Origin of the sequence: Bacillus cereus group sp. MG1, assembly GCF_040460035.1 — a bacterium.
In the GTDB taxonomy this organism is placed as follows: Bacteria; Bacillota; Bacilli; order Bacillales; family Bacillaceae_G; genus Bacillus_A; species Bacillus_A cereus.
In genome coordinates this window covers 4,089,553-4,147,223 of record NZ_JARVGY010000001.1, presented here as the reverse complement: position 1 = coordinate 4,147,223, position 57,671 = coordinate 4,089,553, and the positions used below count along the sequence as shown (strand labels likewise).

Here is a 57,671-nt window from a genome sequence, read left to right as displayed (position 1 = left end):
CCTTAATTTGTGCAACTATTCATTTTTTATGTAAGAATTTTTTAGCAGTGCCAACCGCCATTCACTCCGATAATTTGTCCAGTTATGTAAGACGCTCCTGGTGATACGAGAAATGAAACTGTTTTCGCTACTTCTTCTGGTAATCCTATTCTACCTAATGGTATATCTTCAGCAATTCCCATTTTATCTTCTTCAGAAAAAACACTTAACATTTCCGTTTCAATTGCTCCTGGTGCTACTGCATTCACACGTAATCCACTTAAAGAAACTTCTTTCGCTAAAGCTTTCACATATGAATTTTGCGCCCCTTTTACCATTGAATAAAGTACTTCACAAGAAGCCCCTATTTGTCCCCATATAGATGAAACAATTACAATATTACCACTTCTTCTCCCGATCATAGGCGGAAGTGCCATAGAAAGTAATTTATATACGTTCTTCACTTGAAGTTCTACCATATAATCCAATTCATCGTTTGTTACATCTGTTACTAGTCCAAAAATACTCTTCCCAGCTGCGTATACAATAACATCAATAGGATGTTCAATTTGTCCCCACAATCGTTCTGCTCCATCACTAGAAGCTAAATTAGCTTGAACAGGGATAACTTCTCCCCATGCCTTCTGCAATTCCAATACCTTTTCTTCACTGTTATTGTAATGAACATAAACTGTATATCCATCTTGAATTAATTGTTTCGAAATAGCAGAGCCAATCCCTCCGCTCCCTCCAGTTACTAACGCATACTTTTTCATAAATTCCCTCTCTTATCTCTACAAGTTCAATTTTCACACAACTAAATAATACCCTCATCTTACAATTTTTCAATGATAAGATGAGGGTATCTTTAAAATTTTATTTTTTCGGTAACACCTGACAAACACTCATTTTTTCTTCTGATAACAATAATCCCGCTACTTCTTGTAAGTCTTGAACGGTTAGTCCTTCTAATACAGTCAATGCATCAAATAGGCTAGATTCATTAAACGCGTATCGTGTAAATTGATTTGCAATATATTCTGGTGAATTTAACGAGCGTAAAAAACCACCAATTTTCTTTTTCTTCACTCGTTCTAATGCCGCCGCATCTAATTGATCATAATCTGTTTTTAATAAAATATCTTTTAAACGATCTGCCAATGCATCAGGTTGTTTCGTATCACCACCAACCATTGCAAAACCGAAGTTATTTTCTTCTGTATAGTCATACGAGAATGAATCATCAATAAGTCCTTCATTATATAAAGCTTCGTAATGAACAGAACTTTTTCCAAATAAATAATCTAAAAGTAACGTAAGCGCAATTTCTTGTTTTAAAAGCGCTTGCCCCTTTTCTTTTAAATTAGTCGCTTTAATACCAACTAAACATTTCGGTGTTTGCACAGGCATTGAAATAATTTTTTTCTTTTCATTTACCTCATTTGGTTCTTCTTCAAATGAACGCACAATTTCTGGCTGGTTTTTATAATCTTTTTTCGCTTGATTTTCACGTACTAAATCCATTGTTTTCTCTGGATCAATTGCACCCACAACAAATAATAACATATTGCTCGGATGATAAAATGTTTCATAACATTCATATAATAAATCTTTCGTAATTTTACTAATAGATTCGATTGTCCCCGCAATATCAATTTTAATTGGGTGTTTTACAAATAAGCTATCAATTAACCCAAAGTACAAACGCCAATCTGGGTTATCTTGATACATTTGAATTTCTTGCCCAATAATCCCCTTCTCTTTTTCAACCGTTTTTTCAGAGAAATAGGGCTCTTGTACGAAGTTTAGCAATGTATTTAAATTTTGTTCTACGTTTGAAGTACCTGAAAAAAGGTAAGCTGTTCGTGTGAAGGATGTAAAAGCATTTGCCGATGCTCCTTGTTTACTAAACAATTGGAAAGCATCATGATCTTCTTTTTCAAATAATTTATGCTCAAGAAAATGTGCAATCCCATCTGGCACACGAATCATTTCTTCTTTCCCTAATGGTACAAATGTATTATCTACAGAACCATATTTCGTCGTAAACGTTGCAAATGTTTTATTAAATCCTTGTTTCGGTAAAACATATACATCTAATCCATTAGGAAGTTTTTCATAATAGAGTGTTTCTTTTAATTGCTCATAAACAATTTTCTCCACTTACTCTCCCTCCGTTCCTTGTAAAAAGTAAATTGTATCTAGTTCAATATTTTTAGCAACTTTTACAATTTCTTCTTTTGTCACACTTTCTATACCTGTAAGCCATTCTTCAACTGGACGTGTACGATCTGAAATAATACCATGATATAGCATTTCTACAAAGCCACGTGGTGTATCAATTGCCTCTAATATTTGATTTTGGATGACACTTTTTGTTTGATGTATTTCTTCTTCAGAAAACTCTCCGTTTTGCATCGCAAGCATTTGTTCTTTAATAATCTCAACTGCTTTTTCATAATTTTTCGCTTCAATTCCTGACATAACAAATAATAAACCTTTATGACTTTCAAAGCGCGATGCTGCATAGTACGCTAAACTATTTTTTTCACGCACATTTACGAATAACTTCGAATGAGAAAAGCCACCAAACAATCCATTGAACAATTGCAATGCAAAATAATCTTCATCTTTATATGTGACAAATGTACGATAACCGATGTGTAATTTACTTTGTTTTAATTCTTGTTTTTCAACAACTTCTTTTTCTTCATTATTTCGTCTATGAAGGAGTACATTTCTTTCTCTCACTGGACGAGCTGAAATAGAAAAATACTTACTTACAAGATCAACGGCGTTTTCTGAAATATCACCAATAATATATAGATCCATTTCATCTTCCGCTAACACCTTTTGATAATATTGATACAGACTTTCATTTGTAATAGACATAACACTCTCTTTTTTTCCATTTGCACTTAAACGATACGGTTCTACTTTGCACATTTCTTCAATTAAACGCTCGTTTGCATAACGCATTTTATCGTCATAAGTGGCTTCAATTCTCTGTAACAGTGCTCTTTTTTCACTTTCTACGATAGAAGATAGGAAACCGTTGCCCTCCGTTGCTGGATGTAACACAATATCTGACAACATAGAAAGCGCTTTTTCAAATAACGGTGGTGCATCATGTAAGTAAACTTCATTTGCAATGTCTACATAAATGGAGATAATATGGTCTTCCCCTTTTTTACTTACATCTACCGCTAAAGAAGATCCGTATAATTCTTCTAAATATTGACGAAGACGAATTACAGAAGGTAATTTTTCTGTCGCACTTTGCAATACGTATGGCAATAAGGTACGCTCTGTCACCGTCTCCTCATTTAAAGGCGCTTTAAAACGAAATACAAAGGTATTCGTTTTATATTTATCAGTCGGAATAATATGTACGCGCAAACCATCTAACTCATGTAGTTGTTGTTCCATTAGTTTCATTTATAGCCCTCCTTTACGTATATAGGAATATTCCTCTTCAATATACAGTTTTTAGAAATAAAAAATCAACTTTTCTCCCTTATTATGCTTACATATGATTCTTTCTAAAAACTTTAATATGTAAGGAACATAGTAAAATTCCGTATTAAATATATTCTATGTAAAAAAGCCCACACTAATGTGCGAGCTTTTTTATACTTATAAAATACTTATCGTTTTCCTTTTTCATAAGGAGTTCCTAATGCTTTCGGAGCTTCAGAACGACCTACAAAACCAACAAGCGCTAATATTGTGAATACATATGGTAATATCGTTAATAAAACACTTGGAATTTGATCTAATACAGGAATTGTTCCGCCCGTTACACTTAGAGATTGCGCAAAACCAAAGAATAGAGCTGCACCTAATGCGCCTAGTGGATTCCACTTCCCAAAAATCATAGCAGCTAAAGCTAAGAAACCTTGTCCTGTAATAGTTGCCCCTGAGAAGTTATTAGAAATTGACATTGCAAAAATCGCTCCACCGATTCCAGCAAACACTCCTGAAATACAGACTCCAATATAACGCATTTTATATACATTAATCCCCATCGTATCCGCTGCCATTGGGTGTTCACCAACAGCACGTAGACGAAGACCGAACGGTGTTTTATAAATAACATACCAAACAACGAATGCTAAAATAATGGCAATATACGACGTTATTGGTACGTTCGAGAAAAATATTTTCCCTAAAACCGGAATATCCGAAAGGCCTGGAATATCAATCTTTTCAATACGATACTGAATAAAGTCAGTCTGCCCTTTATCAAAAATCTTCTTAATTGCAAATACTGTTAAACCAAGAGATAAGAAGTTAATGGCTACACCACTTACAACTTGATCTGCTCGGAATGTAATAGAAGCTACCGCATGAAGTAATGCAAATAACCCACTACCAATTGCCGCAAATAATAACGCAATCCATGGAGTCATCGTTCCCCAAGTATCACCCATTAATAAGTTTGTAACAACTCCAATAAATGCACCAAATAGCATTAGTCCTTCTAATCCGATATTTACAACACCCGATCGTTCACTAAATACACCACCTAGTGCTGTGAAAATGATAGGTGCCGATGTATATAACGTACCCGTCACAAGAATGGCTAATATATCTAAAAAGCTCATTTATTTCCCCTCCTTGCTCATGCGTGTAAGCGCCCATCTTAACACATAACTACATGCAACAAAGAAGATGATACATGCAATAATTACATTAATAAGCTCTGACGGTACATCTGCCTCAAAGTTCATTTGAGGGGAAGCACTTTTCAAACCACCAAATAATAAAGCTGAAAGGATTATACCAAACGGATTATTCCCTCCAAGTAATGCTACGGCAATCCCATCAAATCCTACTCCTGTAAACGAAGACATCGCTGTCATACTCTGGAATGTCCCTAATCCTTCCATCGCTCCACCAATCCCCGCAAATGCACCAGCAATTGTCATAGAGAATACTACATTACGAGAAACTTTCATACCTGCATATTGAGAAGCATGCTGATTAAATCCTACAGACTTTAATTCGTAACCTAAAGTTGTTCGATCTAATAAGAACCACATTAAAATAGCGATTAAAATTGCTACAATAATTCCCCAGTGTAGACGTGAACCGTCAGTAATAGAAGCAAGCCAGTCTGAAGATAGTGACGCACTCTCTTTAATATCATACGTTTTGTCATTACCCGCATGTAAGAAACGCTTAATGATGTCATACGTTACATACAACGCAATATAGTTCATCATAATAGTTACAATAACTTCATTCACTTGAAACTTCCCTTTTAAATATCCCGGAATGAAGCCCCAAATTCCGCCCACCAATGCGGCAAATAAAATCGATAATGGAATATGAAGGAACGCTGGTAGTGAGACTGCATAACCGAACCAAACCGCTGCAAGCCAACCAACTAACAATTGACCCTCTACCCCGATATTAAATAAACCTGTACGAAATGCAAACGCGACCGATAAGCCAGCAAGAATAAGCGGTATCATTGTACGGAGCGTTTCACCAATCGCACTTGCGCTGCCGAACATTCCTGTCCAAAGTGCACTATAACCAACAATTGGATCATAGCCACTAACTAGCATTACAATCGCTCCTACAAGTAAGCCGAAAATAACGGATAGTACTGGGACTAAAATATTTATCGTTCGTTCTGTTAAAAGTTTTTTAGCCATTTGTACCCACCTGCTCCTTCTTTGTTCCTCCAGCCATTAACAATCCAAGCTGTTGTTCATTCGTTTCTTTCGCATCAACTATTGCTACAATTTCCCCTTCATAAATAACAGCAATTCGATCGCTAACATTTAAGATTTCATCTAACTCTAATGATAAAAGTAATACACCTTTTCCTTTATCCCTTTGCTCTATTAATCTCTTATGAATAAATTCAATTGCTCCTACATCTAAACCACGTGTTGGCTGTGCCGCAATTAATAAATCTGGATTTCGGTCTACTTCACGTGCAATAATTGCTTTTTGTTGATTCCCCCCAGATAGAGCGCGTGCTAACGTTTGCTCACTAGGTGTACGTACATCAAACTGTTCAATAAGAGCCTTTGCTTTTTCTGTAATTTTGCTAAAATTTAAAATCCCTTTCTTTGAAAACGGATTTTTATAGTACGTTTGAAGAACTATATTATCTCTAACAGAAAAATCAAGAACGAGTCCGTGTTTATGACGATCTTCTGGAATATGACCAATTCCTTCTTCTGTTATTCTTCTAACAGGCCAATTTGTTATTTCTTTTCCTTTAATTGCAATAGAACCTGACTCAACTTTTCGTAAACCAGTAATCGCTTCTATTAATTCACTTTGTCCGTTTCCATCAATCCCTGCAATCCCAACAATTTCCCCCGCACGAACAGTTAAGTCAAGGCCTTTTACAGCAGGTAGTTGACGTGCATCGTGAACAACAAGGTTTGCAATTGAAAGTACATCTTCTTTTGGCTTCGCGTCTATTTTTTCTGTTTTAAAATTCACTTGACGTCCGACCATTAATTCTGCAAGTTTATTTTCATCCGTATTTGCAACGTCAACCGTTCCAATCCCTTTTCCTTTACGAATAATCGTACAACGATCGCAAACTTCCATAATTTCTTTCAACTTATGTGTAATAAGAACAATAGATTTTCCTTCTTGTACAAGCTTTTTCATAATTTGAATTAGCTCATGAATTTCTTGTGGTGTTAACACAGCTGTCGGTTCATCAAATATTAAAATTTCTGCACCGCGGTAAAGAGTTTTCAAAATCTCCACACGCTGTTGCATACCAACTGAAATATCCTGTATTTTCGCATATGGATCTACAGCCAAACCGTATTGTTCAGACAGTTTTTGAATTTCTTTAGCAGCATCCTCAACAGCAATTTTCCCTTTTTTCTTCGGTTCATTTCCGAGAATAATATTCTCTGTAACTGTAAAATTATGAACAAGCATAAAGTGTTGATGGACCATTCCAATACCAAGGTCATTTGCTATATTCGGATTTGTAATTTTTACAGGTTTACCTTTAATTTTAATTTCACCCTGCTCTGGTTGGTACAAACCAAATAGTACATTCATCAATGTGGATTTCCCTGCACCATTTTCTCCAAGTAAAGCATGTATCTCACCCTGCTTTACTTGCAGCGTAATATCATCATTCGCTACAATGCCTGGGAATACTTTCGTAATGTTATTCATCTCAATTACGTATTCCATTGTGTTCCTCCTTTTAACAGGGAACATTCCCTATTACACTATTAACTTATTAAGCAATTCGGAAGTTTTATACATACAAAGGTTAGTTCTATGAACTAACCTTTGCTATTTCTCTATTTATTTTTTTAGAGAAGCTTCGTATTCTTTATACTCTTTATCTGTAGCTGGCACTTTAATTTCACCGGCTGTAATTTTCTTTTCAAGCTCTTCTACTTTTGTTAAAATTTCAGGGTTAACTTTTTTCACGTTATCAGTTGTTTTTGAAATACCAATACCGTCATCTTTTAAGCCAAACTCTTCAATTTTCCCACCTTTTAAATTCCCATCTTTTGCTTCTTTAGCTACTTTTTCTACTGCTACATCAACACGTTTAATCATTGAAGTTAATGTTACATTTTCAGGCATACCTTCTTGATGTTGGTCACGGTCAACACCGATTACCCAAACATTTTCACCTTTTTTCTTACGGTTTTTCGCTTCTGTGAACACACCGTTACCTGTACCACCAGCAGCATGATAAATTACGTCTACGCCTTGACCATACATTGCTGAAGCAAGAACTGTACCTTTTTCAGGCTTATCGAATGCTTCTGCATATTCAGATACGATTTCAATGTTTGGATTTACTGCCTTTGCACCAGCTTTAAATCCATTTTCAAATTTACTAATTAAATCACTTTTCATTCCACCAACAAATCCTACTTTATTCGATTTTGTTGACATAGCTGCTACCGCACCTACAAGGAATGATCCTTCATGATCTTTAAACGTAATGCTCGTTACGTTCGGTGCATCTACAACAGTATCTACGATTGCAAATTGTTGTTTTGACGATTCTTTTGCTACTTCTTTAATTGCACCCTCTAATTTATAACCAATTCCGAATGTTAAATCATATTTATCTTTCGAGAATTTTTTTAAATTCGGAATATAATCAGCCTCTTTTTCAGACTGAAGGTAACGATAATTTGTCTTTTCTTTTAAACCATTATCTTTACCAAACTTTTGTAACCCTTCCCAAGAAGATTGGTTGAATGACTTATCATCAACGCCCCCAACATCCGTTACAAGACCAACCTTGAAGTCTTTATTGTCTTTCGTGTCTTTCTTGTCACTGCTCGCCTTATCCGAGTTACCACATGCACCTAAAACTGTACTTGCTGCTAATGTTAATGATAATAAAAGGCCTGCTTTTTTCTTCATACTAGAAACCCCTCCAAAAATGATATATATTTATTTATTCTTACGCTGCTGTTCCTTACTTCTTGCTGTCACCTCCCTAAAAAGGAATTTACCTACATACGCTTTCTTAATACGTGGAAGCTAAATTTATCAGCTCTAAAGTAATTGATAGAATATAAGATTGGCTCATCATTTTGATCATAGTGCATTTGTTTTAATACAAGCAGTGCTGTTTCAGGCTCACATTCTAAAATCGGTGAGATTTTAGGGTGATAGCCAATTGGCTCAATGTGGGCAACCGCATATGTTATGCGCTTATGTGTGTTATTATGTATCACCGTTAATAATGATTCCTCATTGTAACCCGATAAATCTGGCAATATTTCTTTTGCAAGTTTATCGATACAATACACAACAGGTTCCCCATCTGCTGTACGCACGCGTTCAATCATCACTGCATTAAAACCATCTTCACTATTAAACTTCTCTTTTTCCTCTTCTGTTAAAGTTGTAGTAGATGATGATAAAAAGATTGTTCCTGGTGTTTTCCCCACACTAGAAATCATATCTGTAATACTAGAAAGTTGTTCTATTCCAGAAGAAAATAATGGCTTTGCATTTACAAATGTCCCTACACCATGTCTACGAATGACAACATTTTCTTCTTCTAAAATACGCAACGCTTCCCTTAAAGTCGCTCTACTTACGCCAAGTTCTTTCGCTAAATCAAACTCTGATGGTAACTTTTGTCGTTCTTTATAAGCCCCATCTTTAATTTTTTCTTTGATGTGATCAATCACCCGTAGATATAGGTGACGACTATCGGATTTTACTGACATAAGACTCCCCCGCATTTCAATTATTCGACCTCTGATGTAAGACTTCTTTTCTCTTTTTTCAACTTACAACATAGTACAAATGACTAAACACCAAAATAAGCGTAATTGTCGAATAAATAATAATAATTTTTTTTAATGAAATTTTCACTCTTTATTGCATAAAAAAAACTTTGCACCATAAACATTCCTCATTTCGAGAAAAAGTTCGGCACAAAGATCCTTTACATCCTTTGTTACACACTTTTCCCCTCATAGTCTAGCAATTCATGGTTGCCAGGTAGAAACTTATGGACCTTATCTCCAAGATTATATGAGGCAGTGATTCTTTTCGAAGTAATCTTACCACTTGCTCTCATACGTGTCAACAAAATCCAACATTTTTCTGCATTAAATATCGAACATTTACATAAAACATAATCAAAGTATTCGTATTCTAAAGAGCACCCCTAAATGTAAGCCCTTTCTTTATTGCTGAGTATAGTATATAACAAAAACACTATATAAAAAAGCCTAATTGTAAAAACAATTAGGCTTTTTTTAAGAACTTTTTTCTTGTACATCATTAATGAGCACTTCTCTCGGTTTACTACCTTCATACGGACCTACTACACCATTCATTTCCATTGCATCAATTAGGCGAGCAGCTCGCGTATAACCTACTCTAAACCTACGTTGTAACATAGAAACAGATGCTGTTTGCATTTCCACTACAAGTTGAACCGCTTCATCATATAATTCATCTTCTACTTCCTGCTTCGTATCAGGAACATCTTGCGGAATCATATCTTCTTGATATTGTGCTTTTTGCTGTCCAATAACATATTCTACAACTCTCTCAACTTCATCATCTGATAAAAATGCACCTTGTACACGTACAGGTTTCGATGCACCAATTGGTATAAACAGCATGTCTCCACGACCTAATAGCTTCTCTGCACCACCACCGTCAAGAATTGTACGAGAATCTGTTTGAGAAGATACAGCGAATGCAATACGTGATGGAATATTTGCTTTAATAACACCCGTAATAACGTCAACTGACGGACGTTGCGTTGCAATAATTAAATGAATACCAGCAGCACGAGCCATTTGTGCTAGACGCATAATCGCATCTTCTACATCAGACGAAGCAACCATCATTAAATCTGCTAACTCGTCCACAATTACTACAATATAAGGTAATTCGGGTTGTTTCGCTTCTGATTGACTATTATGCTCTTTTATATAATCGTTGTATCCTTCAATGTTACGTGTACCACTATGAGCAAACAATTCATAACGACGTTCCATTTCACTCACAACTTTTTTCAATGCTTGCGATGCTTTCTTCGGATCAGTTACAACTGGCGTTAACAAATGAGGCACACCATTATATACATTTAACTCTACCATTTTCGGGTCAATCATCATTAATTTTACTTCATGTGGTTTTGCACGCATTAAAATACTAACAATAATACCGTTAATACATACACTTTTCCCGCTACCTGTCGCACCAGCTACGAGTAAATGGGGCATTTTATTTAAACGGGCTAGTACAGCTTCACCTGTAATATCTCGACCAAGACCAATTAACAACTTCTCTTCCGGATGATTATTAGCCTTAGAATCAAGAACTTCCCTCAGCGTTACCATCGAAACTTCTGAGTTCGGAACTTCGATCCCTACAGCTGATTTCCCGGGAATTGGCGCTTCAATACGAATGTCCTTGGCAGCTAAAGCAAGGGCTAAATCATCACTTAAACTGACAATTTTGCTTACCTTTACCCCCATATCAGGATACACTTCATATTTTGTAACTGCAGGACCTCTATGTACTTTTGTTACTTTCGCTTTCACTCCGAAACTTTGGAATGTACGTTCTAATTTACGAGCATTCTCATAAATTTCCGCATTTTCATTTGTAACTTGCTTATTCTTTGGAAATTTTAATATATCAAGTGAAGGAAGCTTGTAATCTTTATTTTCTACATTGGAAAATTGCATAGGAGGTGCTTGCGCTTCACTCTCTAACGATTCAACAATTTTTTCTCCACGCTTTTTCTTTGGCTCTTCAATTGGCGGAGTCTCTTCAATAAACGGTGAAGTAATCAAATCTTCTTGCTCTACTTCAATTCGTTTATCCTCTTCTTCATTTACAGGATAATTCTCAGTGAAATTCGAAATAATCGGAGGATCAATTGAGATTTCTTCCATCGGCTCAATAATTTCTTCTTGTTCTGCAGCACGTTTGCTTCTTGTGCTTCTTGTTGTTTTTTTCTTTTCTGTTTGTTCAGCCGTTCTTTTAGCTCTCCAATCTTTATAATCCCCTTGCATCACTTGAAATTGACTTCTAAGAATTCTACCAACTGGCGCTAACACTTCTCCAATATGCTTATTTGTTATACAAAGTATACCGAGAATAACTAGAATAATACCAATGATATAAGCTCCTACTTCGTCAAATAAGAAGTAACATGTTGCGAACATAAGCGCACCAAACATACCACCACCTAAATGAACGCTATCTGGCCCCTTTTTCATTTCAAGAAAGAAGTTATCTTTCGTACTCACAATAACAGAAGTATTTTGCACTGCTCCATCTTTTGTAAGAAGGTTAAATAATGTAATATGACTAAACATTAATATCGCCAATACAATTAAATAAAATCCAATTAATCGTTTATTTAAAAGGTTCGGCCATCCGCGTTTTATAACAAAGGAAACCGATAAAGCTATTACACCTAACACACCAATTATGTACCACTCACCAAAGAAGAAGCGAAAAAATAACACAAACGATTTTCCTACAACGCCTAGCTGTAAAATCGTAATGATTGAAAGTGCAAAAAGAGTTAAACCGACAATTTCATAATACAAAGTTGGCTTTATCGTACGCCTTGCCTTTGCCTTCGTCCCTCTTTGCTTTTGTTTTGCCATTTCTTCACCTCGCGTTCTACATATAAATAAAGCTCCCCTCAAAATGCTCTATTTATATGTCTGTTTTCTCTATTTTCCAGGTCTTTATATCTTCTATTTTTACACTTCTTGTAAAATGCTAAATAAACAGAAGAAAGCAGCCTACTCATGGCTGCTCAACCGTCTTGTTTTTTATATTATACCATAGCTTCTAAACAAAATCCTTCTTTTTGCTAAAAGGTTATTTTCTGACCGGGCTCAAACTCTAAATAGTGAAGTGGGTCCGTACTTAGCACACGTACAATAGAATAACATCCATGTTCCTCTTCAGAAACCATTAATTCCACACCATTTATATTTACAACTTTTTGACTTTCACATTGTGAATAATCGGCCGGATACACAAGTTGCTCTGGCATAATTGTATATAAAATCATTGTAGCATTGTCCCTTCTGTACTATCTTCCGCACGAACATCTATTAATTCGTTTAATTTTCGAATTGCATTTCCAATACCGCCGACATCATCTATAAGACCGTACTTTACTGCATCCCCACCAATTACATTCGTCCCAATATCTCGCGTTAAATTTCCTTTCGCAAACATAAGCTCTTTAAAACGATCTTCTGTTACTTTCGAGTGCTTCGTCACAAAACGAATGACTCTTTCTTGCATCTTATCCAAATACTCAAATGTTTGTGGCACACCTATGACAAGACCTGTTAAACGAATTGGATGAATTGTCATCGTCGCAGTTTCCGCAATAAACGAATAGTCAGTAGAAACAGCAATCGGTACACCGATGGAATGTCCCCCACCTAAAACTAGAGATACTGTTGGTTTTGAAAGTGAAGCTACCATTTCAGAAATTGCTAGCCCAGCTTCAACGTCACCTCCAACCGTATTTAATATTAAAAGCAAACCTTCAATTTTCGGATTTTGTTCAATCGCAACAATTTGCGGAATGATATGCTCGTATTTTGTTGTTTTATTTTGCGGTGGTAATTGAACATGACCTTCCACTTGTCCGATAATCGTTAAACAATGAATACGTGATTCATTCATCTGTGGTACATTTGTCTGTCCAAGCTGTTGAATTTTTTCGACTATCGAAGCCTCTTTTCCAGCTTCTTTTGGCTCAGCTTCTTTTTCTTCATTTGTATATCGATCACGTTCTGTCATTTCGCATCCCCTTTCACTCGTATATAACTATTATTTCTTAAGTTATAAATTTCATTCGATAGGGTTAAAAAGAAAAAAGATCACCCATAAGGGTGATCTTTTTTCAGGCTGTGGAGAAAGTCTTCTCCACAGCCTGTTTTTGTGTCTGAACCTCTTTTTATGTGTCAACACTGATAAAAAAGAGGAAAAGGAGAGAGTTTTTATGATGGGTGCTTTAAAAAATCATCGTGATGAACGTGTATCTGTTTCTGTAGAAGAGTTGGTTCCACAAGATCATTTCCTTCGTGCGATTGAAGCGACAATTAGTTTTGATTTTATTGAAGAGAAATTACGCCCTTATTACTGTGAAAACAATGGACGTCCGTCAATCCATCCTATCGTTTTATTTAAAATGATGTTTATTGGATATTTTTACGGTATTCGTTCGGAGCGTCAATTGGAAAAAGAGATTAAAACGAATATCGCCTACCGTTGGTTTTTAGGATTTTCTCTATCAGATACTATTCCAGATCATTCTACAATCAGTTGGAATCGCCGTACCCGCTTTATTCATACAAATATTTTCGAAGAAATTTTTGATGAGATCGTGAGGCAAGCGACAGAGCACCGGATGGTGGGAGGACGTGCGCTAATGACAGATTCTACGCACATTAAGGCCAATGCCAATAAAAATAAATTTGTACATAAATATAAAAAAGAAAAAGCAAAGTTTTATATAGATGAGCTAGAAGCTGCGGTAATCGAAGATCGTAAGGTACATGGAAAAAAGAATTAAAACCTAGAGAGGAAAGTGATACCCCTACCAAAAAAACTCGTATAAGTACAACGGATCCAGATAGTGGATTTTTAATGAGAGATGGAAAACCGAACGGTTTTCATTTCTTAGACCATCGTACGACTGATGCGAAGTACAATATTATTACAGATACCTATGTAACGGCTGGAAATATGGCAGATTCCGAGCCATATTTAGCACGCCTCCAAGCTCAAATTGATAAATTCGGGTTCAAAGTAGAAGCTGTAGCTCTTGATGCAGGCTATTTTACGAGCTATATCTGTAAGAAATTATCGGAGAGAAATATATTTATGGTGATGGGGTATCGCCGATTTGGAAAAAGAAATAAAGAAGTACCAAAAAGCCAATTTAAATATGTAGAAGAAATGAATGCATTCGCTTGTCCGATGGGGTGTATTTTAGAGTATGCGACAACGGATCGTGAAGGATATCGTCAATATAAATCGAAGCCAGAAGACTGCGCTGTTTGTCCGCTACGTGAGGTATGTTTTTCAAAGAAACAAAAACAAAAAGTTATCACTCATCATATATGGGAGAAATATAAGGATATCGCTAGAAAAAACAAACTAACAGTTACAGGGAAAAAGTTGTACAAAGTACGCTGTTCAACTATAGAGCGAAGCTTTGCAGACGCCAAAGAACTACATGGCTATCGATATGCTCGATTTCGAGGGCTGAAGTCTGTCCAAATGCAGGCTTATCTCACCGCAGCTTGTCAAAACATGAAAAAAATAGCCCTCCATCTGACCAAAAAAGGTCTGGTGGAGGGCTATTTTTTTGAAACTCTATTATTTTATGTTGTTTTTATTCGCTAAAATCAAAATGATTACAGAGTGTTGGGAACCCCTAAAGGGTTTCCCAACACTCTGAAAAAAGATCACCCATAAGGGTGATCTTTTTTATACTTCCATAATAATCGGTAAAATCATAGGTTTTCTCTTTGTCTCTTCGTACAAGAACTGCCCTAATAATTCACGAATATTTTGTTTTAACATTGACCATTCAATTGAATATTCTTTAATTGACTGCTCAACAATCATACGTACAATCTCTGTAGAACGTTCAATTAACGCTTCTGATTCACGAACATATACGAAACCACGTGAAATGATTTCTGGACCAGAGATAATTTTCTTTTCATCTTTACCAAGCGTTACAACAACTACTAGTATTCCATCTTGAGATAACATCTTTCTATCTCGAAGAACGATATTACCAACGTCACCTACACCTAATCCATCAATTAAAACATTACCAGCTTGTACTTTACCGACTAAGTTCGCTTCATCGTCACCAAAAGCAATTACATCGCCTTTTTCTACGATAAAGATATTTTCTCTTGTAATACCTACATCTTCAGCTAAATATGCATGCGCTTTTTGCATACGGAACTCACCATGTACGGGTACAAAGTACTTTGGTTTCATTAAATTTAACATTAATTTTAATTCTTCTTGGCTACCGTGACCTGACACGTGAACTTTTCTTTCGCCGTAATAAACAACTTCAGCTCCAGCTCTAAATAACAAATCAATAATTTTTGATACAGATATTTCATTACCCGGAATTGGCGAAGCAGCAATGATAACAGTATCACCTTTACGAATTGAAATTTGTTTATGTGCTTGTTTTGCCATTCTAGATAGAGCAGCCATCGGTTCACCTTGACTACCTGTCGTTAAAATAGCTACCTTTTTCTCTGGGAAGTTGTCTACTTCTTGTAATGAAATAACCATACCTTCTGGAACATCTAAATAACCAAGACGTCTTGCAATGTCTACTACTTTCACCATACTACGTCCTACTACCGCTACTTTTCGCCCTGTTTCAGCAGCTGCATCAAATACTTGTTGAATACGATGTACATTTGATGCAAATGAAGCAACGATAATACGACCTTCTGCGCCATAGAACACTTTAGAGATTTCTACACCAACTTCTTTTTCTGAACCTGTATAACCTGGGCGCTCTGCGTTTGTACTATCAGATAATAAGCAAAGTACGCCTTCATTTCCGATTTGCGCCATTTTCCCAAGGTCTGCTCCACTATTTCCAATTGGAGTTTGATCGAATTTAAAGTCTCCCGTATATACGACTGCACCTTTTGATGTATGGAAACAAACGCCAACAGAATCCGGAATACTATGTGTCGTTCCGAAGAATGACACCGTTGTAGTGTTAAATTCTACTGTTGAATTTGAATCGATTGTTTTTAGGTCTACACGGCCTAACATGCCCGCTTCACCAAGTTTTTCTTGTATAAGTCCTACTGTTAATTTCGTTGCATAGACTGGAATAGATAATTTACGAAGTACATACACAATTCCACCAATATGATCTTCATGACCGTGAGTAATAAATAAACCTTTTACTCGCTCTTGATTTTCCACTAAATATGTAATATCAGGAATAACGATATCAATTCCAAACATTTCATCTCCCGGGAACATTAACCCTGCATCTACGATAAAGATTTCAGAATCAATTTCAACACAGTACATGTTTTTCCCGATTTCACCTACTCCACCAAGAGCAAATACTTTAACAGACTCATTCTCTTTTCTCTTCATGTTGTTGCCTGGTTTAAAAATCTTGCAAACACTGATTTCACTAAAATTGCAGAGACACCAGGGGAAACTCTACAACCACCATATTTTCACCGTCCAAGACGAATGTCCTTACCGTTATGCGATATCATGTCCTTGTTTATTTTTTAAACCAGGTTTCACCTCTCTTTCATTATATAAATCAAATATCTTATTCGATATGATATGAAAATTTAATTAAATTATAATTTTTCCCAATTTTGCTAAGCATACCCGTACTAAGCTACTTAGCCATATTATACCTGATACAAGAAATAGAACACAAGTTAAATCGTGCGAAAGAAAGAGTAAAAGAACGGAATGACAACAAAAGTATCGAAGGTATTTCCTTTATATTTACTTCGATTTTATACTCCATATTATTTTGAAGAACTAGCCATACATACGCTAAATTCATTTCATAATAGAGAGTTTCAAGATTTATTTTTCTAGAATCCAACAAAAACACTTACAAAATGGAGTTTTTTTATGAATTACGTCAAATTTGAGGGGATTTCTCTAAAAACAAACACCGTAGTTTATTACGTTTATTCCATAATATCTATCATTTTTTGACTCGGTTAAAGGAGTACGATTATTTTCTTATACACATAATGAAGAAGCGATTAATATTCTTATAAGAACACATATAGGTGAGAAAACGAGAAAAAGATTTGCATATAATAAAAAATGACCTAGTTCTACACTAGGTCATTTTTTATTAACGAGGGATAGATTGCATTACAGATTGTAACGTTACTCTTTCTTCTTCTGTTAATGGAAGAAGTGGTAAACGTACAGAACCTACATCTAATCCAACCATTTGTAACGCTGTTTTTACTGGAGTTGGACTTGGCGCCATAAATAATGAATCAGTTACTCTTACAAGTAATTGATGTAATTTTTGTGCCTTCTTAAATTCTCCTGATTGAAATGCTGTAATCATTTCTTGCATTTCGTTTCCGATAACATGAGAGGCTACCGAAACGATACCTTTCGCTCCAACTGCCATAGCTGGTAACGTTAAACCGTCATCACCGCTGTATACCGCAAAGTCGTCCGCTGTTTTTTCAATGATTTCTGTCATTGTTAACACATCGCCGCCGGCATCTTTAATAGCAACAATGTTTTCTATTTCTGATAAACGAACAACTGTATCAACGGAGATTTGTACAATAGATCGTCCTGGAACGTTATATAGCATAACCGGAAGCGGCGTGCTTTCAGCAATTGCTTTAAAATGCTGATACATTCCTTCTTGACTCGGTTTGTTATAATACGGTGCTACTAGCATTACTGCATCCACTCCAACTTCTGTTGCCTTTTTAGTTAAGTCAATAGAAGCATGCGTATTATTGCTACCTGTTCCAGCGATTACGGGCACTCTTTTATCGACAACAGATACGACATGGCGATATAACGCTACTTTCTCTTCTGAAGTTAATGTAGGAGATTCTCCTGTCGTTCCTCCTACCACGATTGCTGTTGTACCGTTATCAATTAAATAATTTACCAATTTCGTTGTCTTTGCAAAATCGATATTCCCGTTTATATCAAACGGTGTTACCATCGCGGTTGCAATTGTCCCAAAATCTATCATGGTCTCACTCCTTATTGTTCCAGTTGCTTTTCTTTTGAAAGCTCAAACGCACTATGTAATGCATTTACAGCCTCCACTAAATCAATTTCTTTTACAAGAACCCAAATTGTTGTATGACTATCTGCCGATTGCAGGATTTGAATGCCTTTTTCCGCTAAAGCTGTAACGATTTTTGCAGTAACCCCTGGGATGCCTGCCATTCCAGCTCCAACGATAGATACTTTCGCACAATGTTCTGTCACAATTGGCTCATATCCAAGTTGTTTTAGCACTTCGACAGCACGAGCTGATACATTATCATTTACTGTGTAAGCTACACCAGTAGGAGAAATGTTAATTAAATCAACACTAATGCCTTCGTTTGCCATTTCTTTAAATACATGCTGCTGTATGTCGTATGCCGTTTCTTTTGCAAGTACTTTAATTTGCGTTACGTTCGATACGTGGGCAATACCTGTAACAGGACGTTCTTCTACATCCTGCCCTTTTGTAGCACCATCGTATGCTGCAATAAGAGTACCTTCACTTTCAGAATACGTAGAACGTACACGAAGTGGCACTTTTGCATGCATCGCAATTTCAACTGCACGTGGATGAACGACTTTCGCACCTTGATAAGCCATGTTACAAATTTCGTTATACGTTACAGTTTGAAGATGACGTGCATCTTTTACAATACGAGGATCCGCAGTCATAACACCTTCTACATCAGTGAATATATCGATATATTCAGCATGAAGTGCAACACCTAATGCTGAAGCTGAAGTATCACTACCTCCGCGTCCAAGTGTTGTCGTATCACCTTTTTTCGTTTGCCCTTGAAATCCTGTAACGACGATTACATCTACATTTTCTAACTCTTCATGTATACGATCGCAATTCATTTCAATAATCTTTGCATTCGTAAAGTCATCATTCGTTACAAAACCAGCTTGTGCACCATTTAATGCTGCTGCTTTTATACCGTTCTCATTCAACATATTAGAGAAAACAATTGCAGAGATTAACTCTCCGCATGATAATAATAAATCTTGCTCACGTTTAGAAATAGTAGATTCCTCTTGATTTACAAGACTTAATAACGTATCCGTTGCATATGGTTCACCTTTACGGCCCATAGCAGATACGACAGTAACTACTTTATAACCAGCAGCTAATGATTTTTTTATATGATGAAGCGCATGCTTACGTCCATTGTCATCACGTACTGATGTGCCACCAAATTTTTGAACAATTATTTTCATATTTTGCACCTTCTCTTAGCCGTTTACACTAATTGTAATTTTACTAAGCGCTCTGCAATTTGAACAGAATTCCATGCAGCGCCTTTTAATAAGTTATCAGATACGACCCAAAGATGGAATCCTTTATCGTTATTTAAATCTTTACGGATTCTTCCAACGAATACTTCGTTTTTACCTACTGCAGTAGCTGGCATTGGATATAACTGCTCTTCTGGATTATCTTGCAGAACAATACCTTCCGCATTTGCAAGTAAGCTCTTTAATTCTGCTACTGTTACGCCTTCTTTTTCTACTTCGATGTAAACAGACTCAGAGTGTCCTGATACAACTGGTAAACGTACACATGTTGCCGCTACTTCTAATTCAGGCATATGCATAATTTTTTTCGTTTCGTTAATCATTTTCATTTCTTCAAACGTAAATCCATTATCTTGGAATTTATCAATCTGTGGAATCGCATTAAAAGCAATTGGGAAATGCTTCTTATCACCTGATACAGGAAGAACATTTGCCTTAACTTCTTCGCCATTTAAGATTGCTTGTGATTGTTCATGCAGTTCTTCAATAGCTGCCGCACCAGCACCTGATACAGCTTGATATGTGGAAACGATTACTCGTTTTAAACCATATTGCTGACGAACTGGCTCAAGAGCTACTACCATTTGAATTGTAGAACAGTTTGGATTTGCAATAATACCATTATGTTCTTTTAAGTCGTTTTCATTTACTTCAGGTACAACAAGTGGCACGTTTTCTGTCATACGGAATGCACTTGTATTATCAACAACAATCGCACCGCGTTTTGCTGCTTCTGGCGCTAATTGTTTCGATACAGATCCACCAGCACTAAATAGTGCGATATCTACTCCTTCAAAGCTTTCAGGAGTTGCCTCTTGAACTGTAAATTCTTCGCCTTTAAATACAAGTTTCTTACCTGCAGATCGTTTAGATGAAAGTAACGTTAATTTCCCGATTGGAAATTCTCGTTTCTCTAAAGTATTTAACATTTGTTCACCAACTGCGCCGGTTGCTCCAACTACAGCGACATGAAAAGTTTTTTGCTTTTCCATCACTATGCCCCTTTCTAGATACCAATCCTTCTATAACTTAGAATCAGAAGGAGTATACAATACCCCTTCTAATCTTAATAACGTTAATTTTATCATATTCTACAGTAAGAATGATGGTTTCATCAAAAATTGTCCGTTTTTTTTCGTTTTTTAATTCATATATCTGAATTTTTCTACGACCACCGGTTGCAATTGCTTCCCTTGCAGCGCTTCTAACACTGTATCTTCCAGCAGCTCCATGCGAGCTACCATTGAGTTCGGTTTTTTCTCTGGTGCATCTTGGCCGAATGGGACGAAGTAGATGTTTTTTGTTGCCATTAGGCGCATGAGATTTACTCCATTAAGCCCTAGAGCATCATTCGTCGAAACAGCCAATACGACAGGCTTGCCATTTCTTAACGTCGCTTTCGCTGCCATTAATACTGGAGAGTCTGTCATTGCATTTGCAAATTTACTCATAGAATTCCCTGTTAGTGGTGCAATTACCATACAATCTAGTGGAATTTTAGGTCCTAGTGGTTCTGCACCAACGATTGAATTAATTGCTTTAAAACCTGTTATTTCTTCAATCTTCTTAATCCACTCTGCTCCTTCTCCAAATCTAGTATTTGTTGATTGAACAGTGTAAGAAACAACAGGACGTACTTCTGCTCCCTCAGCAATTAATTTTTCTAAATGAGGCATTACTTCTTCGTACGTACAATGTGAACCTGTAAATCCGAAACCAATTCGTTTCCCCTTCAAACTCATTTCTTTTCCTCCTCCTTTGCAATTGCATCTGCTGCTAATAACTGAGAAAGAACATTTGCTAAAATTTGCCCAGCCGTTTTTGGGGCAACAATACCTGGTAATCCAGGTGCTAGCAATGCTTTGACTCCTCTTTTTTCCGCATATCTAAAGTCAGTACCGCCTGGTTTAGAAGCTAAATCAATCACTAACGTATGAGCTGGCATTTTTGCAATAACATTCGCTGTTACAACGAGATGCGGAATCGTATTAATTACAATATCGATATTTCCTACTTCTTTCTCTATGTCTTGCATATGAAAAGGAGAAAACATCATTTCTGTAATACGTGCAATATGTTCAGATCGTCTTGCTCCAACTTTGACATGGGCTCCTAATGATTGAAATGCTCTCGCAACACTCATTCCTGTTCTCCCAAATCCTAGAACCATTACATTGGACCCATGAATTGTATAGTCGGTATGTTGAATTACCATCATTAATGTACCTTCTACCGTTGGAATAGAATTGTATATTGCTACATCATCACGATCAAATAATTTAACAAGTTTTCGATTCGTAGTAGATACGAGATTTTCCAAGTAAGGTGTACCAATACCTGAATATATAGTAAAGTGTTCTGGTGTATTTTCAATTTGTTCTTTCGTTATTGAAACTTTTTCATTTGAAAAAATAGTATCTACTTCTCCTTTGGCATTTGTACCGGCAACCGGCAAAATAATTGCGTCTACAGAAGTGAAATCTAAATTTTGTATACTTTCTTTTGCTGCCCCTGTGAAACCATGATCTAACTGATCAAAACCTATCAAAGAAAGTTTCGCATCCAATTCAACTAGCTTACGAATTACTTCTAGCTGCCTTGCATCTCCTCCTATGACAGCAATATGCATCTCAGTCAACATTCCCTAATTCACCTTCTTTTTCTGTCATTTATAAGAAAAGTGCCTACTTTTTCTTTTTCCTCCACATCATATGTAATGTACGAGTTTATGGTGATTGAAAATCCAAATGCACATATGATTTATCAGGTTTCTATGTAGATACAAAAAAAGATGACCAAAATGGCCATCCTTCACTCCGAATTTGAACGATCTATACTATCACAAAGAAGCATATCGTGTCCGACTTTCTTTATTTGACTCCATGCCACTCTTACTTCTTGTGGTTCCTTTTTAAAACCTCCCCACTTCCCTACAGGTATTATAAGTGTTTGTATTTGTCCGTCTTTCTCATTAATCTCTAAATCCATATAACCTAAGGCTCCCATTTTTTCCGCTTTTTCTATATCTACAACCTCTTTACCGCTTAATTCACTTAATCGCATACTCACTCCACTCCCCTACTAAATTTTTCATTTGCATTGTCTATAATTAGTACCTATTCTATATGTATAAAAAAAATAACCTTCTCTCATTTAAAAAGAGAGAAGGTTATTTTCAGATACATCGTAAAAGTTGATTATAGTTTTATTCCTTTTGGAAGTTTTCCATCTGGACTAATTAATGCTGCAGAGAATTCATCTGTAAACATGTTACGAATTAACCCATCTACATTTTCTTTTGTTACAGTGTTTACACTTTCGATAATCTCATCAAGTGAACGATGCTTACGAAGTAGCAATTCATTTTTACCATTACGGCTCATACGACTATTCGTACTTTCTAAACTTAACATTAAGTTTCCTTTTAATTGCTCTTTACTATTAATAAGCTCTTTTTCTGTAATACCTGTATTTTTCAATGTTTCTAATGTTTCTTGCATTGTTTCATACAGTGTATCTAATTGTTGACTACCTGTTCCACCATACAGTGTTAACATACCTGTATCTTCATAAGAAGAATGGTAAGAAAATACTGAGTAAGCTAACCCACGTTGCTCACGTACTTCTTGGAATAAACGGCTACTCATACTACCGCCTAAAACGTTATTTAATACAATTAAGTTATAAATATCTTCGTGTCCCATTTGTAAGCCTTTATATCCTAAACATAAATGAGCTTGTTCTGTTTCCTTTTTACGTGCTACTTTGTTAAAATGGAAAATTGGACTATGTACTTGTTCACGATTTGTTGTTCCTTCATAACTACCGAAATATTGCTCTACCGTTTGTAAGAAGGCTTCATCAATATTTCCTGCAACTGAAACAACTACATTTTCAGGTGTATAATGATCCTTAATATATTGGCGTAGCGTATCACCTGTAAACGTATCAAGTGTTTCTTCTGTTCCTAAAATAGGATATCCAAGCGGATGCGTTTCATATGTTGCTTTCGTTAACATATCATGCACAATATCGTCTGGAGCATCTTCGTACATTTTAATTTCTTCACATACGACATTCTTCTCTTTTTTCAATTCTTCTTCATCAAATGTTGAATTAAAGAACATGTCAGCTAATACATCTAAAGCATATTTAGCATGTTCATCTAGCACTTTTGCATAGTAACAAGTGTACTCTTTTGAAGTAAAAGCATTCACTTGCCCACCAATACTATCAAATGATTCTGCAATTTCGCGTGCACTACGTGTTTCTGTCCCTTTAAAGAACATATGCTCTAAAAAGTGAGAAATCCCGTTATTTTTTTCATTTTCATTTCTTGATCCCGCATGGATCCAAATACCAATCGCAACCGATCTTACAGTTGGTATATTCTCCATAACTATTCTTACACCATTTTTACAAGTATATTTTTTAATCAAAAACTTTCCTCCTACTGCCAGTTTCTCTAAATAAGTGCTATTATTTAATGATAACAAGTTTAAGGATGAATGTCATGCAAATGTATTTAATCCACACGTTTTTCATCCAGTAATTCTGTTATATTCCCTACTTTATATCCTTGTTCCTTCAATTTTTTAATCATTGTATCTAATGCTTCTGCCGTTGACGAAGTAGGATGCATTAATACGATAGCACCTGGGTGTATTTTTCTCATTACTCTCTGCAATAGTACATCTGGCTCAGGTCGCTTCCAATCGATTGTATCGACAGTCCACATAATCGTTCCCATTTGGAAATCATCAGCGATTTTCACGACTTCATCCCGAAAACTTCCACTCGGCGGGGCAAACCATCTCACCTTTTGATTCGTAGCAGCTTCAATCATTCGATTTGTTTTTTGTAACTGCTCTCGTATTTCATCAGACGATAGCGTTTTCATATTAGGGTGCGTATAAGAATGATTTCCGACTTCTTGATTTGCATCGACAATCATTTTTGCAAATCGTAAATTTTCTTTCACCCAACGTCCTTCTAAAAAGAAAGTCGCCTTCACATCATGCTTTTTCAATATTTCTAATATACGAGGCAAATACTCGTTTCCCCATGCCACATTTATTGTTAATCCCACCATCTTTTTATTCGGATGCCCCCTATAAATTGGAGCAGGTGATAAATCTTCTAAGTGGACACTCGGTGATACTTCCTTAAATTCAAGGTGTTTTTGATCAAATTCCTTTAGCTTCTTCATATTGTTATAGGATGCTTCCATATCAACTTGTCTTCCATTATATCCTGGTGTTGCTTTCCATATCTTATCAATCATCGCATTTTGAGGTGCAATCTCATATTGTTTTGCATGCTTTTGAATTTCTTCATATAAGTTATCCTGTGCAAAAACAGAATAAGAGCCTAAACTGACATATAAAGAAAATATACATATGTATGCCAATATACGAACTTTCATATAAACCCTCCCAAATTAACTATATAAAAAAACATTTTTCTTCTTATCTTTGTTAATTTGAGCGTTATAATGAAAACTATACCTATACTGACATAAAAATATATATAAATCATATTTTTACATAACAAAAAAAGCCAGTTAAACTGGCTTTCGCTTATTGCTGCTCTTGTTTGTTTTCTTCTTTAGCAGCTTCTTTTTCTTGCTCTTCTTTTAGCAATACTTTTCTAGATAGATTAACACGACCTTGCTTGTCAATCTCGATAACTTTAACCGTAATTACGTCACCGATTTTTACAACGTCTTCTACTTTACCTACACGCTCAAGTGCAAGTTCAGAAATGTGAACTAATCCATCTTTACCGCTGAATAATTCAACGAAAGCACCGAATTTCTCAACACGTTTCACTTTTCCTTCGTAGATTTCACCTACTTGTACTTCGCGAACGATATCTTCGATAATTTTCTTAGCTTTGTCGTTCATTTCTTGGTTTATTGAAGAAATGAATACTGTGCCATCTTGCTCGATGTCAATTTTAACGCCAGTTTCTTCAATAATTTTATTGATTTGTTTACCGCTCGGTCCGATAACGTCACGGATTTTATCTGGATTAATTGTCATTGTAATAATCTTTGGAGCGTACGCTGATAATTCAGTGCGTGGCTCTGGAATAACAGATAACATATGATTTAGAATGTGCACACGACCAACTTTCGCTTGTTGTAATGCCTCTTCTAAAATTTCACGAGATAGACCATCGATTTTAATGTCCATTTGTAGTGCAGTTACACCTTGTGCTGTACCTGCTACTTTAAAGTCCATATCACCTAAATGATCTTCCATACCTTGAATATCAGATAAAATTGTGTAATGCTCACCAGTTTTAACTAGACCCATTGCAATACCTGCAACTGGAGCTTTAAGTGGAACACCAGCATCCATCATTGCTAAAGTACTACCACAAATACTTGCTTGTGAAGTAGAACCATTTGATTCTAAAACTTCAGATACAAGACGTACTGTGTATGGGAAATCTTTTTCAGATGGAATTACAGGCTCAAGTGCGCGTTCTCCTAGTGCACCGTGACCGATTTCACGACGACCTGGTCCACGCATTGGTCTAGTTTCACCAACACTAAATGATGGGAAATTGTAATGGTGCATAAAGCGTTTTGATTCTTCTACACCAAGACCATCTAAAATTTGCACATCGCCTAATGCACCTAATGTACAAATACTTAATGCTTGTGTTTGTCCACGAGTGAACAAACCAGAACCGTGTGTACGAGATAAAATGCCAACCTCTGATGCTAATGGACGGATTTCGTCACCTTTACGGCCATCTGGGCGGATTTTTTCAACTGTAATAAGACGACGTACTTCTTCTTTTACAATTTTATATAAAATCTCATTTACTTGTCCTAATGTATCAGCGTCAGCTTCCTGCGCTTCGTAATGCTCAATAACACGCTTTTTCACTTCGTTAATTGCATCTTCACGTGCATGTTTCTCATGTACTTGAATTGCTGAATGCATATCTTCTTCAGCCATTTCACGTACAGCTTGGTTAAGATCAGCGTCAACTTCATAAAGTTTCACTTCTGATTTCTCTTTACCTACAGCTTGTACAATCTCTTCTTGGAATGCAATTAGACGTTTAATTTCGTCATGACCAAACATAATTGCTTCTAACATTGTTTCCTCAGGCACTTGATCTGCTCCTGCTTCAACCATGTTAATTGCATCTTTCGTACCAGCTACAACAAGGTGAATATCACTTTGTTCTTGCTGTTCTACTGTTGGGTTGATAACGAATTCGCCGTTAATACGACCAACTGTTGCACCCGCGATTGGACCTTCAAATGGAATATCTGAAATCGATAACGCTAATGAAGAACCAAGCATAGCTGCCATTTCAGAAGAACAATCTTGATCAACACTCATTACGATGCTGACAACTTGTACTTCGTTACGGAAACCATCTGCGAAAAGTGGACGGATTGGACGGTCGATTAAACGACTTGCCAAAATTGCTTTTTCACTTGGACGACCTTCACGTTTAATGAAACCGCCAGGAATTTTTCCGACTGCATATAAACGCTCTTCATAGTTTACTGTAAGTGGGAAGAAATCTACATTTTTTGCTTCTTTTGATGCAGTTGCTGTAGATAGAACCGCTGTATCGCCATATCTTACTAATACTGCTCCGTTCGCTTGTTTTGCAAGCTGACCAGTTTCAACTGTTAGCTGGCGACCAGCTAAATCTATCGAGAAGACTTGCTTTTCTTGACTCATTTAAGTACCCCTCTCAATTTAAAGTATTCAATTCTTCTATGTAAATGGATAGTATATCACAATATTCTACCTCTAGTATTGCCTAAAATTAAGTAAGCTATAAAGCGTAGAAGATATATTTTTACCTAACAAAAAAGCGGGAATATTCCCGCTTCTTTGACTATCGACGTAAGCCAAGCTTTGTGATTAATTCACGGTAACGTGTGATATCGCTATTACGAAGGTAAGTTAGTAAGTTACGACGTTTACCAACCATCTTTAATAGACCACGACGTGAATGATGATCTTTCTTGTGAGTACGTAAGTGCTCGTTTAGAGTGTTAATTTGCTCCGTTAGGACAGCAATTTGAACCTCTGGAGAACCAGTATCAGTCTCATGAGTTCTAAATTGTGCAATGATTTCATTTTTACGCTCTTGTGTTAAAGCCATCCTATTTCACCTCCTATTAATTAAACCCCCAATTACCTAGCAAGCGTCGGTGAGTCGCAATGCCAAGCAATGGTTGTCATAAAGTACATAACATAGAATACTACTTTTCATTTGAAAAAGCAAGTATATTCTTTTCGCTCACAAAATATTCTTGGGCTGTTTTCTTATCTTTTGCGATTTGTTCAACTAACTCATCGATACCGTTGAATTTCTTTTCTGCTCTTATACGCATATGCCACTCTACTGTAACATTTTGATCGTATATATCTTTGTTAAATTCAAATAAATGCACTTCAATTGATAATTGACGCTCATCTTCTTTAAAAGTCGGTTTATATCCAATATTACATACACCATCGTACCATTCACCGTGAACTTTTAATCTCACTGCATAAACACCTACAGGTGGCAATAAATACTCATCACTTAAACCTACATTAGCTGTTGGAAAACCAATTTGACGTCCACGTTTGTCGCCGTGTATAACTGTTCCCGCTACAGTATAGGCTCTACCTAAAATAGATGGAATTTGCTCCATTTCGCCATTTCGAATTAACTTTCGTAATGCTGTAGAACTTACTTTCTCTTCTTGAAATTCAACTTTTTCAATCACAGTCTGTGTAAACTCCCCTCTTGCATGAAATGGTAAAGTCTCCATCTTTCCTTTTCCTAAACGTCCATATGAATAATCAAACCCTGCTACTACATGCTTTACATTTAAACCAATAATATAATCATCTACAAATTGTTGCGGTAATAACCCTGCAAATGATTCATCAAATTTAATTACATATAATATATCGATTCCTAAGCTTTCGACTATTTTTTCTTTATCGCGCATCGGTGTAATATACTCCACATGCGCATCCTTTTTTCCTAAAACAACAGATGGATGAGGATGAAATGTCATAACTGCACTTTTATATCCTCGGTCGTCCGCTATTTTTTTCGCAGTTCGAATTACACATTGATGTCCTAAATGAATGCCATCAAAAAATCCTAATGCCATTACAGTAGGTGGTAATTCTAATTTATTTTGTTCATGTGGATGAGTTAAATGAATAAGTTTCACGCTTGAATTCACCTTTTTCTGTAATAATCCTTCCAATAATTCATTATAGCTTTAGTTCTTGATTATTCACAAGTACTTTCATCGGCTTTAACATACCAGGATGTTTCGGATGATGTTCATAAATTGCTAAGCAACGATCATTTTTATCAAACACTGTAATAAATGGTGCTGTTATTTCTAATTCATTTTTTAAGAACATACCATTCTTTATTTTCTCTGCTTGCTTTTCATCTACAACCATTTTTGGAAACTTACTTAATGCTTCATCAATTGAAATGAAGATAGACTCTACTGTTCCATTTTGCACGTTTTCTTCAATTTCTTCAAATGATATGCAATCTTCTAATAAAAATTCACCAGATGCCGTTCTTATAAGGTGCGACATATGTGATGGGAAACCAAGTTTTTCCCCGATCATTACAGCTAACGTTCTTACATATGTTCCTTTACTACACGTTACACGGAAACGGAATGAAATATTTTCTCCTTCAAAAACTTCACGATCATCAAGTAATATGAATTCATGAATTGTAATTGTACGAACTGGACGTTCCACCTCTTGCCCTGCTCTTGCATATTCGTATAATTTTTTCCCGTTTACTTTTACAGCCGAGAACATTGGTGGCATTTGTTCAATCGTGCCTGTTAATTCCGCAAGGACTTTCTCTACTTCCTTACGAGTAATAGTACGATCTACATTTTTCGTTTCAACAACCTCACCAGAAGCATCTTCAGTTGTCGTTGAAAACCCTAATGTTACTTCACCTTCATATGTTTTCGTTTCACTTGTTAAAAATTGTGCAATTTTCGTTGCTCTTCCAACGCAAATTGGTAATACTCCTGTTACATCAGGGTCTAATGTTCCCGTATGACCAATTCTCTTTTCTCGCAATATCTTTCTTAATTTAAATACACAATCATGTGATGTCATGCCTTTTGGCTTATGTAATAATACTACACCTTCCATATATGTTCACCTCATCATAATTCTCTCGTAGTAAATATCCAAAACTTATTTTGCATTGAAAAAATGGATAGACAAATGTCTATCCATTATTCTTCACGTTTACCGTCTTTATTAATTTCATGTAAAAGTGTATCAATTCGATGACCATATCCGATAGACTCATCAAACTCAAAGGTAATTTCTGGTGTTTTACGAAGACGAATACGTTGGCCAATTTCTGAACGAATAAAGCCTTTTGCCTTCGCTAAACCTTTTAAAGTATTTTCTTTCTGTTCTTCATCACCTAAAACAGAAATATATACTTTAGCAATTTGTAAATCACCACTCACTTGTACATCAGTTACTGTAACAAATCCAATACGTGGGTCTTTAATTTTACGACTGATAATGTCGCCTAATTCTTTTTTCATTTGCTCGCCCACACGGTTCGCACGTAATTTCATAACTCTTCACCTCATTCAATACCATTCCAAATGTGTTATTGTACGTTCAATTTCAGGAAATGAATCGATGTACTCAAGTACACGATTCATTTCTTTCTCACAGATAACACGATTTGAGGATACGGAAACAATTGCAATTTCTGTACGTTGCCATACATCTTGGTGCCCAACTTCAGAAACAGCTACATTATAGCGCTGTTTTACACGAGTTAACACACGTTGTAAAATTGCACGTTTCTCTTTTAAAGAATGCACATCGTAAATCATACACTCGAATGAGAGTGAAGCGATAATCATCGCTTCACTTCTTCCATAATGTACGCTTCAATGATGTCCCCTTCTTTAAGATCATTATATCTCTCAATTGTAATACCACACTCATAGTTTTGTGCAACTTCTTTTACGTCGTCTTTGAAACGTTTTAACGTATCAAGTTGTCCTTCGAAAATTACTACGCCGTCACGGATAATACGTACGCCACTATCACGCGTAATTTTACCGTCTGTTACGTAACAACCTGCGATTGTTCCAACTTTTGTTACTTTAAACGTTTGACGAACTTCTGCTTGACCGATTACTTTTTCTTCGAATTCTGGATCAAGCATACCTTGCATAGCTGCTTCAATCTCTTCGATTACTTTATAAATAATACGGTGTAAACGAATATCAACGTTCTCTAATTCAGCTGTACGCTTCGCGTTTACATCTGGACGTACGTTAAATCCAATTACAATTGCATTAGATGCAGAAGCTAAAATGATATCAGATTCTGTAATCGCACCTACACCAGTGTGAATGATTTTAACTTTTACGCCTTCAACATCAATTTTACGAAGTGATGCTGCCATCGCTTCAACAGAACCTTGTACGTCTGCTTTTACGATTAAGTTAATTTCTTTTACATCGCCCTCTTGGATTTGTTGGAATAAATCTTCAAGGCTTAATTTAGATTTCTCACCACGTTGTGCAACTAACGCTTCTTGTGCACGTGATTCACCAATTTGACGAGCTTTCTTCTCATCAGCAAATGCCATGAAACGATCTCCAGCCTGTGGTACTTCGTTTAAACCAGTAATTTCAACAGGAGTTGATGGACCAGCAACTTTTACACGACGACCAATATCACTTACCATTGCACGAACACGTCCGAATGAAGTTCCAACAACGATTGGATCTCCAACTCGAAGCGTACCATTTTGAACAAGTAATGTCGCGATAGTTCCTTTACCTTTATCAAGCTGTGCTTCGATTACTGTACCAGTTGCATAGCGGTTTGGATTTGCTTTATATTCTTCTACTTCACTTACAAGAAGGATCATTTCTAGTAAGTTGTCAATGCCTTCGCCTTGAATTGCAGAAATTGGTACGAAAATAGTATCTCCGCCCCAAGCTTCTGGAACTAATTCATATTCAGTTAGTTCTTGCATTACGCGATCAGGGTTTGCAGCTGGTTTATCCATTTTATTCACAGCAACAATAATTGGTACTCCTGCTGCCTTCGCATGGTTAATTGCTTCAACCGTTTGTGGCATAACACCGTCATCCGCTGCAACAACAAGGATTGTAATATCCGTTACTTGTGCTCCACGAGCACGCATCGTTGTAAATGCTGCGTGACCAGGTGTATCTAAGAATGTAATCTTCTTATCGTTTACTTCAACTTGATATGCACCGATATGCTGAGTAATTCCACCCGCTTCGCCTGCAGTTACTTTTGAGTTACGAATAGAATCCAGTAATGTTGTTTTACCATGGTCAACGTGTCCCATGATTGTAACTACAGCTGGACGTTCTTTTAAGTTCTCTTCATCATCTTGCTCATCAATGAATGTTTCAAACTCAGTCTCGCTTACAATTACTTCTTCTTCTACTTCAATACCGTAGTCGTTAGCAATTAACTCAATTGTATCTTTATCCAAGTCTTGGTTAATTGTTGCCATAATTCCAAGCATGAAGAGCTTCTTAATAATTTCAGATGGCTCTTTGCTTAATTTTTTAGCAAGATCTCCTACTGTAAGGCTTCCAGAGAAAGTAATTTTATCTGGTGTTTCTACAATTTGAGTTTGTTGTCTACCAGCAAAGTTCTCTTGACGTTTGTCTTCGTTTCCTTTGCCTTTTTTCTTTTTCTTATTGCTGTTCTTTTTACTGCGAACAACTTTTTCTTCTACTTCAAACTCATCTGCAACAGAAGGTTTTTCAGTTTGATATTCATTATCTAATTTATTTACTACTTCATCGTCTAACATTGTCATATGATTCGAAACCTCGATATTCATTTCTTTTAGTTTTGTCATAAGATCTTTACTTGAGATATTATGTTTTTTTGCATATTCATGCACTCGAATTTTACTCATACCTTCACCCCCGGTAATTTGTATCGAGCATGCTACGCAGCTTTTTCGCAAAGCCTACATCTAACACAGCTACAACGACTCGCTCATCTCTCCCAATCGCATGCCCTAATTGTTGTCGATTTTCGACCTTTCTCATTGGTACGTTGTAGTACGTAGTTTTATCTGTGATGCGTTTTGTAGTATTTACTGACGCATCTTCAGATAGCAATACAAGTTTTGCTTTGCCACTTCGTACTTCTTTTAAAACGAGTTCTTCACCCGAAATAATTTTCCGAGCCCGGTTTGCTAGTCCTAAAAACGATTTCCAATCGGACACTTATTTCGACTCCTTCTCAACAAGCTCAAGAAGCTCTTCATATAAAGAACCGTCGATTTTCGCTTTTAGATGATGTTCCAAAACATTTTTCTTTTGAGCTTGAAGAATGCTCTCCTTGTCCTTCGACAAGTAAGCACCTCGTCCTGATTTTTTCCCAGTTAAATCAATGGACACTTCTCCCTCTTTGGAACGAACAATGCGAACGAGCTCTCGTTTTGATTTCATTTCTTGCGTTGCAACACATTTTCGTAACGGAACTTTTCGATTGCTCATACTCATCACCTCTATTCGATTTCGTCTTCCACTGAATCGAATCCAAATGCGATTACGCTATCTTCTTCTGTTACAATACCAAGTTGTTTCGCATCAGACTCACTCTTAATATCAATTTTCCAGCCTGTTAATTTAGCTGCAAGACGTGCATTTTGTCCACGCTTACCGATAGCTAATGATAACTGGTGGTCTGGAACAACTACTGTTGTCGCTTTTTCTTCTTCATCTACAAGTACTTTAACAACTTGTGATGGGCTTAATGCATTTGCAACATATTCAACTGGATCATTTGACCAGCGGACGATGTCAATTTTTTCACCTTTTAATTCGTCTACAATGCGTTGTACACGTTGCCCTTTTGGTCCTACACAAGAACCAACTGGATCAACATCAGTGTTCTCTGCATATACAGAGATCTTAGAGCGATCGCCAGCTTCACGTGCTACAGAACGAATTTCTACAGTTCCATCATAGATTTCAGGAACTTCCATTTCGAATAAACGTTTTAAAAGACCAGGATGTGTACGTGATACGTAAATTTGTGGTCCTTTTGTCGTTTTTTCTACTTTCGTAATGAATACGCGAATACGATCATGTGGTTTGTATTGCTCATTAGGCATTTGCTCACTTACAGGTAATAAAGCTTCTACTTTTCCTAAGCTTACATAGATGAAACGAGCATCTTGACGTTGTACAATACCTACCATAATATCTTCTTCACGGTCACTAAACTCAGAGTAAATAACACCGCGCTCTGCTTCACGCACTCGTTGTGTGACAACTTGTTTTGCAGTTTGTGCTGCAATACGACCAAAGTCTTTTGGTGTTACTTCAATTTCTAGTACGTCACCATCTTGGTAGTTTGGATTAATTTGTCTTGCTTCCTCTACAGAAATTTCAAGACGTGGATCAAACACATTGTCTACTACGTCTTTACGTGCTAAAACTTGAATTGTTCCCACTTCTGGGTTAAAGCTCACACGAACGTTTTGTGCTTGATTAAAATTGCGCTTATAAGCAGAGATTAAAGCTGCTTCAATCGCATCAATAATAATGTCTTTGCTAATGCCTTTTTCAGATTCTAATACGAGCAAAGCATCTAATAACTCAGTGCTCATGAAGATCCCCCTTCTAACTAAAACGTAACAGCAAGTCGCGCATTTGCGACTTTATCCATCGAAATTTGGATTTCTTTTTTACGTGTTTTAATTGTTAATAATAATGTTATTGTTGTACCATCGTAAGAAAGCAGTTTTCCTTCAAACATCTTTTCACCATCAATCGGCTCATATGTTTTAATTGCCACTTGTTTTCCTACCGCTTGCTGGAAGTCTTTTTCTTTCTTTAATGGGCGTTCCGCTCCAGGAGATGATACATCCAAAAAGTAAAGATGAGGAATTGGATCCTCTTTATCTAAAGCTTCGCTTAAACGTTCACTTACCGCACCGCATTCTTCAATGTCGACTCCCTTTTCAGAATCGATGAATACGCGTAAGAACCAGTCTTGTCCTTCTTTCACATACTCTACATCTACAAGTTCAAGATTTAACTCTTCAACGATCGGCTGCGCAAATGCTTCTACAACTTCTGTGACTTTCTTATCCATAAACAGCCTCCTTCCTGCCGTCATGTACCATTTAAAAGAAGAAGACCCCGCCACTTTAAAAACGGTCTATCTTATTCTTTCTCGTTAGCTAACAAAAGCCCCTGCTGTTCAGCAGGGATTATCTGTCTTAGTATTACCAAATTTAAGAAGTAAAACTTGTAACAAAATATGTATATACGACAGAAATCTTTTACCTATCTACGTAGAGAAAACATAGATAGTAACACGAAAGAGTGGGTTTCCCCACTCTTTTCTTTACACAATATACATGACATGGTTATCTCGGTTAATAGTATATCATAGGAAATGTTGATTTGCAAAGACTTTTCCTACCTACTAGAACAGTGATAACTGGTTTTGATCCGGTAAATCTCCTAAACAACCTTGACTATCTAAATACTCAATAATTGTTTTCGAAACCTTACTACGCTGCTGCAAGTCCTCTTTTGATAAGAAGTCTCCATTTTTACGTGCTTCCACAATACTTAAAGCTGCGTTTGTACCAAGACCAGGTACCGCATTAAATGGAGGAATTAATGTGTCTCCATCAATAATAAATTCTGTTGCATGTGAGCGGTATAAATCCACCTTTTGGAATGAGTATCCACGCTCACACATTTCAAGTGTCATTTCTAGTACTGTTAATAAACTCTTCTCTTTCGGCGCAGCATCGAGTCCCTTTTGAGCAATTTCATCAATTCTTGCACGTATAGATGCTGAACCTTTCGCCATTGCCTCTACATCAAAATCATCTGCACGAACTGTAAAATATGCGGCATAGAATAACAGTGCAAAATGTACTTTAAAGTATGCGATACGTACAGCCATAAGTACGTAAGCAGCCGCATGGGCTTTAGGGAACATGTATTTAATCTTCTTACATGAATCAATATACCAATCTGGTACATTATTATTTTTCATGTCTTCTTCCCATTCTTCCGGTACACCTTTACCTTTACGAACCGACTCCATGATTTTGAAGGCTAATGATGGATCTAGACCTTGATAGATTAAATATACCATGATGTCATCACGACAACCGATAACTTCGCTCAGCGTACATGTACCGTTATAAATTAACTCGTTTGCATTACCAAGCCATACGTCAGTACCATGTGATAGTCCAGAAATTTGGACTAACTCTGAGAATGTCGTCGGTTTTGTCTCTTCTAACATCTGTCTTACGAATTTTGTACCAAACTCTGGTATACCAAGTGTACCTGTTTTACAGTTAATTTGCTCTTCCGTTACCCCTAACGATTCTGGACCAGAGAAAATTTTCATTACTTCTGGATCATCCGTTGGGATTGTTTTCGGATCAATACCACTTAAATCTTGTAACATACGAATAACGGTCGGATCATCGTGTCCTAGTATATCAAGTTTTAATAAATTATCATGAATCGAGTGGAAATCAAAATGCGTTGTTCTCCATTCAGCACCAATTGAATCAGCTGGGTACTGTATTGGTGAGAAATCAAAGATATCCATGTAATCTGGCACAACGATAATACCGCCTGGATGCTGTCCTGTTGTACGTTTTACACCGGTACACCCTGCTACTAAGCGATCAATCTCTGCATTTCGAATCGTTAAGTTATGATCATTTGCATAACCTTTTACATATCCGTAAGCAGTTTTTTCCGCAACTGTACCAATCGTTCCTGCACGATATACATAGTCTTCACCGAACAGTACTTTCGTATAGTTATGGGCACGTGGTTGGTATTCCCCGGAGAAGTTCAAATCGATATCGGGCACCTTATCTCCTTTAAATCCAAGGAACGTTTCGAAAGGAATGTCATGTCCATCTTTTACATATGGAATATTACAAGCAGGACATTCTTTATCTGGTAAGTCAAAACCAGAACCTACAGAACCATCATTAAAGAATTCTGATTGCTTACACTTCGGACATACATAGTGTGGTGGTAATGGGTTTACTTCTGTAATTTCCATCATCGTTGCAACAAATGATGACCCTACCGATCCACGCGAACCTACTAGATATCCGTCTACTAACGATTTTTTCACAAGCTTATGTGAAATTAAATAAATTACGGCGAATCCATGCCCAATAATACTTTTTAATTCTTTTTCTAAACGTGCTTCTACAATTTCCGGTAACTCTTCACCATAAATGCTACGCGCCATTTTATAACTCATATCACGCGTTTCATCATCAGCACCTTCAATTTTCGGTGTGTATAGATCGTCTTTTACTGGATGCACATCACCAATTAATGACGCAATCTTTTGTGTATTTGTTACAACAACTTCTTTCGCTTTGTCTTCACCTAAGAATGAAAAACATTCTAACATCTCATCAGTTGTACGGAAATGTACTGGCGGTAATGAATGTCGATTTAACGGATTGGCTCCGCCCTGCGAACTGACTAAAATTTTACGATACATCGCATCCTCAGGGTCTAAATAATGCACGTTTCCTGTAGCAACAACTGGTTTATCTAACGTCTCACCTAGTTTTACTAAGTTAGAAATAATTGTTTTTAATTGACCTTCGTCTCGAACAAGCTCACGTTCTACTAAATGACGCAACACCTCTGGAGGCATTACTTCAATGTAATCATAGAACTGGGCAATTTCTTCTACCTCTTCAGGTGCCTTTTGCATCATTGCCTCAAACACTTCACCTTTATCACAAGCCGTTCCTACTAAAATCCCTTCACGATATTTTTTTAATAGTGATCTCGGCACACGTGGTACACGGTAAAAGTAATTAAGGTGAGAATATGAAACAAGTTTATATAAATTTTTCAATCCAACATCTGATGTGGCAAGTAACGTCATATGACTTGGACGGCCACGCTTATACGCATCCCCTTGTCCCATGCTATCATTTAATTGATCGTGATATTCAAATCCCTTTTCAATTACGTCTTTCAACATTTTCACAAGTAAATATCCCGTCGCTTCTGTATCATAAATCGCACGGTGATGTTGTGTTAATTCAATATCAAGTTTTTTACACATCGTATTTAATCGATGATTTTTCATTTCTGGGAATAAAAATCGTGCAAGTTCTAACGTATCAATAACTGGATTATTCGTTTTTTCTAGTCCAGCCTTTTTAAAACCTACGTTAATAAAGCCCATATCAAAGCTCGCGTTATGGGCAACAAGTGTATGGTCGCCCATCCATTCCTCAAACTTTTTAAACACTTCGTCCACTTCAGGTGCATCAGTTAACATATCATCCGTAATACCTGTCAATTCAATAATCGTCGCTGATAATGGTTGATGTGGATTTGCGAAAGATTCAAAGCGATCAATAATTTCGCCACCCTTTACTTTTACGGCAGCCAACTCAATGACTGTATCGTATACAGCTGATAAACCTGTCGTCTCAACGTCGAAAACAACATACGTTTCCTCTGCAAGTAAACGATGCGCTTCGTTATACGCTATCGGTACACCATCATTAACTAGATTTGCTTCTACACCATATATAACTTTAACACCAGCCTTCTTCCCTGCAGAATACGCCTCTGGGAAGGACTGAGCCACGGCATGATCTGTAACCGCAATAGCCTCATGTCCCCATTTACCAGCTTGAGCAACAAGCTTAGAAACTGGAGTGACAGCGTCCATTTGACTCATCGGAGTATGGAGATGCAGCTCTACTCGTTTTTCGCCTTCTGGTGCTTTATCTTTACGAGACGGTCCTGTTATTTCATTAATATCATTTGCAATCATTACTAAATCTCGAACGAATGTATCGTTTTGAACAGAACCACGCGCTTTCACCCACATTCCTTTTTTCAAGGATTGCAGCATTGGAATATCTTCTTTGTCACGCGAGAACATTTTGATCATAATAGAATCCGTATAATCCGTTATTTTTAAAGTTAATAACGTACGCCCACTACGAAGCTCTTTTGTTTCTACATGGAAGACATATCCTTGAACCGTTTTTCTTCTTTCTTCATCTTGAATTTCTCGCATCGGTGTAATCTCTTCATCTGGCTTAATAAGATACCCGAGTGTAATCGGTCCTTCATACACAACGCTGCTTTCTTCAGCTTGCTTCTTCGCCATTTCTTCCATAGCTTGTATAACACGCTCACGGTCTTCTTGCTGCGTTTGTTCACGAAACTTTTGCATTTCTTCTGTATTTTGCTGTATATGTGTGTCTAACTGAAAACGCGGGAATCCAAAAACTTCGTATTGATCCCCTACTGGTTTCGCAACGTTTTTCTTTAAAGCCGTAGACTCCAGCTCGTTATTTACATTTATTAACAACTTCACTCCATTCACCTGTGGAAGCTGCTTCTTTAAGTATGCGAACATAGGTGAAAATGTAATTCGTTCCGTACAAAGCGGCCAATACGCCCTCACTTCTTCTTCTGTAAATTGTTTATTCTCTGTTTCTAATGCAAATGTTGTTCTTGCAATATGAGAAAATGATTGCTTAAGCTTTGTTTCTAGCAATTCATATAATTCTGTAGGCAAAATACGTGGCACTTGTAAATCAAAATGCCAACTTTTATTCGCTTTATCAATAACGAGCCTTTCAATACCACCGCCTTGTAAATATTGATTTATAAGGTCGTCTGGTATTTGCAACTGCTGGAGCAAAATTTGAAATCGCTCTTGTTGTTCATTTGTTAAAGACATAAGCACTCTCCTTCCATTTGCTATTATAAATTGAAACGTACCACAAAGAAAGATTTCTCACCTCTTCTTTTACAAAATACGTTTACAAAGAAAGAGAAGGTACCCCATTACGAGGTACCTCTTCTTATTTTAAAATATTTGCAATATATGTTTGAAGTTCTTCTACTTTTACTTCTTCAGACTCACCTGTAGCACGTACTTTCACTTCTACAATACCTTCGTCTGCTTTTTTACCAACTGTAACACGAACTGGAAGACCGAATAAATCTGCATCTGCAAATTTAACACCTGCACGTTCTGCACGATCGTCTAATAACACTTCATAGCCTTGTTCTTGTAATGAGTTGTAGATATTTTCACCCATTTCACGTTGTGCATCAGATTTCATATTTACTGGAATTACATGCACATGGAACGGTGCTACCGCTTTTGGCCAAACTAAGCCGTTCTCATCGTTAAATTGCTCTGCAATTGCTGCTACTGTACGAGATACACCGATACCGTAACAACCCATAATAAGTGGTTGTGTTTTTCCATTTTCATCTAGGAATGTTGCGTTCATTGCTTCACTATAACGAGTTCCTAATTTGAATACATGACCAACTTCAATTCCGCGTGCGAAAAGAATTGTTCCGTTTCCATCTGGAGATTGGTCTCCTTCTTGAATAAAGCGTAAATCTGTATATTGACTTACTTTAAAGTCACGTTCTGGATTTACATTTACATAATGGAACCCTTCTTCATTCGCTCCTGAACATCCGTTAACAATTGATGCTACAGCGTGATCAGCAATAATTTCGATATCACCTGTTACATTAATCGGTCCTAATGAACCAACTTCACAATTTAATAATGCTTTTACTTCTTCATGAGAAGCAAGCTCAACAACTGAAGCGCCATATACATTTTTCACTTTCACATCGTTTACTTCGTGATCACCACGAACAAGTACAACTACTAATTTCTCATCTACTTTAAACACCATAGACTTAATGCACTTGTCAGCTGCAATGTTTAAGAATGCAGATACTTCTTCAATTGCTTTTTGGTCTGGTGTTGCTACTTTTTCAAGTGCTTTTTCTGCTTCGTCACTCTTCGTATACGTAGCTACAACAGGAGCCATTTCGATGTTTGCTGCATAATCAGATGTGTCAGAGTATGCAATTGTATCTTCACCAACATCAGATAATACCATAAATTCATGTGTATCTTTTCCGCCCATTGCTCCAGAATCAGCAATAACTGCACGGAAATTCAAGCCACAGCGAGTAAAAATGTTAGAGTATGCTTTATATAAGCGATCGTATACTTCATCTAAGCTCTCTTGTGTAGCATGGAAAGAGTAGGCATCTTTCATTAGAAACTCTCTTCCACGTAATAAGCCGAAACGAGGTCTTTGCTCATCACGGAATTTTGTTTGAATTTGGTATAATGTTAACGGTAATTTTTTATATGATTTCACTTCATCACGCACAAGATCCGTAATTACTTCCTCATGTGTCGCTCCTAATGCGAATTCACGAGCGTTACGATCTTTCATACGCATTAATTCAGATCCGTAAGAATACCAACGACCTGATTCTTGCCATAATTCTGCAGCTTGCATAGCTGGCATTAATAATTCTACAGCTCCTGCGCGCTCCATTTCTTCTCGAACGATACGTTCTACTTTGTGTAATACTTTTAATCCAAATGGTAGAAAGCTATAAATACCAGAAGCATTTTGACGCATAAAACCTGCACGAAGTAATAGCTGATGACTCTTAATTTCAGCATCAGCTGGAACTTCACGTAATGTAGGACTGAATACCATACTTTGTTTCATTTATTTGCACCTCTTCATTTTACTCTTACACGCAGTAAAACCCCTCACCTCGAGTTAGGTGAGGGATTTTATTCTACGAGCTCTATTTCATTATAAGTTTCACTTTATTTTACAAGAAAAACTTACGAATGTCATTCCAAGTTACAACTAACATAAGTAACATTAATAATGCAAAACCAATAAAGTGAACCATTCCTTCTTTTTGGCGATCAATTGGTTTCCCTCGTAACGCTTCAATTAAGAAGAAGAATAAACGGCCACCATCTAAAGCAGGAACTGGTAATAAATTAAATAAACCAAGATTAATGCTTAGAACTGCAGCTAAACTTAGTACACGCGTAAACCCATAATCTACAACTTGATCTGTTAGATTATAAATTCCTACTGGACCTGACAACTCATTAATAGAAAATTGACCAGTTACTAATTTCACAAGAGACTCAAAAATTAGTTTCGTCCATTGGTACGTTTGTTCAAAACCTGATTTAATAGAACCCATCACTGTTTTCTCTACAGGAGAGTAGACACCAATTCTACCAACTTCTTCTTTACCTTCTTTATCGAGTGTTGGCGTTACTTTCACATTAAACTGTTCATTATCACGCTTTACTTGTAACGTAATTTCTTTATTTGGGTTTTCACGTACAATAGTAACAACATCTTTCCATGTACTTGTGTTTTTCCCATCAATAGCTTGAATTGTATCATTCTCTTTCAATCCAGCTTGCTGTGCTGCACTGTTATCCATCACTTTTCCGACCATTGGTTTGTCAACAGGAACCCCTTGTACAAATCCAAGAATCACAAAAATAACAAATGCTAAAATGAAGTTCATTGCAGGACCCGCAAAGATTGTTAAAGCGCGTTGCCCTAGTTTTTTCGAGCCAAATTGTCTATTATACGGGGCAATTTGAATTTCTTCCCCCGCAGTAATAATACGAGCCTTTTCATTCACTCGGAATGTTTGAAGCTCTTCCTCGTACTCTTCATAGCCCGAAATTGTTAAATTATGCTCCAAATCAGCTTGTTCGACTTCAATAACACGAACATTTGGATACTTTTCATATCCATCAAAAACTAATTTCACAACTTCGTCTTTTTCATTTAATACAAGGCCAACCTTTTTCCCAGGCTTTAACTCAACTGTGTCCGCATCCTCGCCAGCCATTCTTACATAGCCACCAAGGGGCAGTAATCGAATCGTATACACCGTTTCATTCTTTTCAAATGAGAATATTTTCGGACCAAAACCAATCGCAAACTCGCGGCATAAAATACCTGCTCTTTTTGCGAAATATAGATGCCCTAGCTCATGGAAAAATACGAGTGCACCGAAAATTAATATAAAGGCAATCGCTGTATTCAATTCCATAACCACCTTTGCTAAATTTGTTCCATCACAAACCGTCTTGTGGCCGCATCAATTTCCAAAATTTCCTCTAAGCTCGGTCGTGCAATGACATTGTGATGGTTCATTGCTTTTTCAATGAGGTCTTCCACTGTTAAGAAATCAATTCTCTTTTGTAAAAAGGCTTCAACAGCTACTTCATTCGCTGCGTTCATTACAGCTGGCATACTTCCACCTGCTTTTCCAGCTTCATACGCAAAACGTAAACAACGGAATCGTTCTTGGTCCATTTTCTCAAAATGCAACGTCCCTATTTCCCATAAGTTTAACTGTTTTGTGTCTGAAAGAGGCAATCTATCCGGATATGTAAGTGCGTATTGAATTGGTACTCGCATATCAGGTGAACCAAGCTGCGCCATTACACTACGATCTTCAAATTCAACCATAGAATGGATAATACTTTCTTTATGTAAAACAACATCGATTTGCTCATAAGGAATACCAAAAAGCCAATGTGCTTCAATTACTTCTAGTCCCTTATTCATCATTGTAGCAGAATCAATTGTAATTTTCGAACCCATTGACCAGTTTGGATGTCGAAGCGCATCTTCTACGGTCACATGATGCAATTCATCCCTCGTTTTATCGCGGAAACTTCCACCAGAAGCCGTTATAATAAGACGAGAAATTCTTTTTTCATTTTCACCATTCAAGCATTGAAAAATAGCCGAATGTTCACTATCAACTGGAAGTAACGAAACATTATGTTTTCGTGCTGCTTCCATTACAAGATGTCCTGCAGTTACTAACGTTTCTTTATTTGCAATTCCAATTGTTTTTTTCGCCTCAATTGCACGAAGTGTTGGTAACAACCCTACGCTACCTACAACAGCATTTACTACAATCTCCGCATCTGGATGTAGTGCTACTTCTAAAAGTCCTTCACTACCATATACAATTTTTGTATTACCTGAAACAGATTGTAATTTTAAAACATCTTCTTCTCTTTGCACAGAGACGATTTGCGGAGAAAATTCTTGAATTACCTTTACTGCGTAGTCAATATTTTTCCCTACAGAAAAAGCAACGAGACGGAATTGGTCTGGGTGCGAGCGTAATACATCTAAAGTTTGTGTACCAATTGATCCGCTTGCACCTAATAAACTAATGTTTTTCATGACTCCAACCCCTCGTTCATTTATTAATTATATTGTAATAAGAAGTAGAGAATTGGTAAAACGAATAACCAACTATCTGTTCGGTCTAATATACCACCATGCCCAGGTAAAATTGTACCTGAATCCTTTACGCCATAATGACGTTTAAAAGCAGATTGTACTAAATCACCAATTTGTCCAAAAATAGAAATAATAATTGTCAGCACAATTAAAATTACTACATTCGATTCGACTGGGAAGAACACGTTGTAAACAAGTGCCACAATAATTCCACAAACGATGCCCCCTAATGAACCTTCAATCGTTTTATTTGGACTGATTTCTGGCCACAATTTTCTCTTGCCCAATGCTTTTCCTACGAAATATGCGCCTGAATCAGTAGCCCATATAACAAATAATGCGCAAAATACATATTTAATTCCTAATATTCTCGTTTCATTTAAATATAAGAATCCCATTGCCACATATGTCGTTGCCATCAGTAAAAATGAAGCATTATCAAAAGTAAATGTATTCTTAGAAAGGACTGTATATGATAAAAGTAATAAAACAATCACAAATGTGATTTCCAATTTACCTAATCCAATCCATGTAAACAGTTCTGATGCACTACTTGGAATTAAAAGAATCCACAATAATACTGCAGCTAAAACTGTCGGTACTGAAATAAGCGTAAGCTTATTCATACGAATTAATTCATATAAACCTATAGAAGCAAGTGCATACACTAAAACCGTAAAAGGCACGCCACCGTATATTACGATGGGAATGAATAGCGCGGCAGCAACCACTCCAGTAATAATTCTCTGTTTCACTACCAAACCCTCTCTTTCTACACGCCTCCGAATCTGCGCCCTCTATGTTGAAAGTCAGTAATCGCATTTAGCAAATGTTCTTCTTTGAAGTCTGGCCAATACACGTCTGTAAACCAAAACTCCGAATATGCAATTTGCCATAACATGAAATTACTAATACGTAGCTCTCCGCTTGTTCGGATTAACAACTCTGGATCAGGTAAAGAACTCGTCATTAAGTAGGAGGAAAGCATTTCTTCACTTACCTCTTCAGAACGAATTTTTCCTTCCTCATTATCTTTCATCATATGTTGCACAGCAGAAACGATTTCATCTCGACTTCCATAGTTTAACGCGAAATTAAGAATTAATCCCGTATTCTCTTTCGTATCTTCCATGGCTTTCTCCATCGCTCTGCGTGTATGCGTAGGAAGACGATCTTTTTGCCCTATTACTCGGACTTGTACGTTTTCTTCAATCAATTCTGGTAAAAATGTACCTAGAAATTCTTCTGGAAGCTTCATTAAATAATCAACTTCCTTTTTCGGTCTTTTCCAGTTCTCAGTTGAAAAAGCATAAAGAGTTAACACTTTCACATTAAGTTTACTTGCAAATTTTGTAATTTTCTTTACAACTTGCATACCTTCATGATGTCCCGCAATACGAGGCATTGCTCTCCTCTTTGCCCATCTTCCATTCCCATCCATAATGATGGCAATATGTTCTGGGATATATCCTTTTTTCACTTCTTCAACGAGATGATCAAACGATGTGTCCTTTTTACCTTTAAAAAAAGGAAAGTTTTTAAACATCATTCATACCCTCCAGCAAGCAGACGTATGCCTAAAAGTGTAAAAAGACCCCCTTAAGAAGAGGGTCATAATTGCGAAGTTATCGCTATTACACTTCCATGATTTCTTTTTCTTTGTTTTTTGCGATTTCGTCAACTTTTGCAATATATTTATCTGTTTCTTTTTGGATATCTTCAGTATATCCTCTTAAATCATCTTCTGTAATCTCGCCAGCTTTTTCAAGCTTCTTAAGATCATCATTTCCGTCACGACGTACGTTACGAACAGCAACTTTAGCTTCTTCAGCATATTTTTTCACAACTTTTACAAGATCACGACGACGTTCTTCTGTTAATGCAGGGAATGCAATACGAATTACAGTTCCATCATTAGAAGGATTTAAGCCTAAATCTGCTTTTAAAATTGCTTTTTCAATATCACCGATAGAAGTTTTATCATAAGGTTGAATTACTAGTAAACGCGCTTCTGGAACTGTAATGTTCGCTAATTGCACAACTGGTGTTGGTGCACCATAGTAATCAACTTGTACCTTATCTAATACAGACGCGTTTGCACGGCCAGCACGAACTGTTGCTAATTCACGAGAATAAGCAGCAACTGCTTTTTCCATTTTTTCATTTGAAGACTTCAATACTTGTTGTCCCATATTTATTTCCCCCTTACCACTGTTCCGATATTTTCGCCTAAAACGGCACGTTTAATATTACCTTTTTCCATAACTGAGAATACAATTAATGGAATATCATTATCCATACATAGAGAAGAAGCTGTAGAATCCATTACACCTAAACCTTCTTTTAATACGTCTAAGTAAGTAAGCGTTTCATATTTCGTAGCTGTTGGATCAATAGATGGATCCGCATTATATACACCATCTACATTGTTTTTCGCCATTAAAATTACATCTGCTTCAATTTCTGCCGCACGTAATGCTGCTGTTGTATCTGTAGAGAAGTATGGGTTACCTGTACCTGCTGCAAAGATAACAACACGTTTTTTCTCTAAGTGACGAACTGCTTTACGACGAATGTAAGGTTCTGCAACTTGACGCATCTCAATTGAAGTTTGTACACGAGTTTGAATTCCGATATTCTCCAAGCTATCTTGAAGAGCTAATGAATTCATAACTGTCGCTAACATGCCCATGTAATCTGCCCCTGCACGATCCATGCCCATTTCACTTCCAATTTTCCCACGCCAAATGTTACCGCCACCAACAACAACAGCAACCTCTACATCAAGTTCTGCAATTTCTTTTACTTGTTCCGCAACTGACTTAATAACAGTTGGGTTAATTCCAAATCCTTGCTCTCCAGCTAAAGCTTCTCCACTTAGCTTTAAAACGACACGATTATATTTCGGTTTACTCATAATGAACCTCCAATTGCTTACATCTTTATTTTAAAAAAGGGAACACAATGTGTTCCCTAATCTGTATTAGTTGCTACCTTTTACTTGGTTCATTACTTCTTCAGCAAAGTTGTCTTCGCGTTTTTCGATACCTTCACCAACAGCGTAGCGAACGAATCCTTTTAATGTTCCGCCTTTAGACTCAACGAACTGACGAACTTTCATATCAGGGTTTTTAACGAATGCTTGGTCAAGTAAGCAAATCTCTTCGAAGAATTTGCCTAAACGGCCTTCAACCATTTTTGCAACGATTTTCTCAGGCTTGCCTTCGTTTAATGCTTGTTGTGTTAATACTTGACGCTCATGCTCAACTTCTTCAGCTGTTACAGCATCGCGGTCGATGTATTTAGGGTTAACTGCAGCGATGTGCATTGCAACATCTTTAGCAGCAGCTTCATCAGTAGAACCTTCAAGAACTGTTAATACACCAATGCGTCCACCCATGTGTAGGTAAGCGCCGAATGCATCTGCATCAGTTTTTGATACGATTTCGAAACGACGAAGTGTAAGTTTTTCACCAATTTTAGCGATTGCTTCGTTGATGTGCTCTTCAACTTTTTTACCGTTTTCCATTGTTTGAGCCATAGCTTCTTCAACGTTAGCTGGTTTGTTAGTTAATAAGTGAGCAGCTAATTCTTTAATTAGTGTTTGGAAACCTTCGTTTTTCGCAACGAAATCAGTTTCAGAGTTTAATTCTAAGATTAAAGCGTCGTTACCGTTTGTTTCGATGAAAGTTAAACCTTCAGCAGCAATGCGGTCAGCTTTTTTAGCAGCTTTCGCAATACCTTTTTCACGTAAGAAGTCAATTGCCTTCTCCATGTCGCCGTTAGTTTCTGTTAAAGCTTTTTTGCAGTCCATCATACCTGCGCCAGTTTTTTCACGTAATTCTTTTACCATTTGAGCAGTGATTGCCATACTTTTCATCCTCCTAAAATATGTATTTATACCTTTTATAAAGGTGTTTATACCTTAAAAAAGGTGATAAAAGGCCGAACCCCTTATCACCTTTCCAACTTTGTTACGCAGTAACAGTTTCTTCACCTTGTTTTGCTTCAAGGATCGCGTCTGCCATTTTAGATGTAAGAAGTTTTACAGCACGAATTGCATCATCGTTTGCTGGGATAACGTGATCGATTTCGTCTGGATCACAGTTTGTATCAACGATACCGATGATTGGAATGTGTAATTTGCGTGCTTCAGCAACTGCAATACGCTCTTTACGAGGGTCTACTACGAATAATGCACTTGGAAGACCTTTCATATCTTTAATACCGCCTAAGAATTTCTCAAGACGCTCTAACTCTTTTTTAAGTTGAACAACTTCTTTCTTAGGAAGTACTTCGAAAGTACCATCTTCTTGCATTCTTTCGATGTCTTTAAGACGCTTGATACGCTTTTGGATTGTTTGGAAGTTTGTTAAAGTTCCGCCTAACCAACGTTGGTTAACGAAGTACATACCAGCACGAGTTGCTTCTTCTTTAATAGCTTCTTGTGCTTGTTTTTTAGTACCTACGAATAAGATGTCTCCGCCTTCAGCAGCGATGTCGCGCATCGTTCTGTAAGCTTCCTCAACTTTTTTCACAGTTTTTTGTAAGTCGATGATGTAGATACCGTTACGCTCTGTGAAAATGTAACGCTTCATTTTTGGGTTCCAACGACGAGTTTGATGTCCGAAATGAACACCAGCTTCAAGCAATTGCTTCATAGAAATTACTGACATAATATAGTTCCTCCTAAATGGTTTTTGATATCCTCCGTTTACTTCATCTCTAAGCGAAACTACAAACGTAGCACCAACACTTAAATCAGTAAACGTGTGTACTTTGTACTGACACCACTGCTTACTATATCATACTGAAATATTACAATCAAGTCGAAAATGCGAACAATGTAAAACTTTCTTTGTTCATACTCGAATTCCAGTATTACCAACCTTCATTTCTTTTAAGCAAAAAAATAAATACAATTAATAGTTTTCTCAGAAAACACGCTTATGACACTTTTCACAAGCACCATCTATCCATTGCACATAAAAAACTCTCCTCAATCGAGGAGAGTTTTTTACCAGGCTGTGGAGAAAGTCTTCTCCACAGCCTGTTTTTGTGTCTGAACCTCTTTTTATGTGTCAACACTGATAAAAAAGAGGAAAAGGAGAGAGTTTTTATGATGGGTGCTTTAAAAAATCATCGTGATGAACGTGTATCTGTTTCTGTAGAAGAGTTGGTTCCACAAGATCATTTCCTTCGTGCGATTGAAGCGACAATTAGTTTTGATTTTATTGAAGAGAAATTACGCCCTTATTACTGTGAAAACAATGGACGTCCGTCAATCCATCCTATCGTTTTATTTAAAATGATGTTTATTGGATATTTTTACGGTATTCGTTCGGAGCGTCAATTGGAAAAAGAGATTAAAACGAATATCGCCTACCGTTGGTTTTTAGGATTTTCTCTATCAGATACTATTCCAGATCATTCTACAATCAGTTGGAATCGCCGTACCCGCTTTATTCATACAAATATTTTCGAAGAAATTTTTGATGAGATCGTGAGGCAAGCGACAGAGCACCGGATGGTGGGAGGACGTGCGCTAATGACAGATTCTACGCACATTAAGGCCAATGCCAATAAAAATAAATTTGTACATAAATATAAAAAAGAAAAAGCAAAGTTTTATATAGATGAGCTAGAAGCTGCGGTAATCGAAGATCGTAAGGTACATGGAAAAAAGAATTAAAACCTAGAGAGGAAAGTGATACCCCTACCAAAAAAACTCGTATAAGTACAACGGATCCAGATAGTGGATTTTTAATGAGAGATGGAAAACCGAACGGTTTTCATTTCTTAGACCATCGTACGACTGATGCGAAGTACAATATTATTACAGATACCTATGTAACGGCTGGAAATATGGCAGATTCCGAGCCATATTTAGCACGCCTCCAAGCTCAAATTGATAAATTCGGGTTCAAAGTAGAAGCTGTAGCTCTTGATGCAGGCTATTTTACGAGCTATATCTGTAAGAAATTATCGGAGAGAAATATATTTATGGTGATGGGGTATCGCCGATTTGGAAAAAGAAATAAAGAAGTACCAAAAAGCCAATTTAAATATGTAGAAGAAATGAATGCATTCGCTTGTCCGATGGGGTGTATTTTAGAGTATGCGACAACGGATCGTGAAGGATATCGTCAATATAAATCGAAGCCAGAAGACTGCGCTGTTTGTCCGCTACGTGAGGTATGTTTTTCAAAGAAACAAAAACAAAAAGTTATCACTCATCATATATGGGAGAAATATAAGGATATCGCTAGAAAAAACAAACTAACAGTTACAGGGAAAAAGTTGTACAAAGTACGCTGTTCAACTATAGAGCGAAGCTTTGCAGACGCCAAAGAACTACATGGCTATCGATATGCTCGATTTCGAGGGCTGAAGTCTGTCCAAATGCAGGCTTATCTCACCGCAGCTTGTCAAAACATGAAAAAAATAGCCCTCCATCTGACCAAAAAAGGTCTGGTGGAGGGCTATTTTTTTGAAACTCTATTATTTTATGTTGTTTTTATTCGCTAAAATCAAAATGATTACAGAGTGTTGGGAACCCCTAAAGGGTTTCCCAACACTCTGATAAAAAACTCTCCTCAATCGAGGAGAGTTTTTTACAAATTAGTTTGTTTTTAATTTAGCAAGTTCCTGTAGAAACTTGTCGTTTAGCACTTTAATGTATGTTCCTTTCATACCTAAAGAACGAGACTCAATAACACCAGCACTTTCTAATTTACGTAGTGCATTTACGATTACAGAACGAGTAATTCCTACGCGATCAGCAATTTTACTTGCAACAAGTAAACCTTCTGTTCCATTTAATTCTTCGAAGATGTGCTCAATCGCTTCTAACTCACTGTAAGATAATGAGCTGATCGCCATTTGAACAACAGCTTTACTACGTGCTTCCTCTTCGATTTCTTCTGCTTTTTCACGTAAAATTTCCATACCTACAACAGTTGAGCTGTACTCAGCAAGGATTAAATCATCATCTAAGAACTCTTGACCAAGACGAGCTAATACTAATGTACCTAGACGCTCACCGCCACCAACGATTGGTACGATTGTAGTTAAACCTTGACCAAATAATTCTCTGTTTTCTACTGGGAATGCTGTGTAAGCACTGTTCACATCTAAGTTTGAAGATGTTTCTGTAATGTTGAATAAGCTTTGTGTATATTCTTCTGGGAATTGACGTTCTGCAAGCATTTGCTTCATGCGTTCGTTTTCGATTTGTTGGTGAATTGCATAACCTAGTAATTTACCACGACGGCTAACTACGAATACGTTTGCTTCGATTACTTCACACATTGTGTCAGACATTTCTCTAAAGTTTACAGGCTTCCCTGCTGCGCTCTGTAATAACGCATTTAATTTTCTCGTTTTTGCTAATAATTCCATTTCAAAAGTTCCTCCTACATGTTACTCACATATTTTTTCATCACTTGGAAACTAGGGCGAGTCACCTGATGACACTATTACAAAATAAACTGGCTCACATCTTTATTTTTAGCAATTGTTGCTAATTTCTCCTCAACGTATTGAGGTGTTATCGTTATTTTCTCTAACGTAATTTCAGATGCTTCAAACGATAAATCTTCAAGGAGCTTCTCCATAATCGTATGAAGTCTTCTTGCTCCAATATTATCTGTATCCTGATTAACTTGATAAGCAATCTCAGCAATCTTACGAATAGCTTCGTCTGAAAATTCAATTTCTATACCTTCAGTCGCTAATAATGCCATATATTGTTTAATTAACGCATTGTCAGGCTCGATTAGTATTTTAACAAAATCGTCTGTCGATAATTTTGTTAATTCTACTCGAATCGGAAATCTCCCTTGCAATTCCGGAATTAAATCCGACGGTTTAGACATATGGAACGCTCCAGCTGCAACGAATAAAATATAATCCGTTTTTACTGATCCGTATTTTGTCGCAACATTCGACCCTTCTACAATCGGCAAAATGTCACGTTGCACACCTTCACGTGATACATCTACGCTATTCGACTGCTTACCAGCAATTTTGTCAATTTCATCGATAAAAATAATCCCGAGCTGTTCAGCACGATAAACAGCCTCTTGTGTAACTTCATCCATATCAATTAAGCGCTGTGCCTCTTCATTTGTCAAGAGTTTTCTTGCTTCTTTTACAGAAAGTTTACGTTTTTTCGTTTTTTTCGGCATAAAACTTCCTAGCGCATCTTGGAAATTCATTCCCATTTGCTCCATGCCAGTTCCTTGTAACATATCAAACATGGAAGACTGTTGTTCAGTCACTTCAATCGATACAATTTCGTCTTCAAGAAGCCCTGCAGCAAGCTTTCTCTCCACATCTTGACGCTTCTTTTCGATTTCAACATCTTCTTGTGTATCAGACGTTTGATTCGAATTTTGAGTGCCTCCAAAAAGCATCTCTAATGGATTTTTGAATCCAGATTGTTTCTCTGGACTCGGCACTAAAATTTCAACAAGACGTTGATTCGCTTGCTCTTCGGCTTTATCTTGAACTTTCACTACCATTTCTTCTTTTACGATACGAACCGATGTTTCCACTAGGTCACGTACCATCGACTCTACATCTCTACCCACATATCCAACTTCTGTGAATTTTGTAGCCTCAACCTTAATAAAAGGTGCTCCAACGAGTTTCGCCATTCGTCGTGCTACCTCTGTTTTCCCAACACCTGTCGGTCCAATCATTAAGATATTTTTAGGTGCAATTTCGTCACGTAAATTTTCAGCTAATTTACTGCGACGATATCGATTTCTCAACGCTACAGCAACCGCTTTCTTTGCGTCTTTTTGACCGATGATGTATTGATCTAATTTTTCCACAATTTGGCGCGGAGTAAAATGTAAATGCATATAAAATGCCTCCCTTACGATTCTACAATTCTTCAACAATTATGTTGTGATTCGTATAAACACAAATATCGCCAGCAATCTCTAAACTCGCTTTCGCAATTTGCTTCGCTGTTAAGTGTTCACTTGCATATTGCTTTAAAGCACGACCTGCAGAAAGTGCATAATTCCCACCAGATCCAATTGCTAAAATACCATCATCCGGTTCAATTACTTCTCCTGTACCTGAAACAAGGAGCATAGTTGTTTTATCCATGACAATGAGCATTGCTTCTAGCTGACGTAACATTTTATCGCCACGCCATTGTTTGGCCATTTCAACAGCAGCACGCTGCAAGTTGCCATTATACTCTTCTAATTTCCCTTCAAACATTTCAAAAAGAGTAAATGCGTCAGCAACTGATCCTGCGAAACCAGCCAAAACTTTACCTTGGAAAAGTTTACGAACTTTACGAGCTGTATGTTTCATTACAACAGCATTTCCCATTGTCACTTGGCCATCTCCAGCCATTGCACATTCTCCATTATGATGAACTGCAAATATCGTTGTAGCGTGGAAATTTCCCATAGAAAAAACTCCTTTATTTGTTTTTATAGCTTTTAAAGCAATTTATGCCCGCGGGTGATGCTTCATGTAAACAGAACGCAATCTTTCTTTAGAGACATGCGTATAAATTTGTGTCGTCGACAAATTTTCATGGCCTAATAACTCCTGTACAGTACGTAAATCCGCCCCTTCATCTAGCATATGTGTAGCAAATGTATGCCTTAACATATGGGGACTTATCCGCATTGTCAGCGAAGCCTTTTTAATGAGTTCATTTAAAACATAACGAACTCCACGACTTGTTAGCGGTTTACCTTTCGCATTTAAAAATACCATATGAGAGTCTTCGTCAGTCTTATTAACTAACTGTTTTCTCCCATTCTCTATATAAGTAATTAAAGAATCTTGCGCATAGCTTCCGAACGGAATATACCTTTGTTTTTTTCCTTTTCCCATTACTAAAATTGTTCCCACCGCAAAGTCAATATCGGTAAGTTGTAAATTGACACATTCACTCACACGGATCCCAGTCGCATACATCAACTCTAACAAAGCTTGATTCCTTTGACCTAATGGTGTTTCTGTGTCAGAAACTTCAAATAATTCCTCTAACTCTTCAGCATATAAAAACTTTGGGATTGACAATTCTTTTTTGGGGAGTGACGCAAGTGCAAACGGATTATCCTTTCGATAACCTTCACGCATCAAAAAACGATATAAACTTCGTAAGCTTGATACTTTTCTTGCGACAGATTTACGGGCTAACTTCTCATCGTGCAACGTCGTTAAGTACAAACGAACATCCGCGTATATAACGTCTAAAAAAGAGGATATGCCTTCTCGTTCCATAAATTGCACAAAATGTTCTAAATCATTTTGATAACTTGCAATTGTATATTTTGAATAATTTCTTTCAATTTGTAAATATCCAACGAATAATTGTAACAATTTCTTCACATTCACACAACTCACCTCAATAAAGGCTACTAAATCGTATCACAACTTAGTAGCCTTTGCAAGAAATTTAACTAAATATTTACAAAATTTCGAATCGTTTCTAAAGCTCGTGCTGCGTACGCTTCATTTCGTTCTGCTTTCTTTTTAATCTTCTTCTCTAACGGTGCAAATAGACCGAAGTTCGCATTCATCGGTTGGAAGTTTTTAGCGTTCGTTGCCGTAATGTAATTTGCCATGCTACCCATCGCAGTTACTGGCGGTAATACAACTGGCTCTTCACCTTGCACAAGACGCGCAGCATTAATTCCTGCTAATAATCCTGATGCTGCCGATTCAACATATCCCTCTACTCCAGTCATTTGACCAGCGAAGAATAAATCATCCCGTTGTTTATATTGATATGTTGGACGAAGCAAATTAGGTGAATTAATAAACGTATTACGATGCATTACACCATAACGTACAATCTCTGCATTTTCTAATCCTGGAATTAACTGTAACACTTCTTTTTGCGGTCCCCACTTTAAATGTGTTTGGAAACCTACGATATTGTATAAAGTTCCCGCTGCATCATCTTGACGTAACTGAACAACAGCATATGGCGTTTTCCCTGTTTTTGGATCTTCCAATCCAACAGGTTTCATAGGTCCAAATACTAACGTCTGTCTCCCTCTACTTGCCATAACCTCTACTGGCATACAACCTTCAAAGAAAATTTCTTTTTCAAACTCTTTTAAAGGCACTGTCTCAGCAGCAATTAGAGCCTCATAAAAACGATCAAACTCTTCTTCTGTCATTGGGCAATTTAAATATGCAGCTTCACCTTTGTCATAACGCGATTTTAAATATACTTTATTCATGTCAATGCTGTCTTTTTCTACGATTGGGGCTGCAGCATCATAGAAGTAGAAATAATCTTCTCCTGTTAATTCTTTCAATTTTGCAGAAAGATCAGGAGATGTTAATGGACCTGTAGCAATAATTGTCGGTCCCTCTGGAATATCTGTAATTTCTTCATTCATTACAGTTACATTTGGATGGTTCTTTACGTATTCTGTTACTTTAGCTGCGAACTCATGACGGTCTACAGCTAAAGCGCCTCCAGCTGGTACAGAGCACTCATCCGCCGCACGAATAATTACAGAATCCATTAAGCGCATTTCCTCTTTAATAACTCCAACTGCATTTGTTAAAGTGTTTGCACGAAGTGAGTTACTACATACTAATTCAGCGAATTTATCTGTGTGATGAGCTGGCGTTTGCCTTACCGGTCTCATTTCATATAATCTAACTTGGACACCACGTTTTGCAATTTGATAAGCTGCTTCACTTCCTGCAAGACCTGCGCCAATGACGTTTACTACTTGTGTTGTCATTTATATCACCTTTCCTTTTCTTCCCGAAAAAAATGTGAGCAGTTACGCTCACATTTGTTGTTCTTCTTCATAATCGCACGAAATACATTGTACTTGCACGCCTTTTTTCAACTTTTTCTCTACAAGCATGCCTTCGCACTTCGGACACTTACGACCAATTGGCTTATCCCAAGATACAAAGTCGCATTCCGGATACGTACCGCACCCATAGAAAAGACGTTTCTTTTTATTACTACGGCGTTCAATAATTTGACCCTTATCACACTTTGGACAAGTAACACCGATTTCTTTCACAATCGGCTTTGTATTACGACAATCTGGGAAATTCGAGCAAGCCATAAATTTCCCGTATTTACCCATTTTAAAGACCATTGGGTGATTACATAATTCACAATCTTCCCCAGCTGGTTCATCTTTAATTTCCACTTCACGCATTTCTTTTTCCGCTTTTTCTAAACGCGGTTCAAAACCTACGTAGAAATCATCAACAATTTTTACCCAATTCGCATTTCCTTCTTCTACTTCATCAAGGCTTTGCTCCATATTGGCAGTAAATTCAATGTTAATAATTTCTGGGAAAAACTCTAAAATAAGTTCAATTACTATTTCACCAAGTTCAGTCGGAACGAAGCGTTTATTATCCAAGCCTACATACCCACGCTTTTGAATCGTTTCAAGTGTAGGTACATATGTCGACGGTCTTCCAATTCCAAGTTCTTCAAGTGTTCTTACTAGGCGAGCCTCTGTATAGCGCGGAGGAGGTTGTGTAAAATGTTGCTTTGGTTCTAAATCCTTTGAAAATACAGTTTCCCCTACTTCTAAAGGCGGCAACATCTTATCCTTTTCTTCAGCACCATCATCTTTTGACTCTACATACACTTTCATAAATCCCGGGAACTTTACAACCGATCCACTTGCACGGAACTGAACATTGTTATTAATGAGTCTCGCTGTCACAGTATCCATTATAGCAGACGCCATTTGACTTGCAACAAATCGCTCCCAAATCAATTTATATAATCGAAGTTGATCACGACCTAAGAAACTTTTTAGTTCCTCTGGCTTTCTCATTACCGAAGTAGGACGAATTGCCTCATGCGCATCTTGTGCATTTGACTTTTTCGTTTCTTTCTTCTTTTCTGTTCCTATGTATTCCGTACCATACGCTTCAGTGATGTAAGTACGAGCCTCTGTTTGAGCTGTTTCTGAGATACGTGTTGAATCAGTTCTCATATACGTAATAAGACCTACAGTTCCTTGTTTTCCAAGATCTATCCCTTCATACAATTGCTGTGCAAGCATCATTGTTTTCTTTGCTCGCATGTTTAACTTACGGGCTGCTTCTTGTTGCAAGGAAGATGTTGTAAACGGTAATGCAGGGTTACGTTTTCGCTCTTTGCGCGTTACATTTTCAACTGAAAACGCATTGTCTTTCATCTGTTCAATTATTTCATTCACTTGCGTTTCATTTGTTAATTGAACTTTTTCACCATCTACACCGTAAAAGCTTGCTTCAAATGTGTCTTTTCCTTTTACAAATTCTGTTTTAATTGTCCAGAATTCTTCAGGTTCAAAGTTTTGAATTTCCCTTTCACGCTCGATGATTAAACGAACTGCTACAGATTGTACACGTCCTGCACTTAATCCTTTTTTTACTTTCTTCCATAATAAAGGACTAATATTGTAACCAACAAGACGATCAAGTATACGTCTTGCTTGTTGTGCATCCACTAAATCCATATTAATTGCACGAGGATGTTTAAATGATTCTTTGATCGCATCTTTCGTAATCTCATTAAACACAACCCGACAATCTGATTCAACGTCCACATTTAACGTATTCGCTAAATGCCAAGCAATCGCTTCCCCTTCACGGTCTGGATCGGCCGCGAGATAGACTTTCTTTGCTTTTTTGGCCGCTGATTTTAAATCTTTTAAGACGGGACCTTTACCACGAATGGTAATATACTTCGGGGTGAAGTTGTTCTTTACTTCTATCCCCATTTGACTTTTTGGCAAATCGCGAACATGTCCCATAGACGCGACAACTTTGTATTTTTTCCCTAAATATTTCTCAATGGTCTTCGCCTTAGAAGGCGACTCCACGATTACGAGGTAATC

The 57,671-nt window shown here is 37.0% G+C and carries 49 protein-coding genes and 1 riboswitch (1 of these 50 running past the window's edge); of the genes, 2 read left to right on the top strand and 47 right to left on the bottom strand.

The features are described 5' to 3' along the window. Window positions 1-41: 41 nt before the first annotated feature. From ymfI to tepA, 11 genes are all read right to left on the bottom strand, one after another. Window positions 42-755, bottom strand: a complete 714-nt coding sequence (ymfI, locus tag QCI79_RS21880) for an elongation factor P 5-aminopentanone reductase (protein ID WP_000759607.1) — start codon at window positions 753-755, stop codon at window positions 42-44. A 100-nt stretch (window positions 756-855) separates the two neighbouring features. Further along, a complete protein-coding gene (gene yfmH / locus QCI79_RS21875) occupies window positions 856-2,142 on the bottom strand; it encodes an EF-P 5-aminopentanol modification-associated protein YfmH (protein ID WP_000411982.1) in 1,287 nt (428 codons plus the stop codon). Beyond that, complete coding sequence (gene yfmF / locus QCI79_RS21870; protein WP_021727562.1) at window positions 2,143-3,417, bottom strand: EF-P 5-aminopentanol modification-associated protein YfmF; 1,275 nt, start codon at window positions 3,415-3,417, stop codon at window positions 2,143-2,145. A gap of 209 nt (window positions 3,418-3,626) precedes the next feature. After that, window positions 3,627-4,586 (bottom strand): ABC transporter permease, encoded by a 960-nt coding sequence (locus QCI79_RS21865; protein WP_000008857.1) that lies wholly within the window; start codon window positions 4,584-4,586, stop codon window positions 3,627-3,629. Continuing rightward, window positions 4,587-5,645, bottom strand: a complete 1,059-nt coding sequence (locus tag QCI79_RS21860; protein WP_001085254.1) for an ABC transporter permease — start codon at window positions 5,643-5,645, stop codon at window positions 4,587-4,589. Further along, window positions 5,638-7,170: an ABC transporter ATP-binding protein gene (locus QCI79_RS21855; protein WP_000456906.1), complete on the bottom strand. Its 1,533-nt coding sequence runs from the start codon at window positions 7,168-7,170 to the stop codon at window positions 5,638-5,640. The genes QCI79_RS21860 and QCI79_RS21855 overlap by 8 nt, the downstream gene beginning before the upstream one ends. A gap of 117 nt (window positions 7,171-7,287) precedes the next feature. Beyond that, entirely contained in the window at window positions 7,288-8,373 is a 1,086-nt protein-coding gene (locus QCI79_RS21850) for a BMP family lipoprotein (RefSeq protein ID WP_000725771.1), read from the bottom strand. 92 nt (window positions 8,374-8,465) lie between these two features. Beyond that, window positions 8,466-9,191 (bottom strand): GntR family transcriptional regulator, encoded by a 726-nt coding sequence (locus tag QCI79_RS21845; protein WP_000114182.1) that lies wholly within the window; start codon window positions 9,189-9,191, stop codon window positions 8,466-8,468. A 232-nt stretch (window positions 9,192-9,423) separates the two neighbouring features. After that, window positions 9,424-9,525, bottom strand: a riboswitch (purine riboswitch). A 203-nt stretch (window positions 9,526-9,728) separates the two neighbouring features. After that, on the bottom strand, window positions 9,729-12,110 hold the full coding sequence (locus QCI79_RS21840; RefSeq protein ID WP_001118777.1) for a DNA translocase FtsK: 2,382 nt from the start codon (window positions 12,108-12,110) through the stop codon (window positions 9,729-9,731). A gap of 212 nt (window positions 12,111-12,322) precedes the next feature. After that, the gene (locus QCI79_RS21835; RefSeq protein ID WP_000605020.1) at window positions 12,323-12,526 is read right to left on the bottom strand and encodes a YlzJ-like family protein; all 204 of its coding nucleotides are present in this window, start codon (window positions 12,524-12,526) and stop codon (window positions 12,323-12,325) included. Continuing rightward, a complete protein-coding gene (gene tepA / locus QCI79_RS21830; RefSeq protein WP_000139806.1) occupies window positions 12,523-13,272 on the bottom strand; it encodes a translocation-enhancing protein TepA in 750 nt (249 codons plus the stop codon). Before tepA ends, QCI79_RS21835 begins: the two co-directional genes overlap by 4 nt. Window positions 13,273-13,474: 202 nt before the next feature. Here tepA and QCI79_RS21825 point away from each other — a divergent pair. Beyond that, window positions 13,475-14,883 (top strand): IS1182 family transposase gene (locus tag QCI79_RS21825; protein ID WP_097914644.1). Its coding sequence is split into 2 segments (ribosomal slippage): window positions 13,475-14,036 and window positions 14,036-14,883, totalling 1,410 coding nucleotides; the frame shifts between segments, so codons are not numbered across the junction. Between the two features lie 84 nt (window positions 14,884-14,967). Here the strand turns inward: QCI79_RS21825 and QCI79_RS21820 are convergent. From QCI79_RS21820 to rpsB, 30 genes are all read right to left on the bottom strand, one after another. Beyond that, window positions 14,968-16,638, bottom strand: a complete 1,671-nt coding sequence (locus QCI79_RS21820) for a ribonuclease J (protein WP_000823096.1) — start codon at window positions 16,636-16,638, stop codon at window positions 14,968-14,970. Window positions 16,639-17,374: 736 nt separating this feature from the next. Beyond that, window positions 17,375-18,253 (bottom strand): 4-hydroxy-tetrahydrodipicolinate synthase, encoded by an 879-nt coding sequence (gene dapA / locus QCI79_RS21815; protein ID WP_000564764.1) that lies wholly within the window; start codon window positions 18,251-18,253, stop codon window positions 17,375-17,377. Window positions 18,254-18,264: 11 nt separating this feature from the next. Then, window positions 18,265-19,497: an aspartate kinase gene (dapG, locus tag QCI79_RS21810; protein WP_000692453.1), complete on the bottom strand. Its 1,233-nt coding sequence runs from the start codon at window positions 19,495-19,497 to the stop codon at window positions 18,265-18,267. A gap of 23 nt (window positions 19,498-19,520) precedes the next feature. Then, window positions 19,521-20,567: an aspartate-semialdehyde dehydrogenase gene (asd, locus tag QCI79_RS21805; protein ID WP_000414846.1), complete on the bottom strand. Its 1,047-nt coding sequence runs from the start codon at window positions 20,565-20,567 to the stop codon at window positions 19,521-19,523. 150 nt (window positions 20,568-20,717) lie between these two features. After that, window positions 20,718-21,317, bottom strand: a complete 600-nt coding sequence (gene dpaB / locus QCI79_RS21800; RefSeq protein ID WP_000053596.1) for a dipicolinate synthase subunit B — start codon at window positions 21,315-21,317, stop codon at window positions 20,718-20,720. Further along, window positions 21,314-22,216 (bottom strand): dipicolinic acid synthetase subunit A, encoded by a 903-nt coding sequence (dpaA, locus tag QCI79_RS21795; RefSeq protein WP_000954735.1) that lies wholly within the window; start codon window positions 22,214-22,216, stop codon window positions 21,314-21,316. Before dpaA ends, dpaB begins: the two co-directional genes overlap by 4 nt. Before the next feature lie 170 nt (window positions 22,217-22,386). Next, window positions 22,387-22,638 carry a YlmC/YmxH family sporulation protein gene (locus QCI79_RS21790; RefSeq protein WP_001239756.1) on the bottom strand — a complete coding sequence of 84 codons (252 nt, stop codon included), beginning with the start codon at window positions 22,636-22,638 and terminating at the stop codon, window positions 22,387-22,389. Between the two features lie 134 nt (window positions 22,639-22,772). Continuing rightward, complete coding sequence (locus QCI79_RS21785; RefSeq protein WP_000592989.1) at window positions 22,773-24,014, bottom strand: M16 family metallopeptidase; 1,242 nt, start codon at window positions 24,012-24,014, stop codon at window positions 22,773-22,775. Between the two features lie 86 nt (window positions 24,015-24,100). Next, on the bottom strand, window positions 24,101-25,000 hold the full coding sequence (locus QCI79_RS21780) for a polysaccharide deacetylase family protein (protein ID WP_000868232.1): 900 nt from the start codon (window positions 24,998-25,000) through the stop codon (window positions 24,101-24,103). Between the two features lie 154 nt (window positions 25,001-25,154). Continuing rightward, window positions 25,155-27,293 carry a polyribonucleotide nucleotidyltransferase gene (gene pnp, locus QCI79_RS21775; RefSeq protein ID WP_000076737.1) on the bottom strand — a complete coding sequence of 713 codons (2,139 nt, stop codon included), beginning with the start codon at window positions 27,291-27,293 and terminating at the stop codon, window positions 25,155-25,157. A gap of 160 nt (window positions 27,294-27,453) precedes the next feature. Then, window positions 27,454-27,723 (bottom strand): 30S ribosomal protein S15, encoded by a 270-nt coding sequence (gene rpsO, locus QCI79_RS21770; protein WP_001229392.1) that lies wholly within the window; start codon window positions 27,721-27,723, stop codon window positions 27,454-27,456. 100 nt (window positions 27,724-27,823) lie between these two features. Continuing rightward, window positions 27,824-28,795 carry a bifunctional riboflavin kinase/FAD synthetase gene (gene ribF, locus QCI79_RS21765; RefSeq protein ID WP_000766704.1) on the bottom strand — a complete coding sequence of 324 codons (972 nt, stop codon included), beginning with the start codon at window positions 28,793-28,795 and terminating at the stop codon, window positions 27,824-27,826. A gap of 43 nt (window positions 28,796-28,838) precedes the next feature. Next, a complete protein-coding gene (truB, locus tag QCI79_RS21760) occupies window positions 28,839-29,762 on the bottom strand; it encodes a tRNA pseudouridine(55) synthase TruB (RefSeq protein WP_000399348.1) in 924 nt (307 codons plus the stop codon). Between the two features lie 86 nt (window positions 29,763-29,848). Continuing rightward, window positions 29,849-30,205, bottom strand: a complete 357-nt coding sequence (gene rbfA / locus QCI79_RS21755; protein ID WP_000776437.1) for a 30S ribosome-binding factor RbfA — start codon at window positions 30,203-30,205, stop codon at window positions 29,849-29,851. Between the two features lie 15 nt (window positions 30,206-30,220). Further along, entirely contained in the window at window positions 30,221-30,502 is a 282-nt protein-coding gene (locus QCI79_RS21750; protein ID WP_000582363.1) for a DUF503 domain-containing protein, read from the bottom strand. Continuing rightward, complete coding sequence (gene infB, locus QCI79_RS21745; RefSeq protein ID WP_000036343.1) at window positions 30,499-32,559, bottom strand: translation initiation factor IF-2; 2,061 nt, start codon at window positions 32,557-32,559, stop codon at window positions 30,499-30,501. The genes QCI79_RS21750 and infB overlap by 4 nt, the downstream gene beginning before the upstream one ends. 4 nt (window positions 32,560-32,563) lie before the next feature. After that, complete coding sequence (locus QCI79_RS21740) at window positions 32,564-32,875, bottom strand: YlxQ family RNA-binding protein (RefSeq protein WP_001286524.1); 312 nt, start codon at window positions 32,873-32,875, stop codon at window positions 32,564-32,566. After that, a complete protein-coding gene (gene rnpM / locus QCI79_RS21735; protein ID WP_000071127.1) occupies window positions 32,876-33,148 on the bottom strand; it encodes an RNase P modulator RnpM in 273 nt (90 codons plus the stop codon). A gap of 11 nt (window positions 33,149-33,159) precedes the next feature. Further along, on the bottom strand, window positions 33,160-34,266 hold the full coding sequence (nusA, locus tag QCI79_RS21730; RefSeq protein WP_000102604.1) for a transcription termination factor NusA: 1,107 nt from the start codon (window positions 34,264-34,266) through the stop codon (window positions 33,160-33,162). A gap of 17 nt (window positions 34,267-34,283) precedes the next feature. Further along, complete coding sequence (rimP, locus tag QCI79_RS21725; protein WP_000359096.1) at window positions 34,284-34,754, bottom strand: ribosome maturation factor RimP; 471 nt, start codon at window positions 34,752-34,754, stop codon at window positions 34,284-34,286. A 336-nt stretch (window positions 34,755-35,090) separates the two neighbouring features. Beyond that, window positions 35,091-39,392, bottom strand: coding sequence for a PolC-type DNA polymerase III (locus tag QCI79_RS21720; RefSeq protein WP_000060004.1), 4,302 nt, complete (start codon window positions 39,390-39,392; stop codon window positions 35,091-35,093). A 124-nt stretch (window positions 39,393-39,516) separates the two neighbouring features. Continuing rightward, window positions 39,517-41,217, bottom strand: coding sequence for a proline--tRNA ligase (locus tag QCI79_RS21715; RefSeq protein ID WP_000814333.1), 1,701 nt, complete (start codon window positions 41,215-41,217; stop codon window positions 39,517-39,519). A gap of 109 nt (window positions 41,218-41,326) precedes the next feature. Beyond that, entirely contained in the window at window positions 41,327-42,583 is a 1,257-nt protein-coding gene (gene rseP, locus QCI79_RS21710) for an RIP metalloprotease RseP (protein ID WP_001090245.1), read from the bottom strand. Window positions 42,584-42,600: 17 nt separating this feature from the next. Next, window positions 42,601-43,743 carry a 1-deoxy-D-xylulose-5-phosphate reductoisomerase gene (gene dxr / locus QCI79_RS21705; RefSeq protein ID WP_000790372.1) on the bottom strand — a complete coding sequence of 381 codons (1,143 nt, stop codon included), beginning with the start codon at window positions 43,741-43,743 and terminating at the stop codon, window positions 42,601-42,603. A 23-nt stretch (window positions 43,744-43,766) separates the two neighbouring features. Further along, on the bottom strand, window positions 43,767-44,558 hold the full coding sequence (gene cdsA / locus QCI79_RS21700) for a phosphatidate cytidylyltransferase (protein WP_000813592.1): 792 nt from the start codon (window positions 44,556-44,558) through the stop codon (window positions 43,767-43,769). A gap of 17 nt (window positions 44,559-44,575) precedes the next feature. After that, window positions 44,576-45,352, bottom strand: a complete 777-nt coding sequence (gene uppS, locus QCI79_RS21695) for an undecaprenyl pyrophosphate synthase (RefSeq protein WP_000971296.1) — start codon at window positions 45,350-45,352, stop codon at window positions 44,576-44,578. An 85-nt stretch (window positions 45,353-45,437) separates the two neighbouring features. Then, on the bottom strand, window positions 45,438-45,995 hold the full coding sequence (frr, locus tag QCI79_RS21690) for a ribosome recycling factor (RefSeq protein WP_000531501.1): 558 nt from the start codon (window positions 45,993-45,995) through the stop codon (window positions 45,438-45,440). A gap of 2 nt (window positions 45,996-45,997) precedes the next feature. Continuing rightward, a complete protein-coding gene (gene pyrH, locus QCI79_RS21685; RefSeq protein WP_000042668.1) occupies window positions 45,998-46,720 on the bottom strand; it encodes a UMP kinase in 723 nt (240 codons plus the stop codon). Window positions 46,721-46,786: 66 nt separating this feature from the next. Then, the gene (gene tsf, locus QCI79_RS21680) at window positions 46,787-47,674 is read right to left on the bottom strand and encodes a translation elongation factor Ts (protein ID WP_001018578.1); all 888 of its coding nucleotides are present in this window, start codon (window positions 47,672-47,674) and stop codon (window positions 46,787-46,789) included. A 103-nt stretch (window positions 47,675-47,777) separates the two neighbouring features. Further along, window positions 47,778-48,479 (bottom strand): 30S ribosomal protein S2, encoded by a 702-nt coding sequence (gene rpsB, locus QCI79_RS21675; protein WP_000111485.1) that lies wholly within the window; start codon window positions 48,477-48,479, stop codon window positions 47,778-47,780. A gap of 443 nt (window positions 48,480-48,922) precedes the next feature. Here rpsB and QCI79_RS21670 point away from each other — a divergent pair. After that, a protein-coding gene (locus tag QCI79_RS21670; RefSeq protein ID WP_097914644.1) for an IS1182 family transposase occupies window positions 48,923-50,331 on the top strand; the annotation gives its coding sequence in 2 pieces (ribosomal slippage) (window positions 48,923-49,484 and window positions 49,484-50,331; 1,410 coding nt in all). Between the two features lie 93 nt (window positions 50,332-50,424). Here QCI79_RS21670 and codY read toward each other — a convergent pair. From codY to topA, 6 genes are all read right to left on the bottom strand, one after another. Next, entirely contained in the window at window positions 50,425-51,204 is a 780-nt protein-coding gene (gene codY, locus QCI79_RS21665) for a GTP-sensing pleiotropic transcriptional regulator CodY (RefSeq protein ID WP_000421290.1), read from the bottom strand. Window positions 51,205-51,281: 77 nt separating this feature from the next. Continuing rightward, on the bottom strand, window positions 51,282-52,673 hold the full coding sequence (gene hslU, locus QCI79_RS21660; RefSeq protein WP_000550087.1) for an ATP-dependent protease ATPase subunit HslU: 1,392 nt from the start codon (window positions 52,671-52,673) through the stop codon (window positions 51,282-51,284). A 22-nt stretch (window positions 52,674-52,695) separates the two neighbouring features. Next, the gene (hslV, locus tag QCI79_RS21655) at window positions 52,696-53,238 is read right to left on the bottom strand and encodes an ATP-dependent protease proteolytic subunit HslV (protein WP_000526272.1); all 543 of its coding nucleotides are present in this window, start codon (window positions 53,236-53,238) and stop codon (window positions 52,696-52,698) included. 42 nt (window positions 53,239-53,280) lie between these two features. Continuing rightward, window positions 53,281-54,180 (bottom strand): tyrosine recombinase XerC, encoded by a 900-nt coding sequence (xerC, locus tag QCI79_RS21650; protein WP_021727524.1) that lies wholly within the window; start codon window positions 54,178-54,180, stop codon window positions 53,281-53,283. A gap of 65 nt (window positions 54,181-54,245) precedes the next feature. After that, window positions 54,246-55,550: an FADH(2)-oxidizing methylenetetrahydrofolate--tRNA-(uracil(54)-C(5))-methyltransferase TrmFO gene (trmFO, locus tag QCI79_RS21645; RefSeq protein WP_000213002.1), complete on the bottom strand. Its 1,305-nt coding sequence runs from the start codon at window positions 55,548-55,550 to the stop codon at window positions 54,246-54,248. A 48-nt stretch (window positions 55,551-55,598) separates the two neighbouring features. Further along, window positions 55,599-57,671 carry the 3' portion of a type I DNA topoisomerase gene (gene topA, locus QCI79_RS21640; RefSeq protein WP_001286963.1) on the bottom strand. It continues 6 nt past the right edge of the window, so the window shows 2,073 of its 2,079 coding nt (coding positions 7-2,079); its start codon lies off the right edge, out of view — the gene reads right to left on this strand; the stop codon is at window positions 55,599-55,601.

Excerpts from the sequence above, each read along its gene's own strand:
- asd (WP_000414846.1), bottom strand. The coding sequence starts at position 20,567 with ATGGAAAAGCAAAAAACTTTTCATGTCGCTGTAGTTGGAGCAACCGGC.
- rpsB (WP_000111485.1), bottom strand. The coding sequence starts at position 48,479 with ATGTCAGTAATTTCTATGAAGCAATTGCTTGAAGCTGGTGTTCATTTC.
- frr (WP_000531501.1), bottom strand. The coding sequence starts at position 45,995 with ATGGGACAACAAGTATTGAAGTCTTCAAATGAAAAAATGGAAAAAGCA.
- rnpM (WP_000071127.1), bottom strand. The coding sequence starts at position 33,148 with ATGAGCAATCGAAAAGTTCCGTTACGAAAATGTGTTGCAACGCAAGAA.
- dapG (WP_000692453.1), bottom strand. The coding sequence starts at position 19,497 with ATGAAAATAATTGTTCAAAAATTTGGTGGCACATCAGTACGTGATGAC.
- QCI79_RS21750 (WP_000582363.1), bottom strand. The coding sequence starts at position 30,502 with ATGATTATCGCTTCACTCTCATTCGAGTGTATGATTTACGATGTGCAT.
- dapA (WP_000564764.1), bottom strand. The coding sequence starts at position 18,253 with ATGATAGATTTTGGGACAATTGCAACCGCGATGGTAACACCGTTTGAT.
- truB (WP_000399348.1), bottom strand. The coding sequence starts at position 29,762 with ATGGAAGGTGTAGTATTATTACATAAGCCAAAAGGCATGACATCACAT.
- QCI79_RS21865 (WP_000008857.1), bottom strand. The coding sequence starts at position 4,586 with ATGAGCTTTTTAGATATATTAGCCATTCTTGTGACGGGTACGTTATAT.
- QCI79_RS21780 (WP_000868232.1), bottom strand. The coding sequence starts at position 25,000 with ATGAAAGTTCGTATATTGGCATACATATGTATATTTTCTTTATATGTC.
- yfmF (WP_021727562.1), bottom strand. The coding sequence starts at position 3,417 with ATGAAACTAATGGAACAACAACTACATGAGTTAGATGGTTTGCGCGTA.
- nusA (WP_000102604.1), bottom strand. The coding sequence starts at position 34,266 with ATGAGCACTGAGTTATTAGATGCTTTGCTCGTATTAGAATCTGAAAAA.
- ymfI (WP_000759607.1), bottom strand. The coding sequence starts at position 755 with ATGAAAAAGTATGCGTTAGTAACTGGAGGGAGCGGAGGGATTGGCTCT.
- QCI79_RS21835 (WP_000605020.1), bottom strand. The coding sequence starts at position 12,526 with ATGATTTTATATACAATTATGCCAGAGCAACTTGTGTATCCGGCCGAT.
- tepA (WP_000139806.1), bottom strand. The coding sequence starts at position 13,272 with ATGACAGAACGTGATCGATATACAAATGAAGAAAAAGAAGCTGAGCCA.
- tsf (WP_001018578.1), bottom strand. The coding sequence starts at position 47,674 with ATGGCAATCACTGCTCAAATGGTAAAAGAATTACGTGAAAAAACTGGC.
- QCI79_RS21845 (WP_000114182.1), bottom strand. The coding sequence starts at position 9,191 with ATGTCAGTAAAATCCGATAGTCGTCACCTATATCTACGGGTGATTGAT.
- trmFO (WP_000213002.1), bottom strand. The coding sequence starts at position 55,550 with ATGACAACACAAGTAGTAAACGTCATTGGCGCAGGTCTTGCAGGAAGT.
- hslU (WP_000550087.1), bottom strand. The coding sequence starts at position 52,673 with ATGCATTTACATTTTACTCCGCGCCAAATTGTGGAAAAATTAGATCAA.
- QCI79_RS21790 (WP_001239756.1), bottom strand. The coding sequence starts at position 22,638 with ATGCGATTAAGTGAATTAAGCGGTAAAGAGGTTGTAGATATAGAAAAA.
- hslV (WP_000526272.1), bottom strand. The coding sequence starts at position 53,238 with ATGGGAAATTTCCACGCTACAACGATATTTGCAGTTCATCATAATGGA.
- QCI79_RS21850 (WP_000725771.1), bottom strand. The coding sequence starts at position 8,373 with ATGAAGAAAAAAGCAGGCCTTTTATTATCATTAACATTAGCAGCAAGT.
- dxr (WP_000790372.1), bottom strand. The coding sequence starts at position 43,743 with ATGAAAAACATTAGTTTATTAGGTGCAAGCGGATCAATTGGTACACAA.
- QCI79_RS21820 (WP_000823096.1), bottom strand. The coding sequence starts at position 16,638 with ATGAAGAGAAAAGAGAATGAGTCTGTTAAAGTATTTGCTCTTGGTGGA.
- infB (WP_000036343.1), bottom strand. The coding sequence starts at position 32,559 with ATGAGTAAAATTCGAGTGCATGAATATGCAAAAAAACATAATATCTCA.
- QCI79_RS21720 (WP_000060004.1), bottom strand. The coding sequence starts at position 39,392 with ATGTCTTTAACAAATGAACAACAAGAGCGATTTCAAATTTTGCTCCAG.
- QCI79_RS21840 (WP_001118777.1), bottom strand. The coding sequence starts at position 12,110 with ATGGCAAAACAAAAGCAAAGAGGGACGAAGGCAAAGGCAAGGCGTACG.
- pyrH (WP_000042668.1), bottom strand. The coding sequence starts at position 46,720 with ATGAGTAAACCGAAATATAATCGTGTCGTTTTAAAGCTAAGTGGAGAA.
- rpsO (WP_001229392.1), bottom strand. The coding sequence starts at position 27,723 with ATGGCTTTAACACAAGAGCGTAAAAATGAAATCATTGCACAATTTAGA.
- rbfA (WP_000776437.1), bottom strand. The coding sequence starts at position 30,205 with ATGAAATTACGTGCGAACCGTGTGGGCGAGCAAATGAAAAAAGAATTA.
- QCI79_RS21715 (WP_000814333.1), bottom strand. The coding sequence starts at position 41,217 with ATGAAACAAAGTATGGTATTCAGTCCTACATTACGTGAAGTTCCAGCT.
- dpaA (WP_000954735.1), bottom strand. The coding sequence starts at position 22,216 with ATGTTGACTGAGATGCATATTGCTGTCATAGGAGGAGATGCAAGGCAG.
- QCI79_RS21855 (WP_000456906.1), bottom strand. The coding sequence starts at position 7,170 with ATGGAATACGTAATTGAGATGAATAACATTACGAAAGTATTCCCAGGC.
- uppS (WP_000971296.1), bottom strand. The coding sequence starts at position 45,352 with ATGATGTTTAAAAACTTTCCTTTTTTTAAAGGTAAAAAGGACACATCG.
- rimP (WP_000359096.1), bottom strand. The coding sequence starts at position 34,754 with ATGGATAAGAAAGTCACAGAAGTTGTAGAAGCATTTGCGCAGCCGATC.
- codY (WP_000421290.1), bottom strand. The coding sequence starts at position 51,204 with ATGGAATTATTAGCAAAAACGAGAAAATTAAATGCGTTATTACAGAGC.
- QCI79_RS21860 (WP_001085254.1), bottom strand. The coding sequence starts at position 5,645 with ATGGCTAAAAAACTTTTAACAGAACGAACGATAAATATTTTAGTCCCA.
- pnp (WP_000076737.1), bottom strand. The coding sequence starts at position 27,293 with ATGAGTCAAGAAAAGCAAGTCTTCTCGATAGATTTAGCTGGTCGCCAG.
- dpaB (WP_000053596.1), bottom strand. The coding sequence starts at position 21,317 with ATGAGTTTGAAGGGGAAACGAATTGGTTTCGGATTTACAGGTTCACAT.